Below are 57671 nucleotides of genomic sequence, written 5' to 3'. Positions count from 1 at the left end.
GGCCTGCAGATCAATGGCAGGAAGAATTCACCCTGGAAGGAAGGCGGCGCTTGAATCCAAAAGCACCGGTGCGCCATTTGAGCTGGTTCGAAGCCGATGCCTACGCACGGTGGTGTGGTGCTCGATTGCCCAGCGAAGCGGAATGGGAAGTGGCCCTACAACAGCATCAACCTCTGATCCACGATGCTCACGGCAAGCTGTGGCAATGGACGGCAAGTCCTTATAGGCCCTATCCGGGATTCCTTCCTGCCCCAGGCGCTGTGGGTGAATACAACGGAAAATTCATGAGCTCCCAGTTTGTTCTTCGCGGCAGCAGCTGGCTCACACCGGAAGGCCATGAGCGCGACACCTACCGGAACTTCTTTGCACCAGCAAACCGTTGGATGGCAGCAGGACTGCGCCTGGCCCGATGAGCATCGAGCTGATTGACCTACATCCCGCCCCTGCGGATCTGAAGCAGCTGGTGCAGTCAGGGTTCAAATGCCAGCCGCGGCAACTGCCAGCTTGGGTGTTGTACGACGCGAAAGGATCACGCCTATTTGCCCAGATCTGCGAACAACCTGAATACGGCCTAACCCGCACAGAGATCAAACTACTGGAGGAGAATGCACCAGCCATTGCCAAAGCCGTAGGAGATGGCGTCATCGTGGAATTCGGCATCGGCAATGCCCGCAAGGTTTCCCCCCTACTCAACGCAATCCGGCCGTCAACCTTTGTGGCCCTGGACATCAGCCAAGCAGCTCTAAGGGATTCGCTAAACAGACTCGCAAGCACCTATCCCATGGTGTCAATACTAGGTATCTGCTGCGACCACAGCAGCATGCAAACGCTACCGCCCCACCCCCTGCTCGAGGGTGTACGCTGCATCGGCTTTTTCCCCGGCAGCTCCCTCGGCAACTTCACACCAAAAGAAGCAGTGGCAGTGCTTCGTCGGTTCCGAAAGCTGCTTGGAGGTGGTCCCCTGCTGCTCGGTCTCGACCAACCCCGTGATCCAATCCAGCTCGAGGCTGCCTACAATGATGCGGCAGGCATCTCAGCAGCTTTCGCGCGCAACCTGTTGCATCGTCTCAATCGTGAGCTGGAAGCAGATTTCAGACCGGACCACTTCTCTTATCGAGCCCGTTGGCAAGAGGAGTTTCATCGCATCGAAATGGCTCTAGTGAGCCGCTGCAGTCAAACAATCGTGATTGACAACAGCACCTGGTTATTCAGCGCCGGAGAACCACTCATCACCGAATACAGCGTCAAATACAACCCACAAGAGGCAGCCAGACTGGCTGAAAAGGCGGGCTGGAAAATCAACCAAAGATGGCACGACTCTGCCGATTCACTCTCGCTGCATCTGCTGGAACCGTCAGACTGAGCTGAGCAGAAAGAAGAAGTGCTAAATGAGCCGAGAGCAGCAACGCCAGAACGTGCGACAAGAACGTGAAAGCCTGATCCGGGAGCTAGAAGCAATCTACCGAAGGGCTTTTGAACGACTGACAGTGCTTGACCTAGGGGAAGGAAGCTTGGCAAAACTCACCCAACTGTTACTGCACTCGCGTGAGGGCGCTATCAAACCCCTGCAAGAAGAGATCGAAGCCCCACTGATCACTCGTGCCCCAGATCAGTCATGAGCGCAACCTGGCTCGACGAACTGGAACGAGTCTTAGAGGAGAGGTTGACCGACTTCCTCCGCGAGAATCCATATCAGGAGTTACTCCTCCACCAACAACACCAAAAAGACCATTACCAAAACCTGAAAAGGCAGCGACAGCAACTTCAAGAAGAAGCAGAGGAACTTCGCCGGCAACTCCTCACCCTTGCCGGCACAGTTCGGGAGTGGAGCACTCGATCGAATCGTGCCAGAAAGGCAGGAGCCTCGGCCCTGGCCGATCGGGCCGATCAACACATAGCCGATTTAATGAAGCAGGGTCGGCAACTATGGTCCGATTTGGATCAACTGGGCAATCGCTTCAAAGACGTCGAGCAGAAATTTTGCGCACTTTCTGAACAGTCAGCAAGAGATAGCTCCACTCTTGAAGAGGACTGGACACGATTTGCAGCCCAACAAGAACTGCAAGAGCTCATGCGAAAACGCGACAAGACCAATTAAGTCAGGCTTTTGGGGCCGGAGGCTCAAGACTCACGTTCTCCGGAGGAGGAGTTGGGTCTGGATCAGCAATCAGCATGTGCTGAAGCACAATTTCTGGACGCTCACTATCACGCCAGCGAATGCGATAGGCGGGCATCTTGGTGCCGCGACTGGTGGTCTGCTCAACGGGTTCCATCACCCACCCGCGCCTGGATCGACCCTGGGGATTGCGCTTGACCACCGCATCGGCGTGTTTGAAGCGGAAACCTACGCGCTCGCCACTCATAGAAATAGGACCATGCCATTGAGTTAATTATCCACTGCGACGGTTCCCGACGTTGAAGATTAAGTTTTGAGCTCCGGTCGAAGCAGAGGGAAAGCAATCACATCACGTATTGAAGGGCTATCGGTGAACAACATCACTAAGCGATCGATGCCAATACCCAAGCCACCGGTAGGGGGCATGCCCACCTCAAGAGCCTGAAGGAAATCCTCATCAACCCCATGAGCCTCAAGGTCCCCAGCCTGACGACGTGCTTGCTGAGCCTCAAGCCGCTGACGCTGATCAAGGGGATCGATTAACTCACTAAAAGCATTGGCTGTTTCCCGACCCACAATGAACAATTCAAAGCGCTCGACCAATCCTGGTTTGCTGCGATGTTGTCGGGCAAGAGGCGAGATCTCAATCGGATAATCGAGCACAAATGTTGGCTGAATCAGACTTACCTCCACTGCTTGTTCAAAGACCTCATTAAGCAAGCGGCCCACACTATCGGCCTTAGACGGCACCTCTAGACCTGCCCTCGCCATAGCCGAAGCCGCTACCGCACGGTCTTTAAAACCCATGAAATCAAGCCCCGTCGCCTCTTGCACCAGTTCGTGCATGCTGGCTCTCCGCCAAGGGGGCGTTAGGTCGATTTCTATGCCTTGATAAGTGATCCTCGTAGACCCACAGATCTGAGTACAAACTGAGGAAATCAGCTGCTCAGTAAGGCCCATCATGTCGATGTAATCCGCATAGGCCTGATAGACCTCTACAGAAGTGAATTCAGGGTTGTGGCGGGTACTCATCCCCTCGTTACGAAAGATGCGCCCAAGCTCATAGACCCGCTCAAATCCACCAACCACAAGCCTCTTAAGATGCAGCTCTGTGGCAATACGCAGATAAAGAGGAAGATCGAGTGTGTTGTGGTGAGTAATGAATGGCCTAGCTTCGGCGCCACCGGCCTCAGCCTGAAGCACCGGTGTTTCGATTTCCAAGAAGGCACGATCATCGAGCCATCGACGGATTGCACTCACCATCAATGCCCGACGGCGAAAAGTCTCACGCGACTGAGGCGACACGATCAAATCCAGATAGCGTTGCCGATAGCGCTTCTCCACATCAGCTAAACCGTGCCACTTATCCGGCAAGGGTTGCAATGATTTGCTCAAGATCTGCCAGTGCTGAACCTTCACCGAAAGCTCACCACGGTCAGTGCGACGAAGCACGCCTGTGACCCCAATCCAGTCGCCCGCGTCAACAAGGGTGGTGAGCTGAACAAAAGTTCCTGAAGCCAGCTCATTTGATGCAGCCGCATCAATGGTGGCCTTCTCCAAATACAACTGAATCGTGCCGGTCTCATCCGCCAAGGTATAGAAAGCCAACTTGCCCATGACACGACGGGTCATCACCCGACCAGCCACAGACACAGTGAGAAGCCTCTCCTCCCCCTTGGCCAAATCAGCATGATCCGCCTGCAAGTTAGCGGTGCGATGGCTTGACTCAAAGCGCAGGGCATAAGGCCCATTCCCCAGCTCTTTGAGGGTTTGTGCCTTTTCCAGGCGAGTCTCACGCAGCTCAGACAAGGCACTCAGGACTGACCTCGCCATCTTGCCGGTCGATGGAGTCGTTGCTCTACTCACCCCATCGACTTAATCAACTCGCAACGGCAACCGAAGCAGGAGCAGGAGCAGAAGCAGAAGCAGAAGCAGAAGCAGAAGCAGAAGCAGAAGCAGAAGCAGAAGCAGAAGCAGAAGCAGGCATATCCCCAACGCGCTGGGAGGAGTAACCAATTCCACGAACCGTAAGGATTAGCTCTGGATTGCGCGGGTCTGGCTCGAGCTTGCCACGCAAACGAGCTACATAAACATCGACCACACGCAAGTCGGCCGCCCGGCGAGGGGGATAACCCCAAAGCTGCTCCAAGATTTCGGCCCTGGGTACCACCCGTCCAGGTTCACGGAACAACAGTTCCAAAAGACTGAATTCGGTGTAGGTGAGGCCAATACGCTCTCCTGCACGACTCACCTGGCGGCGATTGGTGTCAACTACCAAATCACCAACTCGCAGAACACCCTGCCCAACTGGCAGATCTCTGATTTCAGCCGTAGCGGAACCTGGACCAACCCGACGCAGAATCGTGGCAATACGAGCCTCAAGTTCCTTGGGACTAAAGGGTTTAGGAATGTAATCATCTGCCCCAAGATCAAGTCCAGCTACACGTTCAGAAATGGCCTCTAATGCTGAGAGGAAAATAATCGGCACACAAGACTCAGCCCTAAGCCTTCTACAAACAGCAAAACCATCCATCTTGGGAAGCATCACATCGAGCACAAGCAAATCAGGCTGTTCTCGATGAAAAATCTCAAGAGCCTCTTCCCCATCTTCAGCACAAATCACCCGATAGCCAGCCAGTTGAAGTCGCATGACCAAGATCCGGAGGACTGCTGGCTCATCGTCAACGACAAGGATTGTTGCCTTCGGATTCCCGGGAGCCTGCGTCTCAGACCCATCATTGCTTTGGTACTGAGATAAACCCCCAGGATGTGACATATGAGCATTTCCTCATGAAGAAACACAACCTTAACCTTCCGCCTTGAGCAAAAATCGCTAACGAGCTTGAGAAATAGCAGTTTTTCTATTTATTTAAGAATTAAAAGGTACTTATACTTAGGCATCAATGACTAATTGGTGTCACTTTGGGGCCATCTAGCTTCTGCGTAGCGGTTCCACTGACGAGCAGCCTCTTCCACAGCCTCATCGCTGCTGATCTGATCGAGCATCGCCCGCTGTAACTGGGTATAAATAATGCTCTGCAGACGCTTGATCCCCGGCAAAGCCGGAACCAAAACTTTCCCGCGCTTCAAAGTCTTGGCAGACAATGCTCTAGCAGAGCGGATCTGAGCAGCCTCACGCGACTCGGGGCTCTCAGCCTTAAGAGCAATCTGAACCTGTCGCAAAGCGTTTCTAGACGATGGCAACACCTTGGCTTGCTGCGCAAAAGTTACCTGATTAACCCCATTGGTTAGAAACAAGGCAAAATCAACGGCTTCCTGCGGGCGCCTGCTCTGACGAGGCACAACCAACGTCATCACAGCGACATTCGCATTGCCATCACTACCGACAAGCGGTGGATAGGAGTTAGTCACCCTGGCCACAGCCGGAGCGTTTGTCTGGATCGTGCGTAGAAATTCAGCCCCGCTCGCCAACATGGCCAACTCACCGCTCTGATAAAGCTCTATCGCTCGCTTCTGACCCTGGCTTATCACCTCTCGAGGCAGGAGACCTTGCCGATAAAGATCGGTCCAGAAGGCAAAAGCACGTTGACCCTTTGGAGTAGCAAAACCAGCCCGCCTCCGAGAATCCAGCAAAGTGACTCCCATCTGAACCATCGACTCAAGCAGTTCAGTCGAATCGTCAGGGACCACAGTGACGAATAGGCCATAGCGACCTGTGCGCTCACGAATGCGGCGCGCATAGGAAGGTACATCCTGCCAACGTCGAGGTGGAGCATCAAGTTCGGCTTGTCGCAACAACTGCTGGTTAACCAAACTCAGCCGTACCGTGAGATACCAAGGAATGGCGATCTGTCGCCCCTCAGCATCCAGGCCAGACTCCCAAACCGAGGGAAGGTAGCGGTAGGCTGCATCGTCTGGAAGCAAAGACGTCAGATCCCTAATCCCCCCTTTGCTGGCAAGATTTGCAGCAAAGGGGGGATTGAGATTGACCACGTCTGGTGCGGTACGCGCGAACACCGCAGCCAATAACTTGCGCTCTACTGATCCCCAGGGGAGATCTGTCCAACGCACCAGCGCGCCGGGGTGATTCTGCTGCCAGTTTTTGATGACCCCCTCCATATAGGGGTTGAACTTCGGCGCCAGTTGCAACGTCCAGAGCTGCAAATCAGTTGAAGATCCCTGCTTCGGTCGACAACCCAAACCAATCAAGGCTGCACCAAGCACCACAAGGCCTGCAACAAAAACCTTTCTTCGTGACCGCAGCATTCTCATGACCTCTTCAAGCTCAAGCCAGCCGACGCCAAATCAACAGCATCCATGACACCAGCAGAGGAGCAACCAAACCAGTAATCAACGACTGTGCCAAAAAGGTATGCAACCCCCAGGCCTGAAGCCAAGACACCGAGCTATCGAACTGAATCAAAAGCGTTTGCAACCAAAGACTCAAACCAACCAGAGCTGTACCTATCCATGCCAATAATCCGAGATTGAAACTGCCCTGAATCGGTGGAGCACGCCTGCCTAGCCGCCCCCACCACCATCCAAGCGCCATCAACGCCGGCAGTTGACTTGCACCACCAAGGTTAAGGCCATCCAATACCAAGCCAAGACAAAGGCCAGCAGTGAGTCCAGAGACAGGTCCATCAACAAGGGCCCAAGGCAACAACCACAACACCGCCCAGCACGGACCTACCCCAGAAAGGTTCAACCAGGTCGGTGAAGCGAGGGTTAGCCAAGGCACGAAGAGGCTTGAAGCCAAGCAAATCGGTTGCTGATGAAGGCGCGCCATCAGCGAATCTGCACCTGCACCCAATCGATGGCTTCTGGTGCAGCGATTAACTGCACAGCTGCACGAGGAGCCGGAACTGCTCGGTCATCCACTTTCTGAATCACCCCTACAGGCAGGCCGGCGGGCAACAATGTGCTGGCAGGCGAAATGCTGACAAGATCACCTGGCACTGCATAGGGATTCTTATCGAGAAACTCCAACTGAGGCCTACTCGTACCCACACCAACCAAGAGTCCATGACGCTTGGTTCGCGGTATCCAAACTCCCACCCGACTACCTGGCGCAGTGAGCAGTTGAACACGTGCAGTGGCAGGGGTGACACTTTGAATTCTCCCCAGTAATCCTCCTGGCCCCATCACAGCATCACCCTGAGCAATGCCATGCAATCGCCCCTTGCCCAGTTCCAGTTGCTGCCACCACCCCTTCGGGGTACGGGAAATCACAGCCGCGGAAAGGCGACCAGATCCTGAGGCCTGACCAAGAGCAAGCAACCCGCGAAGTCTTTGATTGTCCTGCTCAAGCAACCGAAGTTTGCTCTGTTGCTCGAGCTGAATACCAGACTGGATCCATTCTCGCTGGGCTGATCCAGGCCAAAACGGCCGACTAAGAAGGGCATAAGCATCGGCAAAACCGGCTCCTTTACTCCAACGCACCAAACCAAGCGCTGCCACTAACAACAACCAAGGCAACACTCCACGCCAACGCCACCAACGGAAAGATGCCTGCCACGGGGAACCCCCCATCGATTCAAGCCGTCATTGAAGAGCGAGTGAATTCCGGAGTATCAAGCACCCTGCGAAGTCGCTTGTAATCCTCGAGGACCTGACCACAACCATTGACCACACACAACAATGGATCCTCTGCGACATGAGTAAAGATGCCTGTCTCATGGCTAATTAAATCGCTTATCCCGCGCACCAAGGCTCCTCCACCAGCAAGCATGATGCCACGGTCAACAATGTCAGCAGCTAATTCTGGTGGTGTGCGCTCAAGGGTGCGCTTCACGGCCTCCACAATCACGTTGAGGGGTTCTGCTATCGCCTCCCGCAAGTCTCCTGCCTGCAAACTGATCGAACGTGGCAGACCGGAGAGCAGATGCAGCCCCCGCACATCCATGGCCTGCTGATCAAACTCGTGATTGGGGAAAGCGGAGCCAATGCGGATCTTGATCTCCTCGGCCGTGCGCTCACCGACGACAAGGTTGTGAACCTTCTTCAAATAAACCCCAATGGCATCACTAATTTCATCACCGGCCACTCGAACCGACTCACTCAAGACAGTTCCTCCCAAGCTGAGCACCGCCACCTCGGTTGTGCCTCCTCCTATATCAACGATCATCGTTCCAATCGGCTCAGTAACAGGAAGACCAGCTCCAATGGCGGCTGCAACAGGCTCATCAATCAGATGAACTTCCCGAGCTCCTGCCATACCTGCCTCCCGCACGGCACGCCGTTCGACACCGGTCACTCCGCTCGGGATACCCACCACCAAGCGAGGAGCCACAATGCCTCGACCTTCATTGCCCTTCTGAATGAAGGTCTTCAGCATCTGCTCAGCTGCATCGAAATCGGCGATCACGCCATCGCGCAGTGGACGCACGGCTCGAATATTGCCAGGGGTGCGACCAAGCATCAACTTGGCATCGTCACCCACCGCCAGAGGCACACCGTTCTCCAAGTCCAGGGCTACAACAGAGGGCTCCTGAAGCACAATCCCTTTGCCCGACACGTAAATCAGGGTATTGGCCGTACCAAGATCAATGCCGATGTCGCGTGACAGTTGAAAGCGACGAAAAAACACAAGCGCTGGACTCAAGTCGGCGAATCATAGGTGTCGTAGCCAATGCAGCTTGTTACACCCAGCGATGAGGGTGGAACTCCTTATAAGCAGCCACTTAAACCGTGGCGCATCATTGACCAAACTCAAACAAATAGGTTTCATTCATGAGCGTAAATTCCGTCACACTCGTCGGTCGAGCAGGCCGTGATCCAGAAGTTCGCTACTTCGAATCGGGAACGGTTGTCGCCAACCTCACCATGGCCGTGAACCGTCGCAGTCGCGACGACGAACCAGACTGGTTCAACCTAGAGATCTGGGGCAAACAGGCTCAAGTCGCGGCGGATTATGTCAAAAAAGGATCTCTGCTGGGTATCATCGGTAGCTTCAAACTGGATCGCTGGACCGATCGCAACACCGGAGAAGAGCGAACCAAGCCTGTTGTGCGTGTGGACCGTCTAGAACTTCTAGGTTCCAAACGTGATGCAGAAGCGAGCAACTTTGGCGGAGGGGGATTTGGGGACGGCCCAAGTGAAGAGGAAGTCCCCTTTTAAGACTCATTGATCAATGAGTGTGATGACGCCTGCGCCAAATGCGCAGGCCCAGCCACATCACTGCAGCCAACACCGCAATAACCAGGGCCCCCTTAACAACCTTGGAGACAGGATCTATCCACAGCTCCACATTGCTGTACCCCTCCCCAAGCCCCAACCCAGCCAGGGTGAGTAGCAAAGTCCAGATCAGGCTGCCTGCTGTTGTCCAGATCAGGAAAGGTGCGAAAGGCATCAATTCAATGCCTGCAGGCACAGAGATCAAGGTACGAATGCCAGGCACTAGCCGTCCCCAAAACACCAACGCCGTGCCATAACGATTAAACCAACGACGGCTGCGCGCAAGTTCTGCCGGACTGATACCGATCCAACGACCATGTCGGCTGAGCCAAACCTCAAGCCTTTGCTCATTGATAACCCGCCCAATGCCATACCAAGGGAGAGCCCCCAACAAGGTGCCCAACAAACCGGCCAACACCACTGGTAAGAACTGCAGCTGCCCCTGCTGCACGTAGAAACCGCCAAGAGGCATGATCAACTCGGATGGGATCGGTGGAAAGAGATTTTCCAGAAACATGGCTGCGAATATCGCGCCATAACCCATCCACTGGTTGGCCTCCACCGCCTGGCCGATCATCTCCGGCAACTGAGTAATCAGTTCAGAAAGCCCCATGGAGCCTACGCATCACCAGGCAAGTCTTCCATGAATAGACCCTTCAAGCGCTTGAAAAGGGCAAGAGCTGCCGATCATGCCGTTCAGCTCATCAAAAAGGCCAGTTCACCTCAGCGACCTGTCTCAATAAACGAACCAGAGGAAGCGCGCCCGGGTAGCGATCAACAACGGTAGTGATCGGGCTTGAAGGGAACTTCCACTGGCACATTGATGAAGTCAGCCTGCTGCTGGGTCAGCTCGTTGAGCTGAGCACCGATGCGACCAAGGTGGAGGCATGCCACCATCTCATCAAGGTTCTTGGTCAGCTCGATCTGAGCAAGAACCTTGATTGGTGAAGGAGTTACTCATCACAAAACTCGGGTGATAAGTTCCGACAATTACATGGAGAATTGTAAAGGCGAAATAAGTGTTTCACAACTCAATTAAGTGCTTGGTCTTTTGGGGGCCGGATCAGGCGCTAGCTCTAGGTACAACGTATCGGGAGCAACTTTATGCAAAGAAAACTCACTAGTACAAATTGAATCACTCAAAAACTGACAAGAGGGTGAAAAGTAATTCTCCGCTTCATCTGAATTGCGTTTTTTTAAGTGCAGGCCATGCAACTGAAGCTGACTAAATGAGAAGGTCTTATTGCCATCTAAAAAAGGAGGAATCAGTCGATCAATAAGCGGAAATTTACGCACAGTATTTTGCAAAATAGGCGAACGAGGCATGGTGCCTTTCACCATCAGAAAACGCAAAGTCTGATCCGAAGACTTGGCTTGGAGGAAAGATGCAGCCCCCACAATACGTGAAATGCGGCCCTGCTCAAAACGTGCCTGAGCGGCAAACGAATGGCCATAGGCATAAGACATAACCACTATCAACCAAATTACGGGCAGCACTGCAAATCTCCAAACTGGACGTTTCAAACGCTCTGAAAGCGACAGCAACTGAAGAATTAGACTTGTGACAAATGGACCGAAATAAAGCATCACCCGAGGGTGCCTCACAAATGACTCTCGCAGCAGCAACATACCGCCGGGAGCCAACACCAAAACAATAAATAATCCCGCCAATGTACTTACAGCCACAGGCAAGGATCTCCACTGAATGAGCAAGGCCGCATAGCTGACGAAGAACAGCACAAATGGCAGCAAAACAGGCAAAGAGCTGAAATCTTTGGCCAGCATCTGGAACGGCTCACAGGCTGATATGAAGAGCTTCAATACCAGGGCACTATTGAACTGTTTGAGCTCAGCTGCACCGGCAGCGTATCCATTTAATCTTTGTTCGAAGAACAGTGCTACCACCAAGCGATAGAGACCATAACCTCCTGCATAAATCACCGCACTGATTAACAGACGCCATTGCAGAGAAAGAACCTGCCAATGTCGATCAAGAACTCCGATAGATGAGGCCACACAGAAACAGCCCGTCAACACCAAGAAGCCATTGGCTGCTGGTTGATAGAGGTTGAAAGAGACCAACAACAGCGCTAGGGCAACTGCAATTATTCGCCAGCTTTTGCTCCGATGTACAAGAATTGCAGCCGTAATGGCAGAAGCCAAAGCTAATGCCATGAAGAGTGCATCGAAGCCGTAGGACATGGCCTGAAGCGCATAAGGCTGTGCCATCAGAGGCAGGCTGGCAATAGCTGACCAAAAAGGCGATCGGATGCCATAAGCCCTTGCACAGGCCACACCGACTAAAGACAAAATTGCAATAGCTGCCAGGGTGTACAGAGGTGAAACCCCCGTAGCCGGGCGACCAAAATTGAGCCATCCAACCAGTACATCAGCCAAAGGGCGGCCAACCCTGACCCAATCAAGGTTTCCATACATTGCCCTCTCAATGTCATCGATGTAGAGATCGACTGCAAGAAGCAATGGGAAAAGAGTGAAAAATCCTACTGCAAAAACAGACTTCCACTGACGCTGGAGTTGTAAATCCTGCACCAGATAAGAGCACCACTGCCGAATCATGTATGTACCCAATTCCTTCAACCTAAATATAAAAAAAGCCAGGTCTCGAAAGGACCTGGCAAAACTTCTGAAGTGAGTGGATCAATAGCGATAATGGTCGGGCTTATAGGGGCCTTCAACAGGCACACTGATGTAATCGGCCTGCTGCTTGGTGAGCTCAGTAAGCTTCGCGCCGATCTTCTCCAAGTGAAGGCGAGCCACCATCTCATCGAGGTGCTTGGGCAGCACATACACCTGATCGGCATACTGATCACCTTTCGAAAACAACTCAATTTGAGCTAACACCTGATTGGTAAAGGAATTGCTCATCACAAAGCTCGGGTGACCGGTCGCACAGCCAAGGTTCACCAAACGCCCTTCAGCCAGAAGAATGATCTTATTTCCGCTGGGAAGAGTGATGTGATCAACCTGAGGCTTGATATTCTCCCAGGGATAATCCTTCAAAGATGCAACATCAATCTCATTATCAAAGTGACCGATGTTGCAAACAATCGCCTCATCCTTCATACGGATCAGATGTTCATGGCGAATCACCTGAAAGTTGCCTGTGGAGGTCACAAAGATATCGACATCCTGAACCACCTCATCTAGGCGCACCACCCGATAACCCTCCATCGCGGCCTGAAGAGCACAGATGGGGTCAATTTCAGCAATCATCACAGTGGCACCAAGGCCCCGTAGCGATTGAGCTGAACCCTTACCCACATCGCCATAGCCCATCACCAAAGCAACCTTGCCAGCAACCATCACATCAGTGGCCCGCTTGATGCCATCCACCAAGGATTCACGACAACCATAGAGATTGTCGAACTTGCTCTTAGTCACCGAGTCATTGACATTGATCGCCGGGAAAGGCAATTCACCGCTCTTTTGCATCTGATACAGACGCGCGACACCCGTTGTTGTCTCTTCTGTTACCCCCTGAATATTGCTCTTAATACGGGAATAAAAATTGGAGTCCTGGGCCAACTTGGTACGAATCGAGGCAAACAATGCCGTCTCTTCCTCGTTGCCAGGGTTATCCAATACAGAACGATCGCTCTCGGCCTTGCTGCCAAGCATCACCAAGCCAGTTGCATCGCCACCGTCATCCAAGATCATGTTGGGAGTGCCACCGTCACCCCACTCGAGAATGCGATGGGTATAGGCCCAATACTCATCAAGAGTCTCGCCCTTGGTTGCAAACACAGGCACGCCGCTAGCGGCAATAGCAGCAGCGGCGTGATCTTGAGTAGAAAAAATGTTGCATGAAGCCCAGCGCACATCAGCACCGAGGGCCACCAGCGTCTCAATCAACACACCGGTCTGAATGGTCATGTGCAGACTGCCAGCAATGCGAGCCCCCTTGAGAGGTTTTTCGCTGCCGTGCTTGACCCTGAGGGCCATCAAACCTGGCATCTCAGTTTCAGCAATGCTTAATTCCTTACGGCCAAAATCCGCTAGGTCGATGTCTGCTACTACGTATTGAGGGGGGGCCTGCAACGAGGCCGTTGATGTGGGCACTGCCACCATGGTTCAAAGCTCCCTTGGGGGAATCGTGGACGGAAATCTCAGCGAAGTCGCCGAGACTTCGAGATCGCTTATGGGGCAATCTACAGATGACTCATGGATTCTTGAAAATCTTGATGCCACTCGATGCCTAGGAATAGCACTTGTCCAGCGGCTACCTGCTTTATCAGTGCTGTTGCTAGAGGGGCCCCTGGGAGCTGGCAAAACCTCTGTGGTGCAAGGCATCGCAACCGCTCTCGGCATCCGTGAGCCGATCACATCACCTACATACGCTCTTGCTCAGCACTACCCGGACGGGAATCCTCCTCTGATCCATCTAGATCTCTACCGCTTGGAGCAACCCAGCACTGCCAATGAGCTATTTCTGCAAGAGGAAGAAGAAGCCCAAGCACTAGGTGCCCTCATGGCCGTGGAATGGCCTGATCGATTAAGCCTGAACTTGCCTGAAGCCTGGAGATTGCAATTGCAGCATCGAGCTCAAGGAGGTCGTCTGGCTCAGTTCACCTCACCTGCGAACGACCCCAAAAACTCTTCCACATGCATCTGAGACGGCTGCGGATCGATACCACCAGCCCCTCCACAAACAAGCGCGCCACAGGCTGCAGCAAAACGAACCATCTCCCGAGCCTTGATCAGATCTCCTTGAGATGAGGCATCCATCAAAAATTGATGCAGCAATCCTGCAGTGAAAGCATCCCCAGCACCGGTGGTGTCGAGAACTGAAGGGGGAGAAAGCGCTGCAAGCTCACCAACACAACCCCCTATCCACCAGCGCACCGGACGCGCCCCATCGGTCACAACCACATCCGGCTGCTGCGGAAGGGATCGCGCAATCACTGCAGGGTCGTCAGTGTCAAAGAACCAAACGGCCTCTTCCCTAGCCAGTTTGAGCAGAGAAGCACGCTCAAGAAGCGGCGCAATCGCCTGCAAGGCCTTCTCATCAGGGCCACTATCAGGAGCACGGCCAGGATCCCAGAAAGTTGGACGCCAGTTGACATCCAGGGCTATCTCAAGCCCTACTGTTTGTGCCTGCTCAACGCACCAAAGCAAGGATTGGGCTGAAGCTGGTGTGGCCAAAGGAATGGAGCCGATCAACAACCAGCTCGCCTTACCTACCAGCAAAGGCCAACTGGCCGCCAACGCATCTAAAGACAGAGACTGATCAGCAAAACCGTCTCCGCGATCGCCTGCAAAACCCTGGAACACCCTCTCCCCATCAAGATCACGACGCACCAAAACAATGCGACTGGGTCGGCGCTGATCGATCTGCAGACCAGCAAGGTTCACGCCTCGAGTGTCAAACAATTCGCGAAACCTGGCCCCGATGGCATCGTCTCCCAGACGTCCTACAAAAGCCACCTTGCGGCCAAGCCGAGCTAACCCACAAGCCACGTTGGCAGGGGCTCCCCCTAGGCAATCCTCCACAGGCTGATCCACAGCTGGATCTCCCCCCAGCGGTCCAAGACGATCCACCAGCGCCTCGCCCAAGCAAATCACCTCAGGCTCATGGCTGTGAACAGGATTGGTCCCCGTCATCAGTTAGCAGCTACTGAGATGAAGCTAGGAACGCTGGCTAAGCATGTCTGCGCGAAGATGATCAATAAACGCGGCAATCATGCGCGCATTGGCTGCCGGGAAGGGATAGTCATAAAGATCTTCAGGCTTCACCCAGCACACCTGCTGACTCGCCAAAGGCGTGGGTTCTCCTGAAATCCAGCGGCAGAGATGAACAACAAAGCGAAGCTTCTTATGGCTGTAGGCATGGTCAAGAGCAATCAGCTGCTCACCCACCTGCACTTCAATCGCCAATTCCTCCCTGAGCTCGCGAGCAATGGTGGCTTCGATGGCTTCACCTGGCTCTTGCTTACCACCAGGGAATTCCCACAAACCACCGAGTAAACCCTCATTCAGCCGCTGATCAATTAAGACCTCACCCGCTTCGTTCAGTACGACCCCCACACCAATCACCTGGAAGGGAATGGGCTTGCTCGCATCCTTCACTGGGAAGTGGCTTGACTCTCCAGCAGCGTAGGCAGCACAACTGCTTTGCCAAGGGCATAACTGACAACTGGGGGTCCTAGGCGTACACACCAAACCCCCCAAATCCATAACGGCCTGATTGAAATCTCTTGGCCGCAAAGGATCCAGAAGGGCTTCACTCCACTGCCAAAAGCTTGCCTGAGCTCTGTGCGGGGGCTCCCGGCAAGCATGAAGTCTGGCCAGCACACGACGCACATTGCCATCAAGGATTGGTACTGGACTATTCAATGCACTGGAAAGGATGCTCCCTGCCGTGGTGCGGCCAATACCCGGGACAGCCAGCCAAGCCTCAAGAGAAGAGGGCAGAGGGGAAGCGGCCAATTGACGCGCCGCCTGGTGCAACCTACGGGCACGAGAGTAATAGCCCAGGCCTTGCCACAGCAACAACACTTGGCGCTCTTCAGCAGCAGCCAAATGCTGCACCGTTGACAACACCAACATCCACTGCTCCCAGTAAGGACGCATCACCCTCAACTGAGTTTGCTGGAGCATCACCTCAGCAATCCAAATGCCGTAGGGCGAGAGATCTTCGTTTGGTTCGGGCCAACGCCCATCTGATGTGAACATCCACGGCTTGATGGCGATGTCCTTGCGACCATGGACTTGCCACCAATCCAAAAGCTGCTGACGCATCTTGGGCCAACGTTTATCGAGCAACTCTCGGCACTGTTGACTCGAGCCTTCTAACCCCTGAGCCATAAAGTCGCCAAAATGAATCAACAACTAACCACCAACCTCTCAAGACCTAACTGGGCTGCAACAAGTTTTTAAGGCACCATTGCAGCATTCGTTCAACCAGGCCATTGCTTGAACCAAACGATTCTTGATGTTGACCTGCTGGCTTTTGAACAGGGCACGAAACGTCAACAAGCAGCTGTCGTTGACGGGCTGATGCGCAGCCTCGACACAGGGTTTGTGGTGACCACCAGTGATCTGCCTTCGGCGCTTCTCGATGAGGCCTACGGGATGTTGAGCCGTTTCTTTGCTCTTGAAAAGACAGCAAAGCGACAATTCAACGTGCCCGAAGCTTTTGGCCAGACTGGCTATACAGACACACTTGTTGAAACAGCGGCAGGCGAAAAGCTGCCCGACTGGAAGGAAATGCTCAACTGGTCACTCCCACTACCAGATAAGCATCCGTTACGCCTCCGTTTCCCCACGCTCTATCCAGAACAACTCCTACCAGAAGTAGCCGTGCCAGGCATCACTGGAGTGCTGCAAACCTTCCACCAAACCATCGCCGAGTTGCAGCGTCGCATGCTGCGAATCATCTCTACTGGCCTTGGTTGCCATCATGATTTTTTCACTGATCTGATCCAAGACGCACCAACCCTCACCAGAGCGATCCGCTACCCACCCATGAACGAAGCCCCTGCTGCAGGGCACATGTGGGCCGCAGCCCATGGCGACATCAACCTGATTACCGCCATGCCGCGAGCCACGGCCCCAGGCCTGCAGGTCTACATCGATGGCTCTTGGGTTGATGCCATCGCGCCTGAAGGGCAAGTGATTGTCAACAGTGGCTTGATGCTTGAACGGATCAGCAATGGCCTTATCCCAACCGGCTGGCACCGCGTCTTAGCGCCGGGCGAATGGAATCGTGAGCGCCTAAGCGTTGTGCAGTTCTGTCACCCCAAACCCTCCACCCTGCTCACACCGCTCAACAGCTGCATCAATGAAAGCCATCCACAACGTTTCCCAGGCGTAATGGCCGCCGATGCTCTAGAAGAAGTGCTTTACGAAATTAAACTGATGGCTTAATGGCTGAAATCAGTAGATGACCACCAGATGTCAACGTGCATCTCGATACATGCAATCGAACTGAGCAGTCAGTGTCTAAGTTAAGGACAAACATACTTGCCACAATTCAACTCGCCAATTGGCGGAAAAATAAACAAGCAGAAACGATCAATGCAATGAAAGTAAAATTACTCAATAGAGGGCACGCAATTCACAAGCCAGAAGTCGTCGCCAACAAATTATTAGAAAGAATGATAAGAGAAGAAATAAACCCTATAATGGGCAAGCGAATAGAAAGGCATTACATCCAACCATTCATGAAAGAACATATTCAAAAAATGGAAGAAATGACAATATTGGCAAGCGGGGAGGAGATTGAAATGCTCGACATACCATACAGGAACATCAACGACATGAAAAGCCAATATAAAAATGCTATGCACAGCATGAGAACAGCCGAAGAGATTCTTCCTGTTGCGCTAGGACTAATACAAGCACACAAAACATGAAACAATCACAAATTAATTCTTATTTGATCAGATTTCAGTTGTCAGAACTTAGATATTATTCTGTGTTTTATTTAGCAAAAGCATTGCTGACATTTAGGATCGCCATGTCTATCCTAACTAGCGGATATACATCAGACACAAATGCCCTTAGAAGTATTCAAAAACTTCCTGGCCAACTAAGATGAGCAACATCCTCAAAACATTACATATTCTTGACGAAGAGGGGAAGGAGTTGACAGTCTCAGAGTACCTCAACATGTCAATCATAGCAGCAGAGGTGGCGTATAAAGATGCCATAAAAGGTGACGATCCAGGCACTGTATTGAAAATACTTCTAGCGCTAAGAAGGACAGTAATAGAAAAGAAAGTATATCTAGAGTCTAGAGGTGAGATCATAGGAGGAGTTTTTCGAGGCATGAAGTACCTTCCCACTTCAAGAAACTCTGTCTTAATGCCTAAATTAATTGGAACATATGAGTCCGAAGTGTCCGAACTTTTAATTAGAAGAGGCAAGACCCTGAACTATTTTATCGATGTAGGCTGTGCCGAAGGCTATTACGTTGCTGGCCTTGCATACAGGTTCCCTAAAATTGATTGCATAGGAGTTGATATTGAGCCTGAATCAAGAGCTCTAGCTGCAACGCTATGCGACATCAATGGCTTAAAAGGAAATACTTCGATTTTCGAAAATATTGATGGTGCTACCAAGGATCTAGCGGGGAATGTATTGGCCCTGATTGATGTAGATGGGGACGAGATTAATATGATAAATAAAGTCATTAATCTTACCAAGGGTAATAAAAATATTAGCGCCCTTGAGCTTGTAATCGAGACAGATCGCAATGATTGTGGAACGTCAACAGAAGAAGAAATCAAAAATTACCTTCAGTTACGAGGATTTACAATTCAGCAAATTATTCGACAAGATATACATAATAGGGTTTCATCAGTGACCGAATCTTGGGATTATTATGACCGAATGATCTGCGGGCACGAAAGAAGTTATTCTGAGCAATCGTGGATTGTAACTAGCAATTCATCAACCTATCATCAGTATTAGTTAATTCTCAGTTTTTGCAATCGAGGCGCGATCTGTCCTTGCCGGTGAACTAGTAAGCTAAATTGGGACGAATAATGAGCCAGTGTAACTCATCGGGGAGTGCTCATTCATCCGAATTATGGAGATCTAATGAACTCGCTACTAGTCATTTACTGACTTTATTCAGCCCCTTGCCTCGCGATGCATCCAGCTGATCCAATCAGCTGAAATTTGCTTCGGGCACACCGCCTCACACTCCAAATTGCTGCTGCAACTACCAAAACCCTCCTCGCGCATACGCTCTTGCAACCTCTGCGCCCGGCGCTTGCGCTCAGGTTGCCCCTGAGGCAAATGACCTAAATGGGCCAACTTGGCCGCCACAAACAAACTTGCTGAGGCATTACGACAACTAGCCACACATGCACCACAACCGATGCAAGTAGCCGTCTCAAAGGCAGAGGCAGCTTGATCCTTCCCTATCAACAAGTCATTGCCATCCGGAGCCTGGCCCGTATTCACCGAGCAATAGCCACCAACTGCAATCAACCGATCAAAAGCCGCACGATCCACCACTAGATCTTGAATGAGAGGAAAAGCTCGTGCTCGCCATGGCTCCAGCGTCAATGTGTCGCCATCAGCAAACTGGCGCAGATAGAGCTGACACAAAGTGGTGCCGGTCTGAGGCCCATGGGCCTGACCATTCACAAGAAAGCCACAGCTGCCACAAATACCCTCGCGACAGTCGTGATCGAAAGACACCGGGCGCTTGGCTTGAGCAATAAGCTGTTCATTAAGACGATCAAGAGCCTCCAATAGCGACATGTCGGCAGAAATCTGCTCAAGCCGGTAGACATGAAAAGCACCGGAACTGTTGCTTGACGCCTGACGCCAAATACGCAGCGTGAGCGAAAGTTTACGGCTCATCGATAACGACGTTCACTGGGCTTCAAGCTCGTGAAGTTGAGCGGCTCAGCATGGCGAATCGGCTCGCCCCGCCCACGATCTTGCCAAGCAGCAATGTGGGCAAAGTTCTCATCATCACGCCGAGCTTCGCCTTCTTCTGTCTGATGCTCTTCACGGAAGTGAGCTCCACAAGACTCCTCTCTCGCCAAGGCATCGCGCAACATCAACTTGGCCATCCCAAAGAAATCAGCAACCCTCAACCCCTTCTCGAGTTCAGGGTTCAGTCCCTGAACCTCTCCAGGGATGCTTACCTCAGCATGAAAACGCTGCTCCAGCAATGCCACATCTGCCAACCCAGCACGCAGCCCTTCGGCATCACGGCTGATACCGCAGCGATCAATCATCACAGCTCCAAGCTCACGATGAAAAGCATCAACCGACCGTTGACCCGCACCCTTGAACAAAAGCTCAATCCGCCCACTGGCCCGCGCCAAGGCTTCGCGGCAAGCCAAATGATCACCAGCGACATGCGGGGTGGTATGGCCTGCTAACCAAGCAGTGACGGTCACCGGCGCAATGAAGTAGCCATCAGCCAAGCCTTGCATCAAAGCACTAGCGCCGAGACGATTCGCACCATGCTCAGAGAAGTTGGCCTCACCAAGCACAAACAATCCCGGGATCGAACTCATCAGGTAGTAATCAACCCAAAGACCACCCATCGTGTAATGGGGGGCTGGAGAGATGCACATTGGTGTCAGCAACGGATCCTCACCTGTAATTCGCTCATACATCTCCAAAAGGTTGCCGTATCGCTCCACAATCACCTCTCGCCCCTGACTCGAGATCGCATCACTCAGGTCGAGATAAAAGGCTTGGCCACCAGGGCCCACACCATGCCCCGCCTTACAGAGCTCCCTGGCACGGCGTGAAGCTACATCTCTGGGGACCATGTTGCCGTAGGCCGGATACTGACGCTCAAGGAAGTAATCGCGCTGGGCCTCAGGAATCTCAACAGCTGAACGCTGATCTCCAGAATCTGATGGCAGCCATACACGGCCGTCATTGCGCAAGCTCTCGCTCATCAACGTTCTTTTGCTCTGATAAGGATCACCACTTGGAATACAGGTTGGGTGAATCTGGGTGAAGCAAGGGTTCGCGAATAAAGCCCCCTGACGATGAGCCCGCCAAATGGCACTTGCATTGGATTTAAGTGCATTTGTCGAAAGAAAGTAGACGTTGCTATAGCCACCAGTCGCTAGCAACACAGCCTGAGCAGTATGCACCTCCAATTCACCACTGAGCAGGTCACGGCAGACCACCCCTCGGGCCACACCATCCACCTTGATGAGCTCCAAAACGTCGCGACGACAAAGCAACTCCACCTGACCAAGAGCCACCTGACGCATCAACGCCTGATAAGCGCCGCAGAGCAATTGCTGGCCAGTCTGACCACGAGCATAAAAGGTGCGACTGACCGAAGCCCCTCCCATCCTTCTAGTCGAAAGTGTTCCGTCGTACTCACGCGCAAAGGGAACCCCCTGAGCAACGCACTGGTCGATGATCGCGCTACTGATCTCAGCCAAACGCTGGCAGCCTGCCTCACGCGCACGGAAGTCACCGCCGCGAAGGGTATCGGCAAAGAGGCAGCTGACGCTGTCACCATCCACAAGCAGAGGGCGAGCGGCATTGATCCCTCCCTGGGCGGCCACTGAGTGTGCTCGTCGAGGACTGTCGTGAAAGCTGATCACACGAACTTGATAACCCTGCTCGGCCAAGGTTGCCGCCGCCGAAGCCCCAGCCAACCCCGTGCCGACCACCAACAACTGAAGTTCCCGTTTGAGCAATGGGCTGATTGATGGCAGCGATCCTTGCGTGCGGTTCCATGCATCAGCGATCATGCCTGATGGGAGACGAGGATCAGGCAAACCATTCATCACTGACCCATCTGCAACGCTGAGGCAGAGACCAGCAACGCCACCACGCTGAAACCGCCGCCCACAAGCAACGCCAGCATGCGGAAGACGCGCCGAATGCGAAAACCATTAGCTGGATCAAGCAATCCCAAGCTGCGATGAGCGGCCTCACCACCGTGGAACACATGCAAGCTGACAGCCACAGCGGCCAATAGATAGAGACCCACGTTTGCAGGCTGAGACAACAAAACACCCAGCGCTAGCAGCTCCTCGCCGGCGGGTGGCCTGGGCCAGCGCAGCTGCAATAGATGCACCACCAGAAAGCCAAGCAAGATCAAACCACCAATCGCCTGACTACGTGCTGCTAAGACAGCAAGGAGATCACCTCGGCGGCTAACAAGACAAGCACGATTACCCGTTTGTCGATTAACAATCAGCTTGGCCAGGCTCAGGCCCAAGTGCATCAAAGCTGCAGCTAAAAAGGCAAATTCTGCAAACGGCAACCAAGCAGACTGATGCAAAGCCGCTGCATAAGTCTCAAAGCTCGCCGGTGCAAAAGGCGCCATCGCAACTCCACCCAGATGGAGAAGCAGGAAAAGCACCAACAGCAACCCTGTAGCAGCGCTCCAGACCCTGAGCGAATCCGCCCCCATACATGCGGCGTACAAAGGTCAAACAACCCTAAAGAAACTCTTGGGTCAGAGAATAGGAGTACCTATACCTATCGTTCATCACGGGTCAACCTTCGCCAGAGCAAGCAGATGCGAGGGAGGTTATCGTCCGCGGAAAAGCACGTTCTGATGGCATCTAGCTCCACCACCTTTGCCCTGCTAGGGGCCGTCTTGATGGTGACGAGCTGCAGCCATAAGGCTGCTCACAAATTCATGACGGTTGAGGCAACCCGAATCACCTCAACCAATTTTGCGCCAATGATCAGTGCCGTCAGCATGCTGGAGTCGACCAAAAACGTGGCCTTAAAACCACAGACCGACGGCACAGTGATCAAAATCCTCGCCAAGGATGGGCAACGCGTTAAAGCTGGTCAAACCATCCTAGTGCTGGACAACGAGCAACAAAGTGCTGCCCTCGACTCCGCCAAATCCGAAGCTAAGAAAGACCAACTCAATGCTGAGCGTTATGAATTCCTCTACCAGCAGGGTGCAACATCAGCCAAGACTCGCGACAAATATGCAGTTCAGGCAATCCAGTCGCGAGATCAGGCAAAAGCCGATGCCGCCACCCTCGGCTACAAATTCGTACGCGCGCCAATCAATGGCCTAATCGGCGATCTGGACAAGGTGAAACTTGGCGACTACGTGAAGAAAGGGCAAACCATTACAGGCATCGTTGACGATTCGACGCTGTGGACAATGATGCAAATCCCAGCAACACAAGCCAACCAGGTGCAACTAGGGCAAACAGTGATGGTTGCATCCCAAACCACACCACCATTAACAGGGCAGGGCTCCGTTGTCTTTATCTCGCCCTATTACGAGCTGAATGGAACAAATAAGTCTCCAAACACACTCATGGTCAAAGCAGCCTTTCCCAACCTCACGGGTAAGTTAAAAACTGGACAATTTGTCAAAAGTCAGATAATAACGGGCCAATTTACAAGCCTTGCTGTTCCTGTTCAAGCGGTATTTATGGAGGCCCAACAACCATTTGTCTACGTTGTTGTACCACTAAGCAAAGCACTCCCAAAAATCAAAGCATCAAGCTCATTACCCGAAGCAACCAAAAAGAAGCTCGAATCATTACCTGCTAACACACCGATTGTGTTGCAAAGAGCTGTCACCCTGGGCCAACTACAAAACAACCTCTACCCATTGAAATCAGGCCTGCAAAAAGGCGAACAAGTTGTTTCAAGCAATACAGCACTACTGCGTAACGGCATGGCCGTGAAGATTGCGCCAGCACAAGCCACCAAGGAAGGAAGCAACTGAATAAAGCATGGCGTTCTCCGACAATTTCATCAAAAAACCAGTTCTGACGACAGTCTGCAGCATCCTCATCGTGCTGGTAGGCATTATCGCAATCCCTTCCTTACCAATCGCAAACCTGCCAAATATAGCCAGTCCACTGATCCAAGTCACAGCAAACTATGGCGGCGGAAATTCGCTAGTCACCGAACAAGCTGTCACCAATCCGTTAGAGCAACAGATCAACGGGGTTCCTGGCGTTAACTACATCTCGTCCACCAGTGACATGGAGGGGCAAAGCACAATCAATGTCTACTTCGATGAGTCAACTGATATCAATATCGACCAAGTCAATGTGCAAAACCGCGTTTCCCTGGCCATGCCCCAGCTACCGGAGCAGGTTCAGGCAACGGGTGTTTCCGTTGAACAAAGCAATCCATCCATCCTGCTGGCCTACCAAGTTGGTTCAACGCAGGGTCAATTTGACGCTAATTACCTCAATGGCCTTATTTATGAGCAGCTCTATTACCCCCTTGGCAGAGTCCCAGGGGTTGCCAATGTTGCCGTGCTGGGTGGAGCCAATCCAGCCTATTGGCTATTTATCAATCCCGACAAGCTGGCAGCCAACAAACTAACTGCCGAAGACATCATCAATGCTATCAAAAGCCAGAACAGCGTAGCGATTGGAGGCCTTGTAGGTGGCCCTCCTGCAACAGGAGACCAAGCCTATACATACCCAATCCTGGTTGAAAATAATGGCAATCTTGTCTCCATTGAAGACTTCAATAACCTCATCATTAGTCGCACTACAAGTGGCAATCTTTTGCTGCTAAAAGATATTGGCGAAGTGATTTATGGCTCCAATACTTTTACAGCCGATGCAATCGACGTAAATGGGCACCCAGCCATGACACTGGCTGTCTACCAGACACCTGATAGCAACGCATTAGACGTTTCCAATGACGTCGTGAAAGTAATCGATCAGTTTGCTAGCGCAGCTCCACCAGGGGTCAAGGTGTCACAGATCTACAACATTGGTCAATTTATTGAATCCTCTGTTGAAGGAGTCGTTGATGCCCTTGGGCTTGCAATTGTTCTTGTGCTGCTCATTCTCTTTCTTTTCCTGCAGAACTGGCGAGCAACAGTCATTCCGAGCTTGGCTATCCCAATCTCTCTCATTGGCACCTTTGCCTTCCTTAAAGTCTTCGATTTCTCCATTAATCAACTCACCCTGCTTGGCCTAGTTCTCGCTACGGGATTGGTTGTCGATGATGCAATTGTGGTGATCGAAGCTGTATCAAAAAACATCGAATCGGGGATGCGTCCTCGACAGGCAGCACTGGCCTGCATGGGAGAACTATTTGGCGCCTTAGTGGCCACGGCCTTGGCCCTAATGGCCGTCTTCGTACCAGTGGCCTTCTACCCAGGTGGCATTGGCATCATCTACAAGCAATTCGCCCTAACCATTGCCTTCTCAATTGCGATCTCAGCATTTAACGCCCTAACTTTCTCCCCAATGTTGTCAGGATTGATTCTACGTAGCGACAAGCCTCGAGAGCCAAAAGGTTGGGGCTGGATCCTCGCAGGAGTGTTAGTGGGATTGGCCTTTGGTCGCTTCACAGCAACTGCTTTCGGCAGCTGGACCTACGTACTTGGTGTGGTGTTGGGTGGCATAGCTAGCAGCAACCTCCCTTTCATTTTTCGTCGTTTCAACAGCTTTTTCGATGATTTACAAAAGCGTTATGCGCAACTGATCAAATCGTTAATCAGCAAACGCCGCTTAATCCTGGCCAGTCTCGCTGGTGGCATCCTGCTGACTGCCTTCGCCTTCACTGCCATTCCCTCTGCCTTCATCCCGGAAGAAGACCAAGGTTATGGATTGGGTTTTTACCAGCTTCAAAATGGCGCCTCACTCAGCCAAACCCAACAAACAGGACAGCAAATTGCCGAGCTGCTCAAAACCGAAAAGAACATCGATGCAGCGGCAATTGTCAGTGGCTTCGGTTTCAATGGCTCCAGCCCCGATCAGGGGGCATTCTTTTTTGGCCTTAAGCCTCTCAATGAACGCAAAGGCAACAGCAACAGTGCAGCAGCCATCGTCGATCGGCTTAACGCCAAGTTAGAGAAGCTCAGTAGTGCCATTGCGGTTTCTGCCCAACCTCCTGCTGTCCCGGGCTTCTCATCCCAGGGAGGTTTTTACTTCCAGTTCAATGATCTCAGCAACGGGTCCTACAGCTTCAACCAACTGGATGGGCTTGCCAATGATCTCATCAAAGCCGGTAAAGCGAGCAGCGAATTCTCCAGCCTTTACACCCAGTTCATTCCCAGCGCTCCGGCCTTCGGACTCCAAGTCGACCGAGCTGTGATGGGAGCCTTAAACGTTGACTATCAGGAGGCAATGAACACCATCGCCACCCTGGCTGGAAGCAACTATTCAGGCCTCACATACGAAAACGGTCAAGTCCGCAACATCTATGTGCAATCATCAGCCGAACAACGCAAAGACATTAACGACATACTGAGTTATTACGTGCGCAGTCGTGATGGCGAGCTTGTACAAGTCTCACAGTTCGCCTCCGCAAACCTGAGCAGTGCGCCGCCAGTCATCAGCCATTACAACCTCTACCGCACAGTGCTCATTCAGGGTGCGGAGGCCGTCGGCAAAAGTTCAGGCCAAGCCTTACAGGCCATTCAAAACCTCTTCCAAAAACAAGACTTCTCCAACATCGGCTACGCCTTCACCGGATTGGCTGCACTTCAGTTATCTGCAGGCAGCGCAAGCATCATGGTCTTCGGACTCGGACTGCTCATCGTCTATCTGGTGCTATCTGCCCAATACGAGAGCTATGTCACACCCGTCATCATTCTGATGACTGTGCCATTAGCGATGCTTGGAGCGTTGGCGTTTCTAGCAATCCGCTCGATCGACCTCAACATCTATGCCCAGGTTGGCCTGGTGACCCTCATCGGCCTGGCGGCGAAGAACGGCATCCTGATTGTGGAAGTCGCCGAACAAAATCTGAAAAGCGGCATGCCCCCGAGTGATGCTGTGATTGCCTCGGCCGAATCCCGCTTACGGCCAATCCTGATGACTGCTATTGCAGCCTTAGCCGGCTTCCTCCCTCTAGTGGTAGCCAATGGAGCTGGTGCCCATAGCCAACAATCACTGGGCACTGTGATTTTTGGAGGCCTAGTAGTTGCCACAGTGCTGTCTCTAGGAGTGGTACCGCCCTTTTATGTTGTGGTGAAGCATCTAGAGGAGCGCTGGTTCAGCAGCGAACCACAGATTTGACAAACGCCGAAAATCACATTTGGACTTGGCAGGATTGGCAGGTGGCTTGGAGCAGATCAGGCACTGCAGATCATGCCAATTCAGCAACGCTGCTCATCCACGGCTTTGGAGCCTGCAAAGAGCATTGGCGCCATAACCAATCGGTGTTGGCCCAAATAAGCCCCTGCTACGCGATCGATCTCCTCGGCTTTGGTGGCAGCAGCCAACCAAGGGCACGACTGCGGGGTGAAGCCCCCCATCAAGGTGATTTCTGCTACGACTTTGATGGCTGGGGAGCCCAGGTCGCCGCCTTCTGCCGCGAAGTGGTGCAGATCCCTGTGCGCATTGTGGGCAATTCAATCGGCGGCGTGATTGCGTTACGTGCCGCCCAGCTCCTCGAAGAGGCTTGCGTCGGTGTCGTTCTGATCAACTGCGCCCAACGCACCTTGGACGACAAGCGATTAGACGAACAGCCCAGCCTGATGCGCTGGACTCGTCCCTGGCTGAAAAGTCTGGTTCAGCAGCGCTGGCTAAGCAACAGCCTCTTCCGCAACGCAGCAAACCCGATGGTGATCAAGCGGGTGCTGAAGCAGGCCTACCCCAGCGGAAACAATCTCGATAGATCCTTGGTGAGCATGCTGCAAAAACCAGCCGATAGACCAGGTGCTGCAGAAGCCTTCCACGGTTTCATCAACATCTTCGACGACTACCTGGCGCCAGAACTGATGGCAGATCTCAACATGCCAGTGGATCTGATCTGGGGGGCAGCCGATCCATGGGAACCGTTACAGGAAGCCCGTCGCTGGGCTGGGTTGCTGCCTTGTATCCGCTCCATATCAGTGGTCGATGGTGCAGGGCATTGCCCACACGACGAAGCTCCTGAAGAGGTCAATCCGCTGCTGCTCAGCATCATTCAGCAAGCCGCATAGGCCTCAACCGTTTCACTCAACTGGCGCAGACCATTGAGTCCATGGCGCTCCAGATTGCGAACACGATCACGACTGATGTCGAGGATGCGGCCAATCCCGGTGAGGTTCATCGGCTCCCCTCCGTCGATTCCATAACGCATCCGCAGCACACGACCCTGCAGCTCGGGCAACTTTTCTAGCAAGGTACGTAAATCGCCTTTCATGCAATCCACTTCCACCTTCTCACTCGGTAACTCCTCTTCCCCGGCAAGCAACTCAAGCAACTCCGTTTCATCCCCATCTCCCACCTTCATCTCCAAACTCATCGGCTGACGGGCACGGCACATCAGATCCTTCACCTCCTCCTCGGGCAACTCCACAAACTCTGCAAGTTCGCTCACTGTTGGCGTGCGCCCCATCTCCTGACTTAACTCTCGCTGGCCTTTCTTGAGCTTGTTCAGCATCTCCGTGATGTGGATCGGCAGACGGATCGTCCGGCTCTTCTCCGCAATCGCACGCGTGATCCCCTGACGAATCCACCAATACGCATAGGTCGAAAACTTGTAGCCACGGGTTGGGTCGAACTTCTCCACTCCCCTCACCAAGCCGATCGTTCCCTCTTGGATCAAATCAAGCAGCTCCATATTCCGTTTGGTGTACTTCTTGGCAACACTCACCACTAAGCGCAGGTTCGCAGACACCATCCGCTCCTTCGCACGTCGTCCGCTCTGCAACTTCTTCTTGAGCTGCAACGCACTCAAGCCAGCTGCCTTCGCTAGCTCTTTATGACTCGCTGGCTCACCTTTTTTACCTTCCAGTTCAGACTCAAGCTGCTCTAAAGACATCAACTCCTGCACCTGACGACCCAGCGTGATCTCCTGCTCATGGCTCAGCAGCGGCACTCGACCGATATCGCGCAGGTACGAACGCACCAGGTCGACATCTGCGGGCAACTGACGATCAGGCACAACCGCTGATTTAACAAGGGATTTGGAGGCTGCGGAGTCGGCCACGACAACTCTATTGCGTTTTGTAAAGCTTACCCTCCAAGCGACCCAAAAGACCCTACGGAAAACCCACCTCATCAGAATGCATAGGTAGAAATACCTAGAGCGCTATGCCATTTGTTTGCTGAAGCAGCCAAGCCGCTGTCCGTAAATAGATAAAGACCCCAGCCACATCAGTTGCTGTCGTAATAAAGGGAGCCGACATCAGGGCGGGATCCAGACCCATTCGATCGAACAACAAAGGCAAAGCAGCCCCAGCCGTAGCAGCCAGAGTAGTGATCGCCATCAAACTGATCCCTACTGCTGCACCCACAAGAAGACTTTCACCCCGCCACCAAGCAAAGGGAACAACCACAAGCAACATCAACAAACCCAAAATCCCGCCCGCCATGGCCTCACGCAACACCGCCTTCATGCGACCAAGAGCCTGGATGCGCTGAGTACTCAGACCTCGAATCACCACAGTGGAACTCTGAGCGCCAACGTTGCCGCCCGTACCGATCAACAACGGGATGAACGCCGCCAACAGCACAACATGCTTCAGCACATCGTCGTTCATGGCAATCACTTGACTAGTAAAGCCATTCGCTACCACCAATACAGCCAGCCACACAACTCGACGACGCGCAACAACCAACAAATTGCTCTGGAAATAGTCGTCTTCATCCCCCGCCTGCACAGCTCCAGCGGCATAAAGATCGCGTGTGGCCTCCTGTTCAATCACGTCAATCACGTCATCGACGGTGACGATCCCTACCAATCGCTGTTCTAGATCCACAACTGGGACAGCCAAAAAATCGTATCTCTGAATCGCTCGGGCCACCTCCTCTTGATCTGTGTCGGTGCGCACATTCACCACATCGCGGGTCATCACATCCCCTATGCGTGCCTCCGGCTCAGCAGTCACGAGATCTCGCAATGAAAGGATCCCGGTCAGGTGGCGCTCGCCATCAGTCACATAGAGGCTATAAATCGTCTCCGTGTCAGGAGCTCGACGCCTCACGATCGTGAGAGCCTGAGCTGCACTGTGAAATTCCTTGAGGTCAATAAACTCGGTGGTCATCAAGCGACCAGCGGTTTCAGGCTCGTAACCAAGCAACTGAGCAGTGACCCGTCGCTCTGCTGGGCTCAGTTCTGCCAGCAATCGTCGCACCACCTTGGCAGGCAGCTCATCAAACAATCGCACCCGGTCATCGGGGGACATCTCCTCCACCAACTCGAGCACCTCACCAGAGCGAAGGCGTTCCAGCAGACTCTGCTGAACAGCAGGCTCTAGGTATTCGTAAACCTCTATGGCCTCGTCCTTGCTAAGCAAGCGGAAGGCCAGAGCCTGCAGGGTGCGAGGCAAAATGCCAATGGCTTCAGCGATGTCAACCGGTTGCACCGGATGAAGCAGCATCTTCACGGCGTCATAATTGCCTGCTGACAACAGCGCTTGCAGCTGCTGGGCCACCAAGTCCACCAGGTCAGAGCCGCTGACGACGGCCGCCTCCGGACTGGTTGCCCCCGTTGCCTCGTTCATCGGCCCGCCGTCAAGGCGAGCACACTGTATGGCGTATGGTCATCGCTAGGGTCTTGCAGACAGAATCGAATATCCATGGCCATCAACATCAGCCAGATTGTGGTGCGCACTCCAGAGGGTGCTGAGAAATCCCTCAGCGAATACAACGGCACGGTGCTATTAATCGTGAATGTGGCCAGCCGATGTGGATTTACCAAGCAATACAAAGGCCTGCAAGCGCTGCAAGACACATACGGGCCTAAAGGACTAAAGGTGCTGGGCTTTCCTTGCAACGACTTCGGAGCCCAAGAGCCCGGCACCCTTGACGAGATCAAGAGCTTCTGTTCCACCACCTACGGCGCCAGCTTCGAGTTGTTTGACAAGGTGCACGCCATGGGCAAAACAACCGAGCCCTACACCACCCTCAATCAAACTGAACCAGCAGGAGATGTGGCCTGGAACTTCGAGAAATTCCTTGTTGGCAAAAACGGCAATGTCCTGAAGCGCTTCAAAAGTGGAGTCGAGCCTGAGAGCACTGAGCTCAAGACAGCTATCGACCAAGCCCTGATGGCCTGAACTGCCGACCAATCAAAAAGCCAAGGGCTGCAACACCAAGACCTAAGCCCATGGTTAAACCAATCAATCCCAGCGCTGACAACCAAGCTCCCTTGGAGATCAGGGTGCTGCATTCCACCATCCAGCTGCTGAAAGTGGTGAGGGCTCCACAAAAGCCGACTCCAAGCATCAATTGACGCCGCGGCCGCAAGGGCAAACCAACCAACAGCCCCAAGATGGCTGCGCCCACAACATTGACAACAAGATCGTTATCGGCTTGCCAGCGAATCCAAGCACCAGGTACAGCACCAAGAGCTACCAGACACAACTCAGTGAATTCATTTCGCAAGGTCGTTTTAGCCATCAGCCAACCCAAACCCTGCAGCTGCAGCCAAGAGACCTCCCAAGATCGAGCCCACAGCAAGCACTAGGGCCTCACTCCAGCGATGCTCTCGCAAGGTATTGAGCACCTCTACCGCAAACGTCGAAAAGGTGCTGAAAGAGCCGAAGAAGCCCACACCAATCAACAAGATCAAAGGCGATGCTCCACTTGCTGGTGCACATTTGGCCTGCAAGGCCAAGATCAAGCCAAGAGCGAAAGCAGCAACCATGTTCACGGCAAAAGTGCCCCAGTGCTTCCTCGGCACCATCGGCGCGAGGTGGTTCACCACTCTGAGGCGCAACCAAGCTCCTGAAACAGCACCTATGGCTACAAGTGAAGCCTGCCATCCGGGCAACGCCAGATCAGACATTGAGCCAGCCACGTCTAACAACCCCGGCCAAGCACTCCCTGCTACCCGAGGTGATCTGTACTTGCAGCCAGTCCTTACCATCTTCGCCATGCCAGCGACGGAGCACATTCAAGGGGGTGCCAACGGCCAGTCTTCGCAAGCTGGGAGCCACAGCCAAAGGGCTAACTCGCAATTCACAGCTTGTACCAGCAAACAAAGGTCCTGAGCTATCAGAACGACGAATTTCTGGCTGGCGACGCTCACCCCCACCAGCCGGCAAGGCTGCAGGAGCTAGCAAAGCTACCCCTAGGACCCACCCCCAACGAAGCACAACACCCATCAGATATCTAACGCTGCCATATCGAGCTCAGCACTGTGGGTTTCAATGAACTCCCGGCGGGGAGCAACCTTGTCGCCCATCAAAATTGTGAAGATACGATCAGCCTCTAATGCATCCTGAACCTCCACCCGCTTCATCATCCGGGCCGAAGGGTCCATGGTGGTCTCCCACAACTGCTTTGGCATCATCTCGCCGAGACCCTTAAAGCGCTGAATGGTGTAGTTGGCCTTCTCGGGGAAGCCTGAGAGTGTCGTCTGTAAATCAGCCTCGTTGTAGCAATAGGTATGGTTCTTACCTCGCTCAACCTTATAAAGAGGAGGGCACGCAATATAGATATAACCACCTTCAACTAATTCTTTCTGGTAGCGGTAGAAAAATGTAAGTATCAGCGTACGAATATGAGCACCATCAACATCAGCATCAGTCATGATCACCACACGGTGATATCTAAGATTTTTTGAATCAAATTCTTCTCCTTTGATGCCTAATCCAAGCGCAGTAATCAGCGCCTGGATCTCCGTATTCTTATATATTTTAGCATCATCTGTCTTCTCAATATTTAGGATCTTACCGCGCAAGGGCAGAATTGCTTGAAAGCGACGATCTCGGCCCTGCTTTGCAGAGCCACCAGCAGAGTCGCCCTCCACAATGTAAATCTCTGATTCCGAGGGGTCCCTAGAACTGCAATCAGCCAGTTTCCCTGGCAACGTAGAACTCTCAAGTACGCTTTTGCGACGCACTAATTCTCGAGCACGACGTGCAGCTTCAGCTGCATTGAATGCCTGGATGGCCTTCTCAAGAATAAGATCAATCACCGCAGGATTAAATTCCAAATACTGACTCAATGCTTCACCAACCAAGCTGTCGACAATGCCGCGGACTTCGGTATTGCCCAACTTGGTTTTTGTCTGCCCTTCGAATTCTGGATCGGGCACCTTTACAGAAAGAACAGCCGTAAGTCCTTCACGAATATTTTCTCCAGCCAGATTAGAATCGGCCTCCTTGCGTTTACCACGCTTACGGGCAAACGTATTGAGAGTACGTGTAAGGACTGTCTTCAGCCCCTCAATATGAGTACCCCCATCTACAGTGCGAATATTATTAGCAAATCCGAGAATGCTGTCTGAATAAGCATCAACACACCATTGCAGTGCTGCTTCAACCTGCACATTATCCTTTTCAGAATTCACATAAATAATTTCGGGATGAAGAGAGTCCTTTTCCGCATTCATATAGGTGACATATTCTTTGATACCACCTTCATAAAAATAGACCTCCTCATGAGGAGCACCTTCAGCATCTAAAACAGACTGACGCTCATCACGGAAAACAATCCGCACCCCACCATTGAGATAAGCCAGTTCACGCAAACGAGCAGACAGGGTGGCGTAATCGAAAACAATGCCAACAGTAAATATCTCTTCGTCCGGCTTAAAACAAACGCTCGTGCCAGTGCGTCCCTTCTCTGAAGCAGGCTGGGCTTCGGAACGAAGACTACCGATCGCGATCCCACGTTCAAAGCGCTGACGGTGCACCTGTCCTTGACGCCGCACCGTCACTTCCACCCATTCACTCAGGGCATTGACGACAGATACCCCAACTCCGTGCAAGCCGCCAGAGACCTTGTAACCGCCACTGCCGAACTTGCCGCCAGCATGAAGCACGGTGAGCACCGTTTCCAAGGCACTCTTGCCTGTCCGGGAATGAACGTCGGTGGGAATGCCACGGCCGTTGTCAGATATTGATGCGGAACCATCTGGTCCAAGCACCACGAGAATCTCATCACAGTGCCCGGCCAAGGCCTCATCAACAGAGTTGTCGACAACCTCAAAGACAAGGTGATGCAACCCCCTTGGCCCAGTGGAGCCGATGTACATCCCAGGACGCTTCCTAACGGGCTCTAGCCCTTCCAGCACCTGAATTTGTTCGGCGCCATAGGCAGCCTGGACTTTGGAGTCTTCGCTCATTCAATAAATCCGCAGCCAGGAAGGGTTGTTCTTAGAGGCCTCATCGGCGAGAAACCTCGACCTGGCAAGCTCATTTTACCACTGGCTCACCACTGGCGCTTACAACGGTCACTGAAGCGTCATTGCTCAAAAGGGACGACCTAAACGTTGCTGACATGACACTCATCACAGCTGCTCATGCCCGCCTCTAAGCCGCTTCTGATTGCGCTGCTAGGGCCCACAGCAAGCGGCAAAACATGCCTGGCCTTACAGCTCGCAGAACAGCTGAAACTGAGCGTGCTCAATGTGGATTCCCGTCAGCTCTACATCGGCATGGACGTTGGCACCGCCAAGCCAACCAAAGAACAGCAGCGGCGCGTGCAACATCACCTAATTGATCTTCGTCGCCCAGATCAACCGATCACCCTGCAGGAATTCCAGGCAGCCGCGCAACTGATCCTTGCGCAAAAGCTAAGGGAACAAAACATGCCATTTCTTGTTGGCGGCAGTGGTCTTTATCTCAAAGCTCTCACTTGTGGGCTGCGCCCACCGGCAGTGCCACCCCAACCAGAGCTCCGCAAGCAGTTAGGCGAGCTAGGACAACGCACCTGCCACCACCTACTCCAAGCCGCCGATCCCAACGCTGCCAACCGAATTGCCCCTGCTGATGCCATGCGCACCCAACGGGCTCTGGAAGTGGTTTATGCCACTGGCAAACCGATCACCACTCAACAAGGCTCAAGCCCACCCCCTTGGCGCGTGCTGGAACTAGGCCTCGACCCACACAATCTGCGCGAACGCATTAGCCAACGCACAACACAGCTCTATGCCAATGGTCTGATCGAAGAAACCGAACACTTAAGTCAGTGCTTCGACTCCGATCTGCCCTTGCTGCAAACGATCGGCTATGGGGAAGCACTAAAGGTGATTCAAGGCCTACTCAACCGTGAACAGGCCATCGCCCTGACCACACGTCGTACTCAGCAGTTCGCCAAGCGTCAGCGCACATGGTTCCGCAGACAACATCACCCCTATTGGCTCAAAGGTGAGGAACCGCTGAGCGAAGCGCTATCACTGATTCAAGCGGGTCTAAGGTAAAGGGTGCAGACATAAAACCTTCTGGTCTCCTTGTCGTCTGCTCTATTCCCTTATCTCACTGAATGCCACCACGTCCTCGTTTTGACCGTCGCGCACCCGTCAGGGAGCTCCCCAACATTAATGACCGCATCAATTATCCCAAGTTGCGGGTCGTTGACGCAGACGGAACTCAGCTCGGGGTGATCAACAGGGAAGAAGCCCTTGATGTAGCAAAAGATAGGGAACTCGATCTGGTGCTTGTCAGCGAGAAAGCGGATCCACCCGTTTGCCGAATCATGGATTACGGCAAATTCAAGTTTGAGCAGGAGAAGAAAGCCAAGGAAGCCAAAAAGAAGTCGCATCAGACTGAAGTCAAAGAAGTCAAAATGCGCTACAAAATCGATCAGCACGACTACAACGTGCGCATCGGCCAAGCCGTGCGATTCCTCAAGGCTGGTGACAAAGTCAAGTGCACCGTTATCTTCCGGGGTCGGGAAATTCAGCACACTGCCCTGGCGGAAACGCTGCTACGACGTATGGCAAAAGACCTGGAAGAACAGGCCGAAATTCAGCAAGCTCCTAAGCGTGAAGGTCGGAACATGATCATGTTCCTTACACCGCGCAAAACACCGCTGATCAAAACAGATAAGGAAAACCAAATCCCTACACGTGCGGTTCGCACCATCACAGCCCCACCTCGAGCCACTGCTGCTGCCAAAACACAGCTCAACAAGGATCAATAAATCCCTAACTTCAGAGAAATCAAGCACCTGCTAGTGCTTGAAAGCAACCTGAACCACCAAGTGTGTTCTGGTCGATCAATTCAGAGGGGTCGACCCCTCTGAATTCCCTATAGCAACAACGCTTTTTCAAAAACCTGCTCTGTCCAGTCCAAGCCTGGATAGCCCGCCTACACATCTCGCCAGGCAGAGAGTCGACCGGACCAAAGAGATTTGGCCACTCTCTTTGCAGCCAGGCAAAACATTCGACCTGAGAGCAGCAACAAGGCGGGCCTGTATGCAAATTCTTTAAATGAGCTCAAAAACAAACCACTGTCAGGCGCAGCCATGCCAAGGCCACAGTGAACTGTCACAGCATCACAGGACACACGCGCGATTGTCATGAAGGCCTCCTGCTCTTTAAGGTGGCCGCATTGCAACCTGGCCTACCGGCGTGCGATTCCATATTCAGCAGGAAAGCGACATTCCGGCTTCGGCCCAGCTTTACAACCAAATTTGTTTCGCAATCGCCGCACGTCATTACCCACCTGGCCACAGACTGCCCAGCACTCGCCAGTTAGCCATGCAAACTGGCCTTCATCGCAACACGATCAGCAAGGTCTATCGACAGCTGGAAACAGATGGGGTCGTCGAAGCCATGGCTGGTTCAGGTATCTACGTGCGCGACCAGCAAAAGCCACGCGAAATCAAAACCCCTCCCCATATTCGCAATCGAGGCACCCCTGACCTTGACCAGGAAGTGCGCAAGTGCGTCGATGGTCTGCTCAATGCTGGTTGTACTCTCCAGCAGACTCGAGAACTATTAACCCGCGAAATTGACTGGCGCCTTCGCTGCGGGGCGAGAGTGTTGGTAAGCACTCCGAGGGAGGATATTGGCGCCTCCATGCTGATTGCAGAAGAACTGGAGCCCCACCTTGATGTTCCAGTTGAAGTGGTACCGATGGAGGAGCTGGAAAGCATTCTTGAAAGCTCAAGCAACGGCACTGTGGTAACTAGTCGCTATTTCCTGCAACCGCTGGAAGAACTAGCTAAACGCCACGGAGTTCGGGCCGTCGCAGTTGACCTCAATGACTTCCGCCAAGAGCTCGCCATGCTTAAGGAGTTGCGGCCCGGCAGCTGCGTGGGGCTGGTAAGCATCAGCCCAGGGATCCTACGAGCTGCCGAAGTAATCCTGCACAGCATGCGCGGCAATGAACTCCTGCTCATGACAGCAACACCGGATGTAGGCAGCCGCTTACTAGCCCTGCTCAGAGCAGCCAGCCACGTGCTCTGCGACCGCCCCAGCCTGCCCCTCGTCGAGCAAAGCCTGCGCCAAAACCGTTCCCAATTGATACGCATGCCCCAACTTCACTGCGCCGACAGCTATCTCAGCACCAACACGATCGAACAACTGCGCAAGGAGATCGGCCTGCTCAGCACCTAATTCAGCTCACTAATCTGGGCAAATGCTCACAGCCATTAAGACCGACCTAGCCATCATCAAAGAACGAGATCCAGCAGCCCGAGATCTGCTTGAGATCCTGCTTTGCTATCCGGGCTTTCAGGCCTTGACACTGCATCGAATCAGTCACCGGCTTTGGCGCTCCGGATTACCTTTGCTGCCACGACTACTCAGCCAGATCACACGTGCCCTGACTGGCATAGAGATCCATCCAGGCGCCCAGATCGGTCACGGAGTATTCATCGATCACGGCATGGGTGTTGTGATCGGCGAAACAACGGAGATCGGCAACCGCTGCCTGCTCTATCAAGGCGTAACGCTCGGTGGCACAGGAAAAGAGCACGGCAAACGCCATCCAACCCTGGCAGAAAACGTGGTCGTTGGAGCGGGCGCCAAAGTTCTTGGCGCAATTCACGTGGGGGCCAATACAAGAATCGGAGCCGGATCAGTTGTTGTGCGGGACGTTGAAGCCGACAGCACGGTTGTGGGCATCCCAGGGCGAGTGGTGCATCAAAGCGGTGTCCGTATCAATCCATTAGCCCACTCAGCACTACCAGACGCAGAGGCCGATGTCATACGCAACCTGATGGAACGTATCGACCAACTAGAAAATCAGGTGACAGCTTTGCATTCTTTCCTACAAGAGCTAAGTACTGATCGTGTTCCTCAAAATCTTCAAACCGGACAAGCTCAAAACCTCAAAGACAGAGAAATCATTGAGTTCCTAGGGGATACTCCCAGAAGCTTACAGTAAGTTAGACAAGCTATTCAATAAAATCAAACATTCGCGGCCTCTTGAGCAGGAGCAGGCTGGAACATAAACATCGAATAAATCACATTACGACGCATATTTGCCATCATCTCGAGAAACATATCGTAGCCCTCATTCTTGTATTCAATGAGCGGATCTTTTTGCCCATACCCTCGTAAACCCACAGATTCACGCAGAGCATCCATCGCCTGCAAATGTTCCCGCCAAAGTGTATCGATCTGCTGAAGGATAAAGAAACGTTCTGCCTCCCGCATCAGCCCTGGTCGCTGCTGCTCAATCTGACCTTCCTTAATGTCATAAGCATTGCGCAGTTGCTCCTGAAGAAAAGACTTAAGTTCCTCCATACTTAGCCCGTGCAACTGCTCAGGCTTTAGATCCTCAAGCAGGTAGACAAATTCCTGAACCTTGCTAACCAGTTGGCCTAAATCCCATTCTTCAGGGGGCAAGTCAGGGTTCACATATGCCTCAACAACGTCGTCCATTGTTCGCTCTCCATAACCAATCACCTGCTTCTTGAGCCCGCGACCCTCAAGCACACGGCGACGTTCGGCATAAACGGCACGACGTTGATTGTTCATTACCTCGTCGTACTCAAAAACCTGCTTACGAATGTCGTAGTAGTAGGTTTCTACCTTTTTCTGAGCCCCCTCTAAAGAACGGGTCAGCATGCCCGACTCAATGGGCATGTCCTCCTCCACGCGGAAAGCATTCATCAACGAAGCCACCCGTTCTCCTCCGAAGATGCGCAATAGGTTGTCTTCCAAAGAAAGGAAAAAACGGGTACTACCTAAATCCCCCTGGCGGCCGGCCCGACCACGAAGTTGATTGTCAACCCTGCGAGATTCATGACGCTCTGTACCAATCACATGCAGACCACCTGCTTCCCTCACTCGAACCTCCTCCTGGGTCACTACCACGTCGTATTCAGTCTTTACTCTTGCGATCGACTCTCTTAAGGCAGCAATCTGCGCATCATCGGTAGGTGCTTTTTCAGCAGCAGTGGAGATGCGATCCTCTAATTCGATCACGCTCAGTGCCCTATCTCCCCAAACCTTCACAAGCTCACGAGCTAACTCCGCAAGGAACTGATCAGTGTCATCAGTGAGCGAGCAAGGATAGAGACTCCCGATTGCACGGGCCTCGCTTAAGACATGGCCGTGAGATCCATTCGAAGCAGCGGCCTTGGCAGCGGCGAACCCACCACCTGTCTCGGCAGCCCTCTGCAATGGCACTGGTGGACGATGACCCTCCTCAGGCCGCACCAATCTTGGCAGCAAAACCTCACGCAACTTTAGGCGAGCCATGTAATCGCTATTTCCGCCAAGGATGATGTCTGTCCCACGGCCAGCCATATTTGTGGCAATCGTCACAGCACCTGCACGGCCAGCCTGAGCCACGATCTCCGCCTCACGTTCCACATTCTCCGGCTTGGCATTCAAAAGATTGTGGGGAATCTCTTGTTCTGAGAGCAGGGAACTCAACAATTCGCTTTTCTCAACACTGGTCGTGCCAACCAGAACAGGCCTTCCCTGCTTATGAATTTCGGCCGTCTCGTTGGCCACGGCTCGCCACTTGGCTGATTCAGTCTTATAAACCTGATCCACCCAATCCGCACGAGCCCGAGGCTGGTTAGTAGGGATCACTGAAGTCTCAAGTTTGTAGGTCTTTTCAAACTCCACCTCCTCGGTCTTAGCGGTGCCGGTCATGCCAGCCAAGCGGGGATAGAGCAGAAAGAAATTTTGATAAGTAATCGAAGCCAGAGTCTGAGTTTCAGGCTGAATCGCTAGCTGTTCCTTGGCCTCAATCGCCTGATGCTGTCCGTCGCTCCAGCGCCGGCCTGGCATCACACGACCTGTGAACTCATCAACGATCACAGCTTCACCATCGCGCACGATGTAATTCACATCCCGAACAAACAACTCCTTGGCCTTCAATGCATTGGTGATGTAATGGGCCCAGGGATCAGCGGGGTCAAACAGATCCCTCACTTTGAGGTTCTGCTCAGCCTTGGCAAAGCCTTCATCTGTGAGTGTGCAACTGCGTTGCTTCTCATCAACCTCGTAGTCACCCTCAGGATCAATGCCATCCTTACCTTGTTCGGCAGCCCGCTCGAGAGCAGCGGCCACATCTGCAGCCTGCTGATACTTCTCCTGGGGACGCTCCACCTGTCCGGAAATGATCAAGGGAGTACGCGCCTCATCGATCAGGATCGAATCCACCTCATCGATGACGCAGTACTGAAACTCCCGCTGAACCACGTCACTCAGATCGGTGGCCATGTTGTCACGCAGGTAGTCAAAACCCAACTCTGAATTGGTTGCATAGGTGATATCGCAGGCGTAATTGCGCCGCCGTTCAGCAGGGCTCATGTCCTGCTGGATCAAACCAACACTGAGACCGAGAAAACGATGCACCTGGCCCATCCATTCAGCATCGCGCCGTGCCAGGTAATCATTGACCGTAACAACATGCACCCCCCGGCCAGTGAGGGCATTGAGGTAGCTAGGCAGAGTCGCTACAAGAGTCTTCCCTTCACCAGTCTTCATCTCACCAATCTGACCCTCATGCAGAACCATGCCGCCAATCAGCTGCACATCGAAATGACGCATGCCGAGCACCCGTTTAGCAGCCTCACGTACAACAGCAAAGGCTTCTGGGAGCAGCTCATCAAGTAAAACTCGCTGCTTAGGAAAACTGACGACAGTCTCAAACTGCTGGCGAAAATCGGCCGTTTTAGAGCGCAGCTGGTCATCGCTGAGCAAGGCGATGTCCTCTTCGAGGATATTGATGTCAGTAACGATCGGCTGGTAACGCTTCAGCTTGCGGGCATTGGGATCACCCAGCAGGAGCTTGAGCATGGAAGGAGGCAGTCGAACTCATCTAGCCTATCTACAGCCACTACAAAGGCAGCTCTCAAGGCATGTTCGCAAAGTTCTGGCAGTCAGCAGAAGCCGCAAGAACGACAATTCAGAGGTAGTTCTGGCCAACCTTTGAGAAATCATTCGGTTATCGACTCAATCAGATGGATCCTGATCAATCAGGAAAGCCCGTTAAAAAACCCTTGGAACTCCACATCGCAGGTAGCTGAGAACCAACCATCGAGCTATCGACGACAAAGGATGCTGGCAAAGAAAACCTTGGTAGACTGCTAAGTCAGAGAAACGAGTAGGGCTCGAAGAGGCGTATCCAAGATCCAATCCCGAACAAACAAACTTCTTTCTATCCTCAGACTGGTTAGCCCAGGGCAGGAAAGGTACCAATGTGCCATACCTACGTAGAGGTGTTGAACGCCAAAGCAGCAACTCTTGCAGCAATAGCTGCAAGTTCCTCAATGCCAAAAGCTACGGTAGTGCGATAAGAATCAAAAATGGGTAAATCTGAAGCCACCAAGTAGAACAACTGATCTCAACCATGAAGTGATCAGTAACATTTTATAAGCACTTAAAAATAAATCACAACATGAGCACATCCTCGAACCTAACAATTACGCTTTGCATAGTGCCCTAAGTAAAGCTCACAAGCCTTCTGATAAATAGGGATTGAAGCAAGCATCTACCCAGAAACATCAAGGCCACAATCTTATTAAAGTAGATTACAAAACCTCTCCAAGCTCCCATCAAAAATATAGCCAATCATTTGAAATCACATGCCTTACGAATGATGATCATTTCAAGCAGCCCGATGGTAATAACATGAGACAGGAAAGATCTACTAAGCGCTTATAATCAGCAACTAATCCATGGCTATGGTGAACGATTTCTTCCCGTCCATCAGTTGGCTGATGCCTCTAGCGCCTAGCGAGGCTCCAGCATTACTGAAAACAACATTGGATTGCCTAGAGAAACAAACACTGCAAGCGCAGGAGCTGATCATCGCTGCTGACGGTCCATTACCCCTCGATCTTTGCCAGGTCATCGAATCCTGCCACCTACCAGTAAAATTAAAGCAACAAGAGCAGCCTCAAGGAATAGGCGCGATGCTTGAAATTGTAGCGCCTTGCTGCAAAGGAGATGTGATTATACGTATCGATAGCGATGATCTATATGCAGCCAATCACACAGAAGTAATGGCATTGAGTTTAATAAGTAGGCCAGGCATAGGAGTTTTAGGTTGTCAGCTTTTAGAGTTGGATACAAGCCGGTGTTATCAACAGTCTGTGCGCAAAACACCAACATCAAAAAGTGATGCTCAGCGATGGCTGCCTTGGCGTAATCCACTCAATCACCAAACAATCGCGATCCACCGTCACGTTCTGGTCGAGGCAGGAGGCTATCGCCATACGCCTGGCTTCGAAGATTGGGATCTATGGATCAGAGTCGCAGCTGCTGGCTACGGAATCGTGAATCTTGCGAGCTGCACAAGCGCAGCTCGAGTCAACGATCGGCATCGAAAGCGACGAAGAGGTCTTCAATACATCCTGCAAGAAGTCAACTTTTATGCACTGCAGGTAAGAGAAGGAAAGATCAACCCTTGGATAGCCATCATTGCTTGCCTGAGCAGGCTGCCTTGGCGTCTACTTCCTGCAAGAGCATTGCGATGGTGGATGCAAAGCAAGTGGCGAGGCTCACCAACGTTCGATACTGCCTGGGTCTCCGAGTTTGTTCCTAAGGGATCTAGGCCACAATCGATAAGGTAGTAACAACAATGGCAATGAAAGTAGAAGAGCTTGTAGGTAACTTATGGAGATCAAAGCGAGGTGCATATGCATGCGCCAACAGTTCAAGCCAAGTCTCTGATCACCATAAAAATGCTGCACTCGCAGACACTTAGCAATATTGCGTTGCCAATCGGAATGCAAGAGCAGCTTCAACAATGCAGATCGATTTTGGGCATCAATGAAGCCACTGAAACTCGCAAGAGTGATCACCATCTCAAACCAAGTCGCTGCCTTGGGCCACGAGGCATCCGAGATGCCATGTTCGACTGGCTGCAACTTTGAAAACATCAGCTTGGCATCATCCTGAACACAAGCCTGCAAAGCCGGGAACAAGTGAGAGATTTTGCTGGAATAACCAAGATAAGCACTAGCCAAATATGGTCTATAAGACTCAGAGCGGAACAACCAGTTTGATATTAAGCAGAGATTGTTGAAAGCATCAGGATAGTCACGAGGAGAGAGCTGGTCTACATAATCGCAAAGTCCTGATGAAACACATGCAGGCTGAAAACCAAACAAACTTGAATCAAACTTCACTGCAGCGATGTCGCCTCCAAGTGAGGCAATCATTTCCTGAATTCGATCAGCCGCTCCAAAGTTAAACAAGTCATCATCACCGACAATCATTAACCAAGTGGTAGTGCAGCATTCAAAAGCACGTAAAAAGTTGACACCGGCAGATAAATTTGCTGAATTGCAGCGATAAGAGATATTATCAGGCAGATTCGCTTCACCAGTCATTAATGCCTTAGCCAAAGGGCCTTCAGGGTCATTATCAGAAATTACAATTTTAGCGAGATCAACAATCTTAGTCTGAATAACATTATCTAACAGCTGTTGCAGTTGCTGTGGTCGACGAAATGTTGGGATCCAAATTGTTAAAATCTTATCTAGGTTACTCATTTCGAACTATTTAATATTTTAAGCAAACTTAAAGTTAGGCTCCGAATAATCAAGTACAGCCTGGCACATCCAAGCTTATGCCAAAGCTGCCATGCAGGAGTCAGTAGATGAATGGAAGCCAAACAATTGGCAGTATCGTCAAGCATCTGTAGCGCTTTGCCAAAATACCGGTGAAGCCAGTATGGAGATTTAAAGCTGTAAGCGTACACGTCTAAAAAAGATGAGGACAATGACTGGCCATCTTTAAGAGCTTGAATAGAGCGACTTCGCAAAATAGTTCGACGGTATCGATCAATCGTATCAAGAGACTTTTGATTAACTCGGTATGCCATCGCCTCAAGAGGCTCTGGGTCCGCCAGAAAATATTTACAGAAGTCTACTGATGATTTATTTTTCGCAATCAAGTCTTCGAATCTCAACCGAGGCAGGGGGGATGAGTCTAACAAACGCTGAATAAAATAACCTGGTGAAGCAGTAATCAAAGAGGAAAGATCTACTGGAAAGTCACGAAAACAAGAATCAGGGAATGGATTGGAAGTTAGGTATACAGGCAAACCTAGCAAAGCAGCCTCAAGATTTAAGTTCGTCATCGGATCACAACTAATTAAGCCTCTCGAATTGACCAACAACTGTATAAGTTCAGATTTTTCAGAAGGAAAGGATCGAGTAATTATTGTTATCTTGTAATCCAATAAATGTCTATGTAGGCTACGAGGCAAAGACTTTAGCCTGCCTTTACCAGAATAGAAAAGCACCTGCTTATTCAGCGAGTTTTGATGGCGATGTTTAATCAGTTGATGCGCAAAAAAAACATCAAGTTCCGGTTGTAGAAAAAGATGCTTTATTTGTCCAGGCAAAGCAAACTCAGAGAAGGACAATAAGTAATCGCCAATCCTTATATCCGGGCAAAAATCAGTCAATACACCAGAAGGAGCGAGTAACCACCAGATGATTTTTTGGAAATAGGGGCGCAAGCTTTTTACCAAAAACTTTGGTGCCGATTCCGGAACCATCAAGATCGACGCTGGCACCTCAGATGGATCAGCAATGAATGAAAGACTTTTGTATCGAATAGGAAGATTCTGATAATACTTCCGAAAGAATGTTAGGGGCTTAAAAGGAAGAAGGTGAATCTGGCAACCTGCAGATTGCAACTCCAAAGCCAATGTAAGCATACAAGCATGACCGTTACTACGAGCATTGATCTCGGTGGGGATCAACATCACCAAAGGCCTGTGTACTGGCTTAGGCATGAGTGAAAGCTGACGAGCACTTTTACTTTCATACAAGCGCTTGGATGGATGCAGAGGTGAACTCAAGAAGTGATGAACAAATAGCGGATGAGCTGTATTGCCAAATTCACGCAAAGAGCAGCCAAGCCAGTATTCAAAATCGAACCGAAAATCAGGAATCTCTGACATCCACTGATCTGAGCTCATTGCAACTAAAGAGTGCCCTCTTTTTTGAAACAGTTTCTCGTATTCTTGAGCACTCAAGCCGTAAGCCAATCCAACCCAAGTGCTTGATATACAACAACATCTAAAGCTCTTCTCTATCAAGCAACTGAACCATGAATCTGATCTCGCATTGACTTGCTGCACTATTGATTCGAAACCGATCAAAGCCTGGCTAACAACGTCAGAACAAAGCAACTGGACAGCCGGCGAAGGAAGATCCACACTGCGCGTATGAGAATAAGACGCAAAGTTATTGATGTAGTCAGATTTTGCCAATCCTTGAGCCAATGGAATGTAAGTGTCATTAGACAAAGGCAAGTTGGCATAACCTGCTGAGATACAAATCTCAGGCTCTTGAATGCTCAAACAGGGGAAAGTAATCACCTGCCAACGAGATGAGCTCTCAAGCCAAGGAATCAAGCTTGAATCAAACTTATCCAATAGCTTGGAGCCAATCTGCAGAACAAGTAAGGGCTTATCATCAGGAACAGTACTATTAAGTTCTAGACATGAAACGAGGCTAACTTGCAAGCCATCAGCAGCCTCAACAGGTGAAACTGGTGAAAAAATGTTAGGTGGCTGTACAAGATATATTTGATCAAAAAGAATGCCTGAACTTTGAATCGATTGAAGCGTAGATTGCAAGTAACTATCCATCCTCAAGTCGCCGAGAAGCAAAATATTGCAGCGCCTTATCGAAGCACCAGAACCATCTTCACTACGATCAATCCCAAACTTATAATGACTAGCTGATTGCTGGTCTAAAGCGACACGAGTAGTCTCACCTCGATGCTGATATGCGTCATCCAAAAATTCAATGGCTTTCTCTAGCAACTGTTGCTTAGGAGTCGCAGAGGATGCAACAGAATGATCTGAAAGGCGCCATGCATAAAGAGGCAAAGGCAAGTATCCAACCTGTTGTGGAGTCAATAGCTTGGTCAAACGAATATAAAATTCCCAATCTTGAATGCCGTCATATTTTGAGTTCATGCCACCACAAGCTTGATACAAATCAATCCTAATAACTGTAAGATGAATTAAATAGTTAAATTCCAACAGCACATCTGGGTTCCAAGGAAATTTTGCGATGTATTGAGATCTACTCCCATCATCTGCAAAAGCAATATGGTCACTATAAAGAAAGCCGCACTCCTCATGTTCACTAAGGTGACGGTTAACGAAAGCCAGTGCTGCAGGATGCAAAAGATCATCTTGGTCAACGATGGCGACATAGGGAGTCTGCAACTCCTTCACGGCAAGATTCAATGCTGCTGAAATACCTTGATTAGTAGGCTGATGGATTATTCTTAGCCAAGAATAATCATCAGCTAACTGTTCTAAATATTTCCTCGAAGCTTGAGTCGAGCCATCGTTGACCAGCAATACATTAAACCGTTGATCACTTTGCTGTTGCAAAGAAAGCAACAACTGTTCGAATTGATCAGGATTAGGGTTAAAGCATGGAACCAAGATCGAGACCAAATAGCCTGACGGATAATCACCGTCCAGATCATGGGCTTGCAAAGGTCCGCAGTTCCAATCTGCGACAATTCCTCTGACTTCCTCTGGCAAATCGTCGCAAGGGAAAGGAGGCCAAAGCTTTGAGAGATCAGTTCGTTTCACCATCAGACTTCAGTAGCTAATTGAGACTTAGACAAACCATTAAACGTGTCAATCACCTGCTGCTCCATCGTCATTGGCAATAGATTTTGCTCATTCATTGCAGTCAAAAATGGTTCAGACTCTGCGATATAACTGTTGGGCAGCGCAGCCTGGTCAACAGTGGATTGCACAGGAGGCAAGTCGTAAAGACGAGTAATGAGGATGGCAAGGTCAAATAAATTGGTTGTGCAACTCGTCGCGGCCAAAATATTGCTTAGGTTGTCAACATTATTATTGAATAGCCATCGCCAGGCAAAGGTGGTGATATCACTTGCATTGGCATAACTTCGTAGAACAGGGTTGGGTGAAGCCAAGCGAATCGGTTGCTGGCGAAGAGCTTTAAGCAAAAAGTCCCCCAATGCAAATCGACCAGGTTCACGAATAAACCGGCCCGATAGTGCATAGAGGCGCAACACCAAGCTGGTTGGTAGCAAGCTCAACAAAAGCTGCTCCTCTTCCCATTTAAGAACTCCATAAGGGTCTGATGCAAGATCGGGCCCTAACTCCTGATCATGAACAGCGGCAGCTCCAGATGAAATCACGACAGCACGAGCATGAGGGGAAGCTGTTAAAGCCGATGCGACCTGTGCAGTAATCCAACGATTGGTTGCCACGTAATCATCCAGACCCACTTGTTCAACACGATCTCGTGTCAGGAAAGCTGTGTGCAGAACAGCGCTCAAAGATTCAGAGGCTGCCAGATCTGGCAAGTCCTTGAGAGAGAAAACAGGAATACTGAACGGAGCTAAATCTGTATAGCCAGTGGACAGAATCGATCCAGAGCTGCTGGCAAATAGGCGGACACGGTCCAAAAAATTGTCCGGTGCCAACAACCTTTGCAACTCATGGACAGCGGTGCGACCAACCCAACCAGTCGCTCCTGTCACCACAATGATGCAATTGTCAGGCAAAGAACTGCTCATCTATCAATAATCAACTCAACTTTGCTCTAAAACCTTCCAGCGACTTTCGAGCATTTGGATCCGAGTCTGATCCTCATGATGCATGACTCCATAGTAATCGCGCTTATTGAGAAGCCAAAGCAACTCAAAATGCACAGCCTGGCGTAAAGCATCGGGCAAATTCTTCTCACCAAGCGCTGCAGCCTTAAAAACAACCTTACGAGTTTCGAAGCGATCAAGATGAACATTATTGAATCGCCTCAAACTCACCAATGCATCACTAGACACAGCCCCTCCGACAACAAATTCGAGGCCATGATCCTTGCATAAGCGAGCGACCGCTTCACCCGCGGAAGTGACCTGCTCTGTTTCAATTCCTTCTCGCCCAAGCCCTAACGATCCACTGAAATCAACACGACCAAAGACAACACCATCACAACCAGGATTCTTTGCTGCCAATTGAACCATAGCTTCAATATTGTCAAAAGCTGTCGATGTCTCAACGTTAAACAAGAACGTCACGTCTTCAAGTTCAAGATCTGAATAGATCTTCCCTTTGGCTGCAATATATTTCGAGAGTGCATAAGGTGTTTCCACCATGGGAGCAATGATGTACCTCACCCCAAACTGTTTGGCCTCAAGCAAGTCACGAATAGCCTCACAGCCACCAATCTTCAAAGCCAAGCCAACATCAGCCTTGTTAGCAATTTCCAATAGACGCAATAACTCATCAGTTCGTGTTCCTTCCGCCTCAAATTCAGCCTTGGCTGCTACGACGCCAAACTCATCGCGTCCTTGGCGCAGGATATCAAGCATCTTGCGCTCATGAACATTCATGCCAAAAGCAATCCAGAATATAATTATTCTATCACAAATAACATCGCTGCAAGGGAGTTAAGAAGCTTTTTTTGGAATAAAACGTGTTACCAAAGCCTCAAGCTCTTGATCTAAATCCGGACTCATTCGATGCAAGGGATTTGATTCCATGCTGCCATTAGCACTAATCCGACTAGCGATCTTAGGAGAATATGTCTGTTCAGGATGCAATGGAACCAAAAAAAGAGCAGGGCCCTGGTGATTCCACAAATGATCAAACCGTTCAGCATCCCACCAATTCTCATCTAACTCAAAGCAATCAATCCCATAAGCCTCGGCAAGCTTTGACCAATCAGGAAAGCCTAAACCCGAAGAAACATCACAACCCATATAAGCGCCATCAAAGTAATTCTTTTGTGTCATCCTGATAGATGCATAACCATTATTACAAAAAAGGAACATCTTTAGATTGAGATTATTCACCGCCACAGTTGCTAACTCCTGAAGATTCTGGGTGAATCCACCATCACCCTCGACTAGCACTGTACGCACATCAGGGTCAGCAATCGATGTTCCGATAGCACCTGATAGGCCATAACCCATGCTCGCTAACCCCTTATCGGTAATCATCGTCTGACCCTGCTGAAGCTCAAAAGCCTGCATCATTACAGTGAATGCTCCTCCACTGCTACAAGGAACAATGTGATCAGAAGCATTGCAAAGCTTGGATAGCTTAATCACCATCTCAAAGGGATTGAGATAACCAACAGGTGTGATGTTGCAGGCTTCAGAAATAGGCAATCTGGTTTTGACATCAGAGCAGTAAGAAAACCAATCAGGGTGACTACCTAAGTCATAACTGAGCAACTGTTGAATAAAATCATTAGCATTCCCTTCAATGGCTAGATGAAGTTTTGGATTGGCCTTAGCCAGCTCAGCTGGATCAATATCAACCTGAATAACTTTCCCAGCTGGCACAAATTCTTGCCAATTAAAGCCTGTCTGCTGGAGCCCAAGACGGCTGCCAATCGCAACCAAAAAATCTGATTGCTGAATCAGCAGATTGCTATAGCGCTGTCCCCATGTATTAGGCCTGCCAAAATAATTGGAATGCTCTGCACCATAGCGATCGGCTCCATTCCACGTCGTCATTACTGGCAAACCAAGAGAAGCAAGCTGAGGCTCTAACTGCTGAGCCGTTACACAAGAGATCCCCCCTCCAAGCAGCAAGACAGGACGCTCAGCCGCAGCAATAGAAGCTGCTAATGAATGAACCATGTCACTGTCGATGACAGGGCCAGCGTCATCAACCTTGTTGCTATTGGCTTCATCGATGCCAGCGACCCAAGCATCAGGAACTTGCAAGGCTTGAACATCAAGTGGAAACTCTAGAAATACAGGGCCAGGACGAGCCTGCCAGCCTGAAGATACTTCGGCCAAAAATGCTTGTTGCTCTAATGGTTCTCGCAAGCAAAGGCTCCTTTTGCAAACGGGAGCGGCCATGGCAACACCATTCACCTCCTGAATGCCCAATTGGCGCAAACCAGATGAAGCAAGATCCGCCACTTTCGCCTGACCACCAAGGAGGAGGAGCTCTCGGCTTTCTAACCAAGCCCCAGCGAGGCCCGTCAGAGCATTGGTTAATCCAGGGCCTGCTGTGACCAGAGCAATGGCTCGCCCCTTTGGCTTTGCTACCTTGCCAGATGAGATGGTTGCATTGTGATACTCAGCAGCCACAACTGCTGCAACTTCATGAACCACAGGCACACAAATCATCGTCTGCCTAGCTGAATTGAGGAGGTGCATAATATTGCCACCCGCCACAAAGTAACAATGGCTATAGCCACTCCGTTTAAGCCATTGAAAAACAACATCAGAATATTTCATCATAATCGATTGGCCAAAGACTTTTCATCTGATAGTTCATCAGAAACAATAAGCAAAACCTCTTGCATCGCCTTCAAGATACGAGCCAACGAATCATCATCGGATCGCAAGCGAATCTCCTCAACACCCAATCCAGAATCAGCCAAAGCCGTAGGGACAATCAAGTGAAAATGCCCTGGAGAATGTTTCTTGTCAGCCCGAAAAGCTTTGACAAAAACATCGGCATCAAAGACAGTCAATTGCTCAAGCAACAAGATCGGCTTCAGAAGATTCATGCAATGTTCCCATAGCAAAGAGTCGGTTATCTCTGTACCAATAAATCGTATGGCTGCCATCATCCCAAGACCTACTGCCAAGCCATGGGGAATGGCAAAGGCTGTTGCAGATTCAAGGGCATGGCCCCATGTATGGCCAAAATTCAGTAAACGCCTCTCAGCCTGATCAAATTCATCTTTTTCGATAAACCACTTCTTAACGGCCAAAGTTGCATGAAGCAAGTGAGCGAGTTCTTCTTCTGTCCAAACTCCAGCAACAACTGGAGATGCTAACTGCTCATAATTCGCGAAAGTTGTCTTGCCTCTACAAAAAGAAATCTTTGCAGCCTCTGCCGCTCCACCTGCTATCTCGACCATCGGTAAAGAGCGGGCAAAAACTGGCAAAATATCAATACGGCGCGGCGGATGAAAGTTACCGACAAGATTCTTATAAGGACCAACATTAATAGAACTCTTGCCACCTAAGCAGGAATCAACCATGCCCAAAAATGTAGTTGGGACGTAACTCCAATCAATTCCGCGCATATATAAAGACGCCACAAAGGTTGCAATATCTTGAATAACTCCACCGCCAATCGCGATGAGATGAGAGCCACGGCCAAGGCCTGCTTGCTTGAGAGCGATAAACACATCAATGGTGGCAGGCAGTGCCTTGGCATCCTCATTCGCCTCAATCCAAACCACAGGGACATTTGCAGGCAATGGCAGGCGATCACGAAAAAATACATCGACCAAAAAGGCGTCAGCTTCAAAGCAACATTCGCTCAAATCATTGAGATCCGAAAAAGCAACCTTGTAATTGGCGTAGGAGCTTTGGATATCGAGGGTCAACGGATCAGCCATAACGATTCTCAAGAATGCTTCACACCAATGAACCCAGCATCAACTGTAAGGAACTGACCTGTGATCGCCCTGTTGGAGGAATCCGCCAAGAACGCTACGGCAGAGGCGATGTCTGACGGTTCAGCGAGGCGACGGAGTGCTGACTGATCAATAATTCCTTGAATCTGCTCAGACGACATGTTGGCGCGAGTCATCGGCGTATCCACTACTCCTGGCAGTACCGCATTAATCAAGATGCCCCGCTCACCAAGATCAAGCGCACACGATTTAACCAAACCATGCAAGGCAGCCTTGGAAATCGTGTAGGACATTTTCCCAGGTCGACTTTCTTTCTGCCAAATCGAGCTGACGACAACCAGGCGGCTACCAGCAAGTAATTTTCCAGCTTTCAATAAAGCCGATAGACTTGAGGCAATAAATACCACATTGGATTGCCAGAGACGCTCTAGATCTTCTAAATCAAAATCAGCAATCACATCGCTACAGTTCAAGCCATGTGCCCAAATCACGACATCCAAAGAAGGCAAAGGAGAAAAGTCACTTGCCTCTTGTGGTCGCTGATAGGCAACCTGCAGATGATTGTTGATGGCATCATCAGGCCCTGAGCCAGCAGTCAAAACACGAAAGCTTTTCTGCGTCATTACCTTTTCAATTGCAGAGCCTAGAGCGCCGCGCGACCCAAACAGAAGAGCATTCCCACTCATGAGATCGCAGTATTGCGTTGGCTAATATTATATTTTTTCTCCTCAACAAAAGCAGAAATCAAAGCCAATTCTCGATCGATCATTTCCTCTGAGAGGCCTGGATAAGTTCCTAGGAACAACGCTTCTTGCATCAATTGATCTGCTCCTGGCATCTCAGGCATAGCCAATCGCATGGCATCAGGTCGATCCCTCCGCAATTGCACAAAGGCAGGCTGCTTTAACAAATTCCCGCCAAACAACATCCTGGTCCCCACTCCATTTTCGGCAAGATGGCGGCCGAGCTCTGAACTGGTGAAAGGCGCCTCTGGGCGAACAAGAAGCAAAAAGCCAAACCAGCTGCAATCAGTGCTTGCTCCACTACTGTCCCAAGCGAAAGATCCACTAGAGGATTCAAATCTCGTGGCATGTGTCGGCAGGCAAAAATTAAAGACATCACTCAAGTGATCTAATCCCTGTCGTAATCGCTGCCAATTGCGTTTACGCATCTCAATAAATTCTGGCAAGCGACGAATCTGAATGCGGCCGATTGCAGCCTGAGGATCTAGTGGTTTGAGGTTGTAGCCAAAGTGGGAATAAATGTACTTATGGTCATACCCCTTAGGAAGTTCACCCAATTGCCAGTCATATCGCTTGGAACATGTGTCATCACGTCCACTTGCACACCAACAGTCACGACCCCAATCGCGAAAACTTTCAACGATGCGCCTCAGTAAAGAACTTTCCACGATGTTGACTGCTCCCCCTTCTCCCATCGTTAAGTGATGGGGTGGATAAAAACTCTGAGTACTGATATCTCCCCAGGTCCCTGTCCAACGAATCACATGGGCATCGCCAGCATCTAACCCAGGACTGTTCTGATCAAATCCAAGCTCTTCTGCCTGCTTTCTCCGCATGGTGTAACTGCATCCAAGGGCATCGCAGTTGTCCTCAATGAGCCATAGATCATGTTGACGACAAAATGACAACACACCTCCCAAGTCAAAGGGATTACCAAGTGCATGAGCAGCCATCACGGCCTTGGTTCGCCCAGGAACAAAGGCAGCTTCAAGCTGATCAACCTTCAAATTGCCTGTTAAAGGATCGTTATCAATAAAAACAGGAATACAACCGTTCTGAAAAATTGGGGTCACGGTCGTTGGAAAACCGGCCGCACAAGTGATCACTTCATCACCGGGCTGCAGCCTCTTCGACGCAGGGAGCAAATGTGATGTCAGCGCAGACAAGGCCAATAGGTTGGCCGAAGAGCCTGAGTTAACTACTAGGCAAGCCCGAACCCCCAAAAAACCAGCGAGTTCTTTTTGAAAGGCCTCTCCCTCATTGCCAAGCGTGAGCCAAAAATCAAGAGTGCTGCTGACTGCAGCCTCCACCTCATCTTCAGTAAAAACACGGCCTGCATAGGGAATGGATCCTCCTTTGGAATCAAAGGCAGGTCTTAAGGGGTCTCCAGCTGGACGAAAAGCGCGATGAGCAGATGCTGCATAACGGCGCGTCAATGAAAGGATTTCAGCTTTGAGAGCTTCGAGTTCTGCTGGACTCGCCATTGATTCAGCGCTAATGGGAACAGACAACAACAGCAACCATTACTGAGGGCAAATTATCAGCCCTGCACGTAGCGATCGATCTGTTCAAGGCACAATTGGCGCGCATCTTCTCCAGCATGAAAGCGGCGATACCAATTCACCGTTTCCGCAATCGTGACCTCAAAACTCCAACGAGGGCTCCAACCAAGCTGGTGAAATGCTCGATCGGTGGTTAGATCTAGGCGCCCAGCTTCATGATTAGCCTTGGGATCGGATTGATCAAGCCATGATCCAGGCCAATGACTGAGGATTTCTTCTACAAGGTCTGCCACTGGCCGGTTGGCGCTTCGTTCCGGACCAAAATTGAAGGCGGTCGCAAGATTGGGATTCTCTTGCAGCTGCTCAGCCAAGGCGAGATAGCCACCCAGAGGCTCAAGCACATGCTGCCAAGGCCTTGTCGATTCAGGCGCACGCACGACAATTGGCTCTGCCTTGATCAGAGCACGTATGGCATCAGGAACAATACGATTTTCAGACCAATCACCACCGCCAATCACATTGCCTGCGCGCGCTGAAACCAGCTTCAAATTTGGCACTTGATGGGGTAAGAGACCACAAAAACTTGCTCGCCAACTCGCAATCGCAAGTTCTGCTGCTGCCTTACTACTGCTGTAAGGATCATGACCGCCGAGGGGATCATTCTCCCGATAGCCATAATCCCACTCTTGATTGTCGTAGACCTTGTCGGTGGTGATCATCACCGACACACAGGGATGATCCAATTGACGCAAAGCCTCGAGCACATGGCAGGTACCAATCACGTTGGTCTTCCAGGTCTGCAAAGGTTCTCGATAACTTCTGGTCACAAGCGGCTGGGCAGCAAGATGAAAAACCACCTCGGGCTGAAAGGCGCGCAGCCGCATGACTAGATGGTCAGCCTGCGCCAAATCAGCGCGCTCATCGCGTGACAGCGCGGCCGCAATCCCAAGGCTGTCGAATAGGGAAGGTCCACCAGCCTGGTCTGGATCAAGGGCATAGCCTTCCACTACCGCGCCCCAATGCAGCAACCAAAGAGCCAACCAGCTGCCTTTAAAGCCTGTGTGACCACTGAGCCAGACGCGTCTGCCACGCCAAAAATCTGGATTCCAGCTCTCAGCCATCACCATGTTTTCCATGGGGCGCGATCATCCTTCCAAAGTTCTTCAAGCAGCTGACGATCGCGCAGGGTATCCATGGGTTGCCAGAAGCCATGGTGCTGAAATGCATTGAGTTGGTCTGCAGAAGCGATAGCTGGCAAGCAATCCCTCTCCCACACGCTTTCATCACCATTGATCGTGTCCAAAACCTCTGGCTCCAGAACAAAAAAGCCACCATTAATCCAAGATCCATCACCCTGTGGCTTCTCCTCAAAACCCAGTACCCGCCCCCTTTCAAAAGCAAGCGATCCGAAGCGACCAGGAGGCTGAACAGCGGTGAGTGTGGCCCAGCGACCCTCAGTGCGATGGAACTCAATTAAGGCCGTTAAATCCACATCAGCAACTCCATCACCGTATGTAAAACAAAAAGATCCGCCATCTAAATAAGAAGCAACCCTACGCAAACGACCACCGGTGAGAGTTGATTCACCAGTGTCAACCAGGGTGACTTTCCAAGGCTCAGCATTCTGCTGATGCACCTCCATTTGATTCGTACTCATATCAAAGGTGACATCACTACTATGAAGAAAGTAATTAGCAAAGTATTCTTTAATCACATAACCTTTGTATCCACAGCAAATCACGAAATCATTGATGCCATGCTGCGAATAAATCTTCAGAATATGCCAAAGAATTGGGCGGCCTCCAACCTCAATCATCGGCTTTGGTTTGAGGTGCGTCTCCTCTGAGATCCTCGTACCTAGCCCACCAGCAAGAATAACGGCCTTCATTGTCTAGACCCAAAAAGGCATATCGTAGCGAACGCGCTTCAGCCAATAGCAAACTATCCATATTAAAATTATATTCACAAACAGCGTCGCAAACTCGGCCCTAAAATAAACATCTCCATCGATCAAAGCTGTACGCAAAGGAGCAAGGGCCCGATAGAAAGGGTTGATATCTGCAATTAATTCCATCTTACCTAAGCCCTCTTTCTGATACAGGATTGGAGAGAGCAAAAAAGTTAATTGCATCAAGATCGGCATCAGCTGAGCCACATCCTTAAAGCGAGAGCCCAACACAGCCATCAAAACCGTTATCCAAAAGCAAAAAAGCAACACATTAATGAGTGGCAACCAAACACTTGTCAATGCATGCAGCCACAACACCGGCTTAATAAATAGGATCGGAATCATCACAATCGCCAAACTCTGTGCAAATGTCTGAACCTGAAAAGCCCATTCCTCAAGGCAATAAAAAATTGCTGGCAGAGAATTATTGATCAACTGATCACGACGCATAGAAAACAGCGTGCAGGAACTAATCACAGTCAAGCTAATAAAACCCCAGATCGTATAACCTAGTCCTAGATAAACAACATAGTCCCAAGGATTGGCAATATTAAAAACCGCGCCATACACTGCTCCCAAAAGAGCCACACTCAAAAGATTGCTGAGTCCTAGCCAAAAGCTGCCAAAGTAAGTGCGGCTAAATCGCGCCAAGGTTCGCAGCCAGGCGCTATACCACCAAGCCCGAGCCGTGCGCAACACAAAAATAAAGCCAAAACCTTGTGCAGGAGAAGTTTCAAGAAGAGCTAGCTGATCTTCAACACGAGGCACTCTCATGATGCAGTCACCCCTTTTGAGTAATGAGTCAAAGCCTCATGCAAAGGCCCATCGAAGACCACCCGACCATGATTAAGAACCAATCCCCTGTTGCAAAACTGACTCAGCAACTCCACCGAGTGAGACGCCAAAATCAACGTGCCCACCTGACCAAGAAATTCACTCAATCGCTGACGAGCACGAGAAAGGAACCACTGATCCCCTGCTCCAATGCCCTCATCGAGGGCCAAGGCCTCATGGCGAAAAGCAGTTAACAAGCCAAATTGAAGACGAGTTTTCATGCCGTCGCTGTAGGTACGGATTGGTAGATGAATAAAATCCGCGAGCTCGGTAAATTCCACAAGTTGATCAAGAAATTGATCAAAACCATCAATGGTGTTTCGACTCAATAGGTACTGAGCTCTTGCTGCATGACGACCACTGAGGTCAGTATCGACCCAGAAACTTTTATTAATCAGCGGGGCAATGTGTCCATTACGCCAGATGCGCCCCTGGCTTGGTGCATAGACATCAGCAAGCAAGCGCAACAACGTGCTCTTTCCTGCGCCGTTATGACCCAACAAAGCGACCCTGTCGCCCTTTTGAATGGTGAAGTTCAAGTCAGAAAGAGCTTGAACCCTTAAGCCGCGAGTACGGCTGCGATTGAGCAAACCCCCTGTAAGCCCGCCAACGAAAGCCGACTTCAGGGAGCGACTGCCCACTCCATCAACAGGAATGTCAAGACAAACATGCTCAAGTTGAACCAAGGGATCGTTGACTGCACTAGTCAGAGGAAAACCTTTCTTGATCCAACAAATTTAGCGGCCGTGGTCATCTGGTTCCAGTTGTGCCACCAACACAAGTCAACCAAGGATGCCGTTCCTTGAGCAGATGCTCCAGCCCGCGCACATTGGGTAAAGCCGTGACCGCCGTCATCGAATCTTGATGCACGCTGTAGCGGCCAAGGGGATTAGGGCATTGAACCCCAGTCCAACCGGCATCAATAAAAGAACAGCAGAAGTCATAGTCTTCCCAGCCGCCTGGAATGTGGACATAACCGCCAACCTCTTGCCAGGCCGAACGCCTGATCAACGCCATCGCATCGACAGCATTGGAACCAGCAAAAATCGACTGTTGCCAAGGGCGCCCCTCGCCTTGAAAACCCTGCGGCGAGGCCATTGGCGGCACTGTGAGCAACAAGGGGTGCACAACTGCAACCTGATCATCCACGCACTGAGCTAAATGATGAGATTGCTCAAGAGCACTTGGAGCTAAAGGGTTATCGGCATCCTGCACCCATACCCATGCAGTTGTCGTTGCAGCGAAGCCCGTATTGCGAGCAGCTGCCAAGCCACCATTGTGCTGATGCTGGAGCAATCGAACACTGCAGAAGCAATCCTGATGTTCCACAAGCCACCGTTCCACCCTTGCAGCACCCAAATCGGTGGATGCGTTATCAAAGACGAATTAACCATCAGCTGCAACGCGCTTGCCATTCCAGAAGCAAGCACTACCCCAGTTCAGGAGCCAACACAACAGCTTCCTTCATGCTGAAGCTTGCAAGCGCCTTAATGGATGGGCTCAAACCAACGAGGATCTGTGAGGCCAAGC

General features: G+C 51.2%; 55 protein-coding genes and 2 pseudogenes (1 of these 57 cut by a window edge). 20 read left to right on the top strand and 37 right to left on the bottom strand.

What is annotated here, in order from left to right:
• The 4 genes in view from egtB to SIB66_RS04480 are tightly spaced (at most 25 nt apart) and all read left to right on the top strand, a layout consistent with a single transcriptional unit that may run on beyond the window.
• On the top strand, positions 1-413 hold the end of the coding sequence (gene egtB / locus SIB66_RS04495; RefSeq protein WP_063405659.1) for an ergothioneine biosynthesis protein EgtB. It extends 769 nt beyond the left edge of the window; the window shows 413 of its 1182 coding nt (coding positions 770-1182); its start codon lies off the left edge, out of view; the stop codon is at positions 411-413.
• A complete protein-coding gene (egtD, locus tag SIB66_RS04490; protein ID WP_063405658.1) occupies positions 410-1363 on the top strand; it encodes an L-histidine N(alpha)-methyltransferase in 954 nt (317 codons plus the stop codon). Before egtB ends, egtD begins: the two co-directional genes overlap by 4 nt.
• Positions 1364-1388: 25 nt before the next feature.
• Complete coding sequence (locus tag SIB66_RS04485) at positions 1389-1619, top strand: hercynine metabolism small protein (RefSeq protein ID WP_063405657.1); 231 nt, start codon at positions 1389-1391, stop codon at positions 1617-1619.
• Positions 1616-2098, top strand: coding sequence for a hercynine metabolism protein (locus SIB66_RS04480; RefSeq protein WP_063405656.1), 483 nt, complete (start codon positions 1616-1618; stop codon positions 2096-2098). Before SIB66_RS04485 ends, SIB66_RS04480 begins: the two co-directional genes overlap by 4 nt.
• Before the next feature lies 1 nt (position 2099).
• Here SIB66_RS04480 and SIB66_RS04475 read toward each other — a convergent pair whose 3' ends face one another.
• The 7 genes from SIB66_RS04475 to SIB66_RS04445 form a co-directional block, all read right to left on the bottom strand.
• Positions 2100-2363 carry a hypothetical protein gene (locus SIB66_RS04475; protein ID WP_006042532.1) on the bottom strand — a complete coding sequence of 88 codons (264 nt, stop codon included), beginning with the start codon at positions 2361-2363 and terminating at the stop codon, positions 2100-2102.
• A 59-nt stretch (positions 2364-2422) separates the two neighbouring features.
• A complete protein-coding gene (lysS, locus tag SIB66_RS04470; protein ID WP_236070074.1) occupies positions 2423-3949 on the bottom strand; it encodes a lysine--tRNA ligase in 1527 nt (508 codons plus the stop codon).
• Positions 3950-3995: 46 nt separating this feature from the next.
• Complete coding sequence (gene rpaB / locus SIB66_RS04465) at positions 3996-4892, bottom strand: response regulator transcription factor RpaB (protein ID WP_063421402.1); 897 nt, start codon at positions 4890-4892, stop codon at positions 3996-3998.
• Positions 4893-5023: 131 nt separating this feature from the next.
• Positions 5024-6343, bottom strand: a complete 1320-nt coding sequence (locus SIB66_RS04460; protein WP_063421400.1) for an ABC transporter substrate-binding protein — start codon at positions 6341-6343, stop codon at positions 5024-5026.
• Between the two features lie 19 nt (positions 6344-6362).
• Positions 6363-6866 carry a hypothetical protein gene (locus SIB66_RS04455; RefSeq protein ID WP_063405694.1) on the bottom strand — a complete coding sequence of 168 codons (504 nt, stop codon included), beginning with the start codon at positions 6864-6866 and terminating at the stop codon, positions 6363-6365.
• Positions 6866-7609 carry a rod shape-determining protein MreC gene (mreC, locus tag SIB66_RS04450; RefSeq protein WP_063405652.1) on the bottom strand — a complete coding sequence of 248 codons (744 nt, stop codon included), beginning with the start codon at positions 7607-7609 and terminating at the stop codon, positions 6866-6868. The genes SIB66_RS04455 and mreC overlap by 1 nt, the downstream gene beginning before the upstream one ends.
• A gap of 4 nt (positions 7610-7613) precedes the next feature.
• Positions 7614-8666, bottom strand: a complete 1053-nt coding sequence (locus tag SIB66_RS04445; protein ID WP_063405651.1) for a rod shape-determining protein — start codon at positions 8664-8666, stop codon at positions 7614-7616.
• Positions 8667-8809: 143 nt separating this feature from the next.
• Between SIB66_RS04445 and SIB66_RS04440 the strand changes: the two genes are divergently transcribed.
• Positions 8810-9196: a single-stranded DNA-binding protein gene (locus SIB66_RS04440; protein ID WP_011129520.1), complete on the top strand. Its 387-nt coding sequence runs from the start codon at positions 8810-8812 to the stop codon at positions 9194-9196.
• A 10-nt stretch (positions 9197-9206) separates the two neighbouring features.
• Here SIB66_RS04440 and SIB66_RS04435 read toward each other — a convergent pair whose 3' ends face one another.
• Complete coding sequence (locus SIB66_RS04435; protein ID WP_063405650.1) at positions 9207-9866, bottom strand: DedA family protein; 660 nt, start codon at positions 9864-9866, stop codon at positions 9207-9209.
• Between the two features lie 30 nt (positions 9867-9896).
• On the opposite strand from SIB66_RS04435, the gene SIB66_RS04430 reads away from it, so the two are divergent.
• Positions 9897-10040, top strand: a complete 144-nt coding sequence (locus SIB66_RS04430) for a hypothetical protein (RefSeq protein ID WP_236073632.1) — start codon at positions 9897-9899, stop codon at positions 10038-10040.
• On the opposite strand, the pseudogene SIB66_RS04425 reads toward SIB66_RS04430, so the two are convergent.
• From SIB66_RS04425 to ahcY, 3 genes and pseudogenes are all read right to left on the bottom strand, one after another.
• Positions 10028-10235 (bottom strand): annotated as a pseudogene (locus SIB66_RS04425) (adenosylhomocysteinase); the annotation flags it as partial. The gene SIB66_RS04430 and the pseudogene SIB66_RS04425 sit on opposite strands and share 13 nt — an antisense overlap.
• A gap of 53 nt (positions 10236-10288) precedes the next feature.
• Positions 10289-11830: a glucosyltransferase domain-containing protein gene (locus SIB66_RS04420; RefSeq protein WP_236070073.1), complete on the bottom strand. Its 1542-nt coding sequence runs from the start codon at positions 11828-11830 to the stop codon at positions 10289-10291.
• 81 nt (positions 11831-11911) lie between these two features.
• The gene (ahcY, locus tag SIB66_RS04415; RefSeq protein ID WP_063405648.1) at positions 11912-13342 is read right to left on the bottom strand and encodes an adenosylhomocysteinase; all 1431 of its coding nucleotides are present in this window, start codon (positions 13340-13342) and stop codon (positions 11912-11914) included.
• Positions 13343-13412: 70 nt separating this feature from the next.
• Between ahcY and tsaE the strand changes: the two genes are divergently transcribed.
• Positions 13413-13886, top strand: coding sequence for a tRNA (adenosine(37)-N6)-threonylcarbamoyltransferase complex ATPase subunit type 1 TsaE (gene tsaE, locus SIB66_RS04410; protein WP_063405693.1), 474 nt, complete (start codon positions 13413-13415; stop codon positions 13884-13886).
• On the opposite strand, the gene SIB66_RS04405 is transcribed toward tsaE, so the two are convergent.
• A complete protein-coding gene (locus SIB66_RS04405; protein ID WP_063405647.1) occupies positions 13835-14875 on the bottom strand; it encodes a carbohydrate kinase family protein in 1041 nt (346 codons plus the stop codon). The genes tsaE and SIB66_RS04405 overlap by 52 nt on opposite strands.
• A gap of 24 nt (positions 14876-14899) precedes the next feature.
• Complete coding sequence (gene mutT, locus SIB66_RS04400) at positions 14900-16012, bottom strand: 8-oxo-dGTP diphosphatase MutT (protein ID WP_063405692.1); 1113 nt, start codon at positions 16010-16012, stop codon at positions 14900-14902.
• A 174-nt stretch (positions 16013-16186) separates the two neighbouring features.
• On the opposite strand from mutT, the gene SIB66_RS04395 reads away from it, so the two are divergent.
• The 3 genes from SIB66_RS04395 (at position 16187) to SIB66_RS04385 (ending at position 18688) form a co-directional block, all read left to right on the top strand.
• A complete protein-coding gene (locus SIB66_RS04395) occupies positions 16187-17140 on the top strand; it encodes an isopenicillin N synthase family dioxygenase (RefSeq protein ID WP_063405646.1) in 954 nt (317 codons plus the stop codon).
• A 35-nt stretch (positions 17141-17175) separates the two neighbouring features.
• A complete protein-coding gene (locus SIB66_RS04390) occupies positions 17176-17628 on the top strand; it encodes a hypothetical protein (protein ID WP_063421398.1) in 453 nt (150 codons plus the stop codon).
• 181 nt (positions 17629-17809) lie between these two features.
• Positions 17810-18688 carry a class I SAM-dependent methyltransferase gene (locus SIB66_RS04385; protein WP_063405644.1) on the top strand — a complete coding sequence of 293 codons (879 nt, stop codon included), beginning with the start codon at positions 17810-17812 and terminating at the stop codon, positions 18686-18688.
• 162 nt (positions 18689-18850) lie between these two features.
• Here SIB66_RS04385 and SIB66_RS04380 read toward each other — a convergent pair whose 3' ends face one another.
• Genes SIB66_RS04380 through SIB66_RS04370 form a run of 3 tightly spaced genes read right to left on the bottom strand, consistent with a single transcriptional unit; the run spans position 18851 to position 22136 of the window.
• Positions 18851-19591, bottom strand: coding sequence for a succinate dehydrogenase/fumarate reductase iron-sulfur subunit (locus tag SIB66_RS04380; RefSeq protein ID WP_063405643.1), 741 nt, complete (start codon positions 19589-19591; stop codon positions 18851-18853).
• Positions 19588-21504: a fumarate reductase/succinate dehydrogenase flavoprotein subunit gene (locus tag SIB66_RS04375; RefSeq protein ID WP_063405642.1), complete on the bottom strand. Its 1917-nt coding sequence runs from the start codon at positions 21502-21504 to the stop codon at positions 19588-19590. Before SIB66_RS04375 ends, SIB66_RS04380 begins: the two co-directional genes overlap by 4 nt.
• Positions 21504-22136: a hypothetical protein gene (locus SIB66_RS04370; RefSeq protein WP_063421396.1), complete on the bottom strand. Its 633-nt coding sequence runs from the start codon at positions 22134-22136 to the stop codon at positions 21504-21506. Before SIB66_RS04370 ends, SIB66_RS04375 begins: the two co-directional genes overlap by 1 nt.
• Before the next feature lie 147 nt (positions 22137-22283).
• On the opposite strand from SIB66_RS04370, the gene SIB66_RS04365 reads away from it, so the two are divergent.
• From SIB66_RS04365 to SIB66_RS04355, 3 genes are read left to right on the top strand one after another with little or no spacing between them, the layout of a single operon-like run.
• Positions 22284-23429, top strand: coding sequence for an efflux RND transporter periplasmic adaptor subunit (locus SIB66_RS04365; RefSeq protein WP_413410265.1), 1146 nt, complete (start codon positions 22284-22286; stop codon positions 23427-23429).
• 7 nt (positions 23430-23436) lie between these two features.
• Positions 23437-26697, top strand: coding sequence for an efflux RND transporter permease subunit (locus SIB66_RS04360; RefSeq protein ID WP_063405640.1), 3261 nt, complete (start codon positions 23437-23439; stop codon positions 26695-26697).
• On the top strand, positions 26694-27605 hold the full coding sequence (locus SIB66_RS04355; RefSeq protein WP_063405639.1) for an alpha/beta fold hydrolase: 912 nt from the start codon (positions 26694-26696) through the stop codon (positions 27603-27605). Before SIB66_RS04360 ends, SIB66_RS04355 begins: the two co-directional genes overlap by 4 nt.
• Here the strand turns inward: SIB66_RS04355 and SIB66_RS04350 are convergent.
• Both SIB66_RS04350 and mgtE read right to left on the bottom strand, forming a co-directional pair.
• Positions 27590-28597, bottom strand: coding sequence for an RpoD/SigA family RNA polymerase sigma factor (locus SIB66_RS04350; protein WP_413410264.1), 1008 nt, complete (start codon positions 28595-28597; stop codon positions 27590-27592). The two genes, SIB66_RS04355 and SIB66_RS04350, sit on opposite strands and share 16 nt — an antisense overlap.
• Positions 28598-28691: 94 nt before the next feature.
• On the bottom strand, positions 28692-30113 hold the full coding sequence (mgtE, locus tag SIB66_RS04345; RefSeq protein ID WP_063405637.1) for a magnesium transporter: 1422 nt from the start codon (positions 30111-30113) through the stop codon (positions 28692-28694).
• Between the two features lie 75 nt (positions 30114-30188).
• On the opposite strand from mgtE, the gene SIB66_RS04340 reads away from it, so the two are divergent.
• A complete protein-coding gene (locus SIB66_RS04340) occupies positions 30189-30668 on the top strand; it encodes a glutathione peroxidase (protein ID WP_063405636.1) in 480 nt (159 codons plus the stop codon).
• Here the strand turns inward: SIB66_RS04340 and SIB66_RS04335 are convergent.
• Genes SIB66_RS04335 through gyrB form a run of 4 tightly spaced genes read right to left on the bottom strand, consistent with a single transcriptional unit; the run spans position 30643 to position 33685 of the window.
• The gene (locus SIB66_RS04335; protein WP_063405635.1) at positions 30643-31011 is read right to left on the bottom strand and encodes a fluoride efflux transporter FluC; all 369 of its coding nucleotides are present in this window, start codon (positions 31009-31011) and stop codon (positions 30643-30645) included. The genes SIB66_RS04340 and SIB66_RS04335 overlap by 26 nt on opposite strands.
• Positions 31004-31399 (bottom strand): fluoride efflux transporter FluC, encoded by a 396-nt coding sequence (locus tag SIB66_RS04330; protein ID WP_063405634.1) that lies wholly within the window; start codon positions 31397-31399, stop codon positions 31004-31006. The genes SIB66_RS04335 and SIB66_RS04330 overlap by 8 nt, the downstream gene beginning before the upstream one ends.
• A complete protein-coding gene (locus SIB66_RS04325) occupies positions 31392-31718 on the bottom strand; it encodes a hypothetical protein (RefSeq protein ID WP_063405633.1) in 327 nt (108 codons plus the stop codon). The genes SIB66_RS04330 and SIB66_RS04325 overlap by 8 nt, the downstream gene beginning before the upstream one ends.
• A complete protein-coding gene (gene gyrB / locus SIB66_RS04320) occupies positions 31718-33685 on the bottom strand; it encodes a DNA topoisomerase (ATP-hydrolyzing) subunit B (RefSeq protein ID WP_063405632.1) in 1968 nt (655 codons plus the stop codon). Before gyrB ends, SIB66_RS04325 begins: the two co-directional genes overlap by 1 nt.
• A 177-nt stretch (positions 33686-33862) precedes the next feature.
• Here gyrB and miaA point away from each other — a divergent pair, with 177 nt between their 5' ends.
• Together miaA and infC are read left to right on the top strand one after the other, a co-directional pair.
• The gene (gene miaA, locus SIB66_RS04315) at positions 33863-34762 is read left to right on the top strand and encodes a tRNA (adenosine(37)-N6)-dimethylallyltransferase MiaA (RefSeq protein ID WP_063405631.1); all 900 of its coding nucleotides are present in this window, start codon (positions 33863-33865) and stop codon (positions 34760-34762) included.
• Between the two features lie 62 nt (positions 34763-34824).
• The gene (infC, locus tag SIB66_RS04310) at positions 34825-35484 is read left to right on the top strand and encodes a translation initiation factor IF-3 (protein WP_011129498.1); all 660 of its coding nucleotides are present in this window, start codon (positions 34825-34827) and stop codon (positions 35482-35484) included.
• A gap of 167 nt (positions 35485-35651) precedes the next feature.
• Here infC and SIB66_RS04305 read toward each other — a convergent pair whose 3' ends face one another.
• Positions 35652-35864, bottom strand: coding sequence for a hypothetical protein (locus SIB66_RS04305; RefSeq protein ID WP_236070072.1), 213 nt, complete (start codon positions 35862-35864; stop codon positions 35652-35654).
• A 50-nt stretch (positions 35865-35914) separates the two neighbouring features.
• Here SIB66_RS04305 and SIB66_RS04300 point away from each other — a divergent pair, with 50 nt between their 5' ends.
• Positions 35915-36904, top strand: a complete 990-nt coding sequence (locus tag SIB66_RS04300; RefSeq protein ID WP_063405629.1) for a GntR family transcriptional regulator — start codon at positions 35915-35917, stop codon at positions 36902-36904.
• 22 nt (positions 36905-36926) lie between these two features.
• A complete protein-coding gene (cysE, locus tag SIB66_RS04295) occupies positions 36927-37676 on the top strand; it encodes a serine O-acetyltransferase (protein WP_063405628.1) in 750 nt (249 codons plus the stop codon).
• Between the two features lie 23 nt (positions 37677-37699).
• Here the strand turns inward: cysE and secA are convergent, their stop codons facing one another.
• The gene (gene secA, locus SIB66_RS04290; RefSeq protein ID WP_063405627.1) at positions 37700-40552 is read right to left on the bottom strand and encodes a preprotein translocase subunit SecA; all 2853 of its coding nucleotides are present in this window, start codon (positions 40550-40552) and stop codon (positions 37700-37702) included.
• A gap of 923 nt (positions 40553-41475) precedes the next feature.
• Here secA and SIB66_RS04285 point away from each other — a divergent pair.
• The gene (locus SIB66_RS04285) at positions 41476-42330 is read left to right on the top strand and encodes a glycosyltransferase (RefSeq protein WP_413681409.1); all 855 of its coding nucleotides are present in this window, start codon (positions 41476-41478) and stop codon (positions 42328-42330) included.
• Positions 42331-42441: 111 nt separating this feature from the next.
• Positions 42442-42633 (top strand): hypothetical protein, encoded by a 192-nt coding sequence (locus tag SIB66_RS04280; RefSeq protein WP_236073640.1) that lies wholly within the window; start codon positions 42442-42444, stop codon positions 42631-42633.
• Positions 42634-42933: 300 nt separating this feature from the next.
• On the opposite strand, the pseudogene SIB66_RS04275 reads toward SIB66_RS04280, so the two are convergent.
• The 13 genes and pseudogenes from SIB66_RS04275 to SIB66_RS04215 all read right to left on the bottom strand — a co-directional run.
• Positions 42934-43254, bottom strand: a pseudogene (locus SIB66_RS04275) (glycosyltransferase family 2 protein); the annotation flags it as partial.
• On the bottom strand, positions 43251-46283 hold the full coding sequence (locus tag SIB66_RS04270; protein WP_413681408.1) for a glycosyltransferase: 3033 nt from the start codon (positions 46281-46283) through the stop codon (positions 43251-43253). The gene SIB66_RS04270 and the pseudogene SIB66_RS04275, both read right to left, overlap by 4 nt.
• 53 nt (positions 46284-46336) lie before the next feature.
• Positions 46337-47296: an NAD-dependent epimerase/dehydratase family protein gene (locus SIB66_RS04265; protein WP_063405624.1), complete on the bottom strand. Its 960-nt coding sequence runs from the start codon at positions 47294-47296 to the stop codon at positions 46337-46339.
• A gap of 15 nt (positions 47297-47311) precedes the next feature.
• On the bottom strand, positions 47312-48112 hold the full coding sequence (locus SIB66_RS04260) for an aldolase/citrate lyase family protein (RefSeq protein ID WP_063405623.1): 801 nt from the start codon (positions 48110-48112) through the stop codon (positions 47312-47314).
• A 57-nt stretch (positions 48113-48169) separates the two neighbouring features.
• Positions 48170-49978 (bottom strand): thiamine pyrophosphate-binding protein, encoded by a 1809-nt coding sequence (locus tag SIB66_RS04255; protein ID WP_063421423.1) that lies wholly within the window; start codon positions 49976-49978, stop codon positions 48170-48172.
• Positions 49978-50883: a 3-dehydroquinate synthase family protein gene (locus tag SIB66_RS04250; RefSeq protein WP_236070070.1), complete on the bottom strand. Its 906-nt coding sequence runs from the start codon at positions 50881-50883 to the stop codon at positions 49978-49980. Before SIB66_RS04250 ends, SIB66_RS04255 begins: the two co-directional genes overlap by 1 nt.
• Before the next feature lie 221 nt (positions 50884-51104).
• A complete protein-coding gene (locus SIB66_RS04245) occupies positions 51105-51737 on the bottom strand; it encodes an SDR family NAD(P)-dependent oxidoreductase (protein WP_236070069.1) in 633 nt (210 codons plus the stop codon).
• Between the two features lie 59 nt (positions 51738-51796).
• Positions 51797-53368 carry a lipopolysaccharide biosynthesis protein RfbH gene (rfbH, locus tag SIB66_RS04240; RefSeq protein WP_236073644.1) on the bottom strand — a complete coding sequence of 524 codons (1572 nt, stop codon included), beginning with the start codon at positions 53366-53368 and terminating at the stop codon, positions 51797-51799.
• A 29-nt stretch (positions 53369-53397) separates the two neighbouring features.
• Positions 53398-54486 carry a CDP-glucose 4,6-dehydratase gene (gene rfbG / locus SIB66_RS04235; protein WP_413681407.1) on the bottom strand — a complete coding sequence of 363 codons (1089 nt, stop codon included), beginning with the start codon at positions 54484-54486 and terminating at the stop codon, positions 53398-53400.
• On the bottom strand, positions 54480-55247 hold the full coding sequence (gene rfbF / locus SIB66_RS04230; RefSeq protein ID WP_063405618.1) for a glucose-1-phosphate cytidylyltransferase: 768 nt from the start codon (positions 55245-55247) through the stop codon (positions 54480-54482). The genes rfbG and rfbF overlap by 7 nt, the downstream gene beginning before the upstream one ends.
• 3 nt (positions 55248-55250) lie before the next feature.
• Positions 55251-55958 carry an ABC transporter permease gene (locus SIB66_RS04225; RefSeq protein ID WP_413410263.1) on the bottom strand — a complete coding sequence of 236 codons (708 nt, stop codon included), beginning with the start codon at positions 55956-55958 and terminating at the stop codon, positions 55251-55253.
• Between the two features lie 119 nt (positions 55959-56077).
• A complete protein-coding gene (locus tag SIB66_RS04220; RefSeq protein ID WP_063405616.1) occupies positions 56078-56827 on the bottom strand; it encodes an ABC transporter ATP-binding protein in 750 nt (249 codons plus the stop codon).
• Between the two features lie 64 nt (positions 56828-56891).
• Positions 56892-57485 (bottom strand): glycosyltransferase family 2 protein, encoded by a 594-nt coding sequence (locus SIB66_RS04215; protein WP_236073651.1) that lies wholly within the window; start codon positions 57483-57485, stop codon positions 56892-56894.
• Positions 57486-57671: the final 186 nt, after the last annotated feature.

The organism is Prochlorococcus sp. MIT 1318 (assembly GCF_047304505.1).
GTDB classification, from domain to species: Bacteria; Cyanobacteriota; Cyanobacteriia; order PCC-6307; family Cyanobiaceae; genus Prochlorococcus; species Prochlorococcus marinus_D.
Note: the sequence above shows the minus strand (reverse complement) of the source record. Positions and strands in the feature narration are given on the sequence as shown.

Coding starts and splice junctions, on each gene's coding strand:
- egtD (WP_063405658.1), top strand. CDS start 410: ATGAGCATCGAGCTGATTGACCTACATCCCGCCCCTGCGGATCTGAAG.
- SIB66_RS04485 (WP_063405657.1), top strand. CDS start 1,389: ATGAGCCGAGAGCAGCAACGCCAGAACGTGCGACAAGAACGTGAAAGC.
- SIB66_RS04480 (WP_063405656.1), top strand. CDS start 1,616: ATGAGCGCAACCTGGCTCGACGAACTGGAACGAGTCTTAGAGGAGAGG.
- SIB66_RS04475 (WP_006042532.1), bottom strand. CDS start 2,363: ATGAGTGGCGAGCGCGTAGGTTTCCGCTTCAAACACGCCGATGCGGTG.
- lysS (WP_236070074.1), bottom strand. CDS start 3,949: ATGGCGAGGTCAGTCCTGAGTGCCTTGTCTGAGCTGCGTGAGACTCGC.
- rpaB (WP_063421402.1), bottom strand. CDS start 4,892: ATGTCACATCCTGGGGGTTTATCTCAGTACCAAAGCAATGATGGGTCT.
- SIB66_RS04460 (WP_063421400.1), bottom strand. CDS start 6,343: ATGCTGCGGTCACGAAGAAAGGTTTTTGTTGCAGGCCTTGTGGTGCTT.
- SIB66_RS04455 (WP_063405694.1), bottom strand. CDS start 6,866: ATGGCGCGCCTTCATCAGCAACCGATTTGCTTGGCTTCAAGCCTCTTC.
- mreC (WP_063405652.1), bottom strand. CDS start 7,609: ATGGGGGGTTCCCCGTGGCAGGCATCTTTCCGTTGGTGGCGTTGGCGT.
- SIB66_RS04440 (WP_011129520.1), top strand. CDS start 8,810: ATGAGCGTAAATTCCGTCACACTCGTCGGTCGAGCAGGCCGTGATCCA.
- SIB66_RS04435 (WP_063405650.1), bottom strand. CDS start 9,866: ATGGGGCTTTCTGAACTGATTACTCAGTTGCCGGAGATGATCGGCCAG.
- SIB66_RS04430 (WP_236073632.1), top strand. CDS start 9,897: ATGAATAGACCCTTCAAGCGCTTGAAAAGGGCAAGAGCTGCCGATCAT.
- SIB66_RS04420 (WP_236070073.1), bottom strand. CDS start 11,830: ATGATTCGGCAGTGGTGCTCTTATCTGGTGCAGGATTTACAACTCCAG.
- ahcY (WP_063405648.1), bottom strand. CDS start 13,342: ATGGTGGCAGTGCCCACATCAACGGCCTCGTTGCAGGCCCCCCCTCAA.
- tsaE (WP_063405693.1), top strand. CDS start 13,413: ATGGGGCAATCTACAGATGACTCATGGATTCTTGAAAATCTTGATGCC.
- SIB66_RS04405 (WP_063405647.1), bottom strand. CDS start 14,875: ATGACGGGGACCAATCCTGTTCACAGCCATGAGCCTGAGGTGATTTGC.
- mutT (WP_063405692.1), bottom strand. CDS start 16,012: ATGCGTCAGCAGCTTTTGGATTGGTGGCAAGTCCATGGTCGCAAGGAC.
- SIB66_RS04385 (WP_063405644.1), top strand. CDS start 17,810: ATGAGCAACATCCTCAAAACATTACATATTCTTGACGAAGAGGGGAAG.
- SIB66_RS04380 (WP_063405643.1), bottom strand. CDS start 19,591: ATGAGCCGTAAACTTTCGCTCACGCTGCGTATTTGGCGTCAGGCGTCA.
- SIB66_RS04375 (WP_063405642.1), bottom strand. CDS start 21,504: ATGAATGGTTTGCCTGATCCTCGTCTCCCATCAGGCATGATCGCTGAT.
- SIB66_RS04370 (WP_063421396.1), bottom strand. CDS start 22,136: ATGGGGGCGGATTCGCTCAGGGTCTGGAGCGCTGCTACAGGGTTGCTG.
- SIB66_RS04365 (WP_413410265.1), top strand. CDS start 22,284: ATGGCATCTAGCTCCACCACCTTTGCCCTGCTAGGGGCCGTCTTGATG.
- SIB66_RS04360 (WP_063405640.1), top strand. CDS start 23,437: ATGGCGTTCTCCGACAATTTCATCAAAAAACCAGTTCTGACGACAGTC.
- mgtE (WP_063405637.1), bottom strand. CDS start 30,113: ATGAACGAGGCAACGGGGGCAACCAGTCCGGAGGCGGCCGTCGTCAGC.
- SIB66_RS04340 (WP_063405636.1), top strand. CDS start 30,189: ATGGCCATCAACATCAGCCAGATTGTGGTGCGCACTCCAGAGGGTGCT.
- SIB66_RS04335 (WP_063405635.1), bottom strand. CDS start 31,011: ATGGCTAAAACGACCTTGCGAAATGAATTCACTGAGTTGTGTCTGGTA.
- SIB66_RS04330 (WP_063405634.1), bottom strand. CDS start 31,399: ATGTCTGATCTGGCGTTGCCCGGATGGCAGGCTTCACTTGTAGCCATA.
- SIB66_RS04325 (WP_063405633.1), bottom strand. CDS start 31,718: ATGGGTGTTGTGCTTCGTTGGGGGTGGGTCCTAGGGGTAGCTTTGCTA.
- gyrB (WP_063405632.1), bottom strand. CDS start 33,685: ATGAGCGAAGACTCCAAAGTCCAGGCTGCCTATGGCGCCGAACAAATT.
- miaA (WP_063405631.1), top strand. CDS start 33,863: ATGCCCGCCTCTAAGCCGCTTCTGATTGCGCTGCTAGGGCCCACAGCA.
- infC (WP_011129498.1), top strand. CDS start 34,825: ATGCCACCACGTCCTCGTTTTGACCGTCGCGCACCCGTCAGGGAGCTC.
- SIB66_RS04305 (WP_236070072.1), bottom strand. CDS start 35,864: ATGACAATCGCGCGTGTGTCCTGTGATGCTGTGACAGTTCACTGTGGC.
- cysE (WP_063405628.1), top strand. CDS start 36,927: ATGCTCACAGCCATTAAGACCGACCTAGCCATCATCAAAGAACGAGAT.
- secA (WP_063405627.1), bottom strand. CDS start 40,552: ATGCTCAAGCTCCTGCTGGGTGATCCCAATGCCCGCAAGCTGAAGCGT.
- SIB66_RS04285 (WP_413681409.1), top strand. CDS start 41,476: ATGCCTCTAGCGCCTAGCGAGGCTCCAGCATTACTGAAAACAACATTG.
- SIB66_RS04280 (WP_236073640.1), top strand. CDS start 42,442: ATGCTGCACTCGCAGACACTTAGCAATATTGCGTTGCCAATCGGAATG.
- SIB66_RS04265 (WP_063405624.1), bottom strand. CDS start 47,296: ATGAGCAGTTCTTTGCCTGACAATTGCATCATTGTGGTGACAGGAGCG.
- SIB66_RS04260 (WP_063405623.1), bottom strand. CDS start 48,112: ATGAATGTTCATGAGCGCAAGATGCTTGATATCCTGCGCCAAGGACGC.
- SIB66_RS04255 (WP_063421423.1), bottom strand. CDS start 49,978: ATGAAATATTCTGATGTTGTTTTTCAATGGCTTAAACGGAGTGGCTAT.
- SIB66_RS04245 (WP_236070069.1), bottom strand. CDS start 51,737: ATGACGCAGAAAAGCTTTCGTGTTTTGACTGCTGGCTCAGGGCCTGAT.
- rfbG (WP_413681407.1), bottom strand. CDS start 54,486: ATGGTGATGGCTGAGAGCTGGAATCCAGATTTTTGGCGTGGCAGACGC.
- rfbF (WP_063405618.1), bottom strand. CDS start 55,247: ATGAAGGCCGTTATTCTTGCTGGTGGGCTAGGTACGAGGATCTCAGAG.